The following is a 56,427-nucleotide window of genomic DNA, read 5'->3' as shown; positions in this document are numbered from 1 at the left end:
AGACTTCGCGAAGGGCAGGTCGAGCAACCTGCGCCCGGACCGGCACGGCACCCTCCGGATCGGCCGCGGCAGCGAGACGACCACCTACGCCGACCCGTTCGGCGACGGCACGGCCAAGACCTACGAGTACGGCACGTGGACCTCGCCCGTGGTCACGACCGGATACCCGATCGACGAGTCGGTCACCTCGTGGGACGTCGACACCCCGACCGGCACCTGGGCCGAGATCCGGTTCCGCGGGCGGAAGGCGGACGGCACCTGGACGAAGTGGTTCGTGATGGGTCGCTGGACGGCCGGCGACGACTTCGCGGCCGGCGACATCCACCGCACCTCCGTCGAAGGACAGAGCGACACCGACGCGGCGCTCTACACCGACACGTACGTCGCCCGGACCGGCAAGGAGCCCGAGGCGTTCCAGACCAGGGTCACCCTGCTGCGCCCCGAGGGCGCGACCGTCTCCCCCAGCCTGCGAACGGTCTCGACGCTGACCAACGAGTACCTGCCCGACTCCGCCTACCCCGGCACCAGCACGCCGACCCTCGACCGGGAGGTGGACCTCAAGGTGCCGCCGTTCAGCCAGAACATCCACCGCGGCGAATACCCGGAGTTCGGTGGCGGCGGTCAGGTCTGGTGCTCACCGACGTCGACGACGATGGTGCAGTACCACTGGGGTCACGAGGTCCCGGCGGGCGAGCTGACGGACATCGAGGCACCCAACGGCGACCCGCAGGTCGCCTACGCCGCGATCAACACCTGGGACTACGCCTACGAGGGCGCCGGCAACTGGCCGTTCAACACCGCCTACGCCGGCCGCTGGGGTCTGGACGGGTTCGTGACCCGGCTGCGTTCGCTGGCCGAGGCCGAGGCCCTGGTGGCGGCCGGCTTCCCGCTGGTCGTCTCCGCCAGCTGGGAGCTCGAGGAGATGCCGGAGTCGGGCTACGGCACCGACGGCCACCTGCTGGTCATCGGCGGCTTCACCGCCGAGGGCGACCCGATCGTCTACGACCCCAACCACTCCTCCAACGACGAGGTGCGCAACGTCTACACCCGCGAGAACTTCGAGCGGGTCTGGCAGACCTCGACCGACGGGGTCACCTACGTCATCCACCCGCGCGACGTGCCGCTGCCCGGCGCAGGGAAGGCCACAAACTGGTGACGGAGACGCCACCACGGTGATCCGCACCGCTACGGCCGACTAGGTTGCGGCCATGACACTCGATGCCGTCGCCGCTCTTCAGGCCGCACTTCGAGCCCCGACCGTCAACGACGGCTCCGGCGCGGAGAAGAAGGCGTTCGAGCAGCTCCACGAGGCGCTGCGCGAGCACTTCCCTCTGCTGCACGCGGCCCTCGACCTCACCCCGGTCGGCACCCACGGGCTCCTCTTCCGCTGGCCCGGCGCCTCGGCCGAGAAGCCGGTCGTGCTGATGGCCCACCAGGACGTCGTCCCGATCGCAGGCGTCTGGACCCACGACCCGTTCGGCGGCGAGATCGTCGACGGCGTGATTCACGGGCGCGGCACGCTCGACGACAAGGGGCAGCTGGTGGCGATCTGCGCCGCGGTCGAGGGGCTCCTCGCGGACGGGTTCGAGCCGGCGTACGACGTCTGGCTGTCGTTTGGCTCCGACGAGGAGACGACCGGCGCGGCCGCGCGGGCTGCGGTCCAGGAGCTTCGCGACCAGGGGGTCGAGCCGTGGTTCGTGCTCGACGAGGGCGGCGCGGTCGCCTTCGACGCCTTCCCGGGCGTCGCCGCGCCGATCGGGGTCGTCGGCGTCGCCGAGAAGGGCACCACCGACGTACGCCTCACGGTGACCGGCGACGGCGGCCACTCCTCCACCCCACGCCAGAATGGCCCCACCGCGCGGCTCGCCCGCGCGATCACCCGGCTCGACCGCATGTCGATGCCGGTCCGGCTGCCGGTGCCGACGGTCGAGATGTTCGAGCAGATCGCCCCGTACGCGGCGAAGCCCATGCGACCTGTCCTGGCCAACGCGGGTCGGCTGGCGCCGGCGCTGGCCCGGCTGCTGACCCGGCTCGGACCCGAGCCCGCCGCGCTGACCCGCACCACCGTCGCGATCACGACGCTCGAGGGCAGCCCGGCGGCCAACGTCATCGCCTCGGCCGCCACGGCCGGGGTCAACCTGCGGATCATGGTCGGCGAGACCGTCGCCGAGGTCGTCGAGCGGCTGCGTGCCGCGATCGGCGACAAGCAGGTCGAGATCGAGGTCGTACGTGCGGGTGAGCCGTCCCCGGTCTCGCCTCGCGACGAGGCCTTCGCGAAGATCACCGAGACCATCGCGGACGTCTTCCCGGAGGCGGTGCCGGCTCCCTACACGGTGATGGCCGCGACCGACTCGCGCTTCTTCTACGAGATCAGCGACCGGGTCTACCGGTTCGCGCCGTTCCGGATGACCGCCGCCCAGCGCGCCACCATCCACGCCGCCGACGAGAACATCAGGGTCGATGACTACCTCGACGGGATCCGCTTCTACCGAAGGTTGATCGAGTCACTGTGACCACCGAAAGCCAGCGCACCGGCGTCGAGAAGGCCGCCCGCGGAATCTGGGTGATCGTCGGGTTCCTGGTGGCCGTCGAGTTCGCCAGCGGCATCCTGCAGGGCTACTACACCCCGATCTTCTCCGATCTCGCCGACCACCTCGGCGTCTCCGACGCCGACCTCAACTGGCTCGAGGCCGGGCAGCTGATCGTCTCCGCGCTGTGCGTGCCCCCGCTCGCCCGGCTCGGCGACCTGATCGGCCACAAGAAGGTGCTGCTGCTGGCGACCGGCATCACCGCGCTCGCCACCTGGTGGACCGTGGTCGCCCCCGACTTCGGCTCGTTCCTGGTCGCCTGGTCGATCCAGGGCGCCTACGTCATCTGGCTGCCCCTCGAGGTCGCCATCGTCCACAAGCGCACCGGCGGCGACACCGCCCTGACCCGCCGAGCCGCGGGTGTCCTGGTCGGCGCGCTGCAGGTCTCGGTGATCATCGGCGCGATCGCCGCCGGCGCCCTCGTCGGCATCCTCCCGATGTGGGCGATCCTCTCCTTCCCGGCCGTGGCCGTGACCGCCGTCTTCGTCGTCATCGCCGTCGGCATCGAACCCGACTCCGGCACCAGCGGCGGCGCGTTCGACTGGCTCGGGCTGACGGTGCTGACCCTCGTGCTCGGCCTGGTCATGGCCGGCCTGGTCGGCGTACGCGTCCTCGGGGCCGGGTCCCTCCTCGCCTGGGGTCTCGTGGTCCTGGGGCTGCTCACGCTGGTCCCGTTCTGGCGCATCGAGACCGCGCTGGACGATGCCGGCGGGCGCGAGCCGCTGATCGACGTACGTCTGCTGGTCTCGCGCGGGCAGTGGCCGATCCAGCTGACCGCGTTCCTCTTCGGGATGTCGGTGCTGGGAGCGCAGATCCCGCTGTCGACCTTCGCGCGTACGTCACCTGACGAGGCCGGATTCGGACTGGGCGCCGATGCGTCGTTCGTGTCGCTGCTGATCGCTGAGTACGTGATCGCGATGGCGATCTCCGCCTTCACGCTGCCGCTGTGGGCCCGGTTCCTCGGGCCGGTGCGGGCACAGGCGGTCGCCTGCTTCCTGGTGGCCACCGGCTATCTGATGTGGCTCCCGTTCCATGACTCCACCGGCCAGGGACTCCTCAACATGGCCGTCGTCGGGCTCGGCTCGGGTGCCCTGGTCGCCTCGCTGCCGGCGGCCGCCGCCGCGGCCGCACCGTCCTCCCGCACCGCGTTCGCGACCGGCATGACCAACGCCACCAAGACCGTCGGCGGCGCCATCGCCTCCGCGGTCTTCGCGATCGCGCTCGCCGCGGACGGATCCATCGCCGGCGAGGCGCACGCGCCGCTCTCGGGCTACCTCACGGTGTGGGCGGTGTGCGGCATCACCGCCCTCGTCGCCGGCCTGCTGCTCCTGCTGCCCCGCCGGACAACCAGCGCTGGGTAAACTTTCCCGCGCTGGAGGTGATCACATGCCCACGAGCGAGGACCGGCCCGAGGAGCGCCCGGAGACCCAGGCTCCCCCTCTCTCCGACGCGGCGAGCAAGGCGGCAGCCGCGGCCCGGATCCAGGACCAGGCCAAGTGGGTCGACCTCCAGGTGCAGCAGTCGATCCAACGTGGCGAGTTCGACAACCTGCCCGGCGCCGGAAAGCCGATCAAGAACCTCGACCGCGACCACGATCCCGACTGGTGGGTCAAGCAGCTCGTCGAGCGCGAGCAGATCGTGGTGCTCCCCCGATCCGTCCAGCTCCGCAAGGACGACGCCGAGCTCGACGGCCTCCTCGACACCCAGACCACCGAGGACGGCGCCCGCAGGATCGTCGAGGAGTTCAACGAGCGCGTCATCGCGGCCCGCTACGGCGCGCCCGAGGGCCCGCCGCTGATCACCATGCCGCGCGACGTCGACGCCACGCTCGACGCCTGGCGCGAGCGCCGCGCCGCTCGGGTGGAGGCGGCCAGGGCAGACGTACGCCGCCGGGAGGAAGCCCGGAAGCGGCGTTGGTGGCAGCGGCGGTGAATGCTCACCGAGGTAACTCGGTCAGGCGCCACTCCCATCGTGGAACTCCACCAGGTCAGTGCACGCTCGCCGAGTTACCTCGGTGTACATCCCGGCCTAACCCACCTCGCGACGTGAGAACCGCGACCGGTAGCGCCCCGGAGTCACCCCGACCTCCGAGGTGAACCCCACCCGGAAGGTCACCGGTGAGTAGTAGCCGGACTCGTGGCTGATCCGCTCGATCGGCAGATCGGTGGTCTCGAGGAGGGTCTTGGCGACCGCGATCCGCTCGGCGGCCACCCAGCGCATCGGAGTGGTGGCGAGGTCGCGCTCGAAGCGCCGGGCGAGGGTGCGCGGGGAGACCGCGGCAGCCGCCGCCAGACGCTCGAGCGTGATGTCCTCGTGCAGGTTGGCCCGAAGCCAGCTGCGCAGCTCGTCGAGCCAGTGGGCCTGTTCGGTGAGCGGGTCGGCCGCGACGTACTGCGCCTGGTCGCCGTCGCGGTGCGAGGCGATGACCAGGTTGCGGGCGATGGTGTTGGCGGCGTGCTGGCCGTGGTCGGTGCGGATCAGGTGGAGGCACAGGTCCAGCCCTGCGGCCGAGCCCGCGCTCGTCAGCACGCCGTCGTCGACGTAGATCGCCCGCGGGTCGAGGTCGACCCCGGGATACGTACGCCGGAACAGCTCCGCCCATCGCCAGTGGGTCGTGGCGCGGCGACCGTCCAGCAGCCCGGCCTCGGCCAGGGCGAAGGCGCCGGTGCACAGCGAGACCATCCGGGCACCGCCCGCGGCGGCGCGGCGCAGCGCCCGGACCAGGGTGGGGCTGATCGGCTCGCCCGGACGGATCGCCGGCACCAGCACCGTTCCGGACTCAGCCAGCGCGGCCATCGGCCGCTGCGGAGTCAGCCGCGGTCCACCGTGGACACGCACCCCACGCAGGTCCCCGCACAGCACCACGTCGTAGAGCGGGCTGGCGTCGTGGTCCCAGTCGTAGCCGAGCGCCTCGAGCGGCATCCCGATCTCGAACAGGGTCATCCCGTCGACGATCGGGATGGCGATGGACGGCTTCGCAGGCATGGCAAGAATCTATCATTCTTAGTCAATCCTGCCACTCCTCCTCAACGCTCCGCGAGAGCACTCTGGAGTCATGACCAACTACAAGAAGAACCCCAGCAAGGTCCGCAGCACCGTCCGCTCCGTCCTCGCCGGCTTCGACGCCGGCGCCCGGATCCGTCACGGCGCCCAGGTTCCCAAGGACCATCCCTCCCGACGCCGGTCGTGATCGTTACAAGCCGAGACGCCTACCGGCCGGTAACCGCCGGCCGTTAGGGTGACCGGCATGAGTCACAAGAGCCCCAAGGACTTCTTCGCACCGTTGGCGGTGGGCGCCCCCGCACCATTGCGGGAGATCCCGGCACGGCCCAGTCGTGCGATCCATTTCTTCGACCCGTCGAACCCGAAGATGGCGGCCAAGGTGCCCGCCATGGTCGGCACCGTCGACGTGCTCCTCGGCAACCTGGAGGACGCCGTCAAGGCCGACAACAAGGTCGCCGCGCGCGAGGGCCTGGTCGAGATCGCGAAGAACACCGACTTCGGCAAGACCCAGCTGTGGACCCGGATCAACTCGCTCGACTCCCCGTGGGTGCTCGACGACCTGGTCACCCTGGTCACCGAGATCGGCGACAAGCTCGACGTCGTGATGGTGCCGAAGGTGCAGGGCCCCGAGGACATCCACTACGTGGACCGGCTGCTCGCGCAGCTCGAGGCCAAGGGCGGCGTACAGAAGCCGATCCTCATCCACGCCATCCTCGAGACCGCGCGCGGCGTGGCCAACGTCGAGGAGATCGCGCTCGCCTCCCCACGCATGCAGGGCATCAGCCTCGGCCCGGCCGACCTCGCGGCCGACCGCAAGATGAAGACCACCCGCGTCGGCGGCGGCCACCCGGGCTACCTGGTCCGCCAGGACCCGGTCACTGGGCCTGATGGAGGGCCGGACATCCACGGCACCCGCGCGGTCTTCCAGCAGGATCTGTGGCACTACACGATCGCGAAGATGGTCGACGCCTGCGCCGCGGCGGGGATCTACCCCTACTACGGCCCGTTCGGCGACATCACCGACGTGGTCGCGGCCGAGGACCAGTTCCGCAACGCCTTCCTGCTCGGCTGCGTCGGCACCTGGAGCCTGCACCCCAAGCAGATCGAGATCGCCAACCGCGTCTTCTCCCCCAGCGTCGAGGACATCAAGCACGCCCGCCGCGTGGTCGCCGCGATGGGCGACGGCACCGGCGCGGTCATGCTCGACGGCAAGATGGAGGACGACGCCTCGCTGAAGCAGTGCCTGGTGCTCGTCGACCTCGCCGAGGAGCTGGCCGCCATCGACCCGAAGCTCAAGGAGCTCTACGACGCGATCGAGATCGAGGACTGAGATGACCGACACGACCTTCCGCCCCCTGCGCTCGGTTCTCTACATGCCGAGCTCCAACACGCGCGCCCTCGAGAAGGCGAAGACGATCACCGCCGACGCGCTGCTCCTCGACCTCGAGGACGCCGTCGCCCCCGACGCCAAGCCGGAGGCGCGCGAGAACGCCGCCGCGGCCGTGACGTCGGGCGAGTACGGCAACAAGTACCTCACCATCCGCATCAACGGCGCCGACACCGAGTGGCATGCCGACGACCTGGCCACCGCGGCCAAGGCAGGACCCGACGCGATCGTGGTCCCCAAGGTCAACAGCGCCCAGCAGGTGCACGACCTCGTCGCGGCCTTCGAGAAGGCCGGCGTCCCGGAGCAGACCAAGCTCTGGGCGATGATCGAGAGCCCGTACGCCATCCTCCACGCCGAGGAGATCGCCTCCGCCTCCGAGCGGCTGACGGTGCTCGTCATGGGCACCAACGACCTGGTCAAGGAGCTGTACGTCGACCACGTCCCGGCCCGCGCCAACCTGGTCACCAGCCTCCAGCTGGCCGTGCTCGCCGCGCGCGCGAGCGGCAAGGTCATCCTCGACGGCGTCTACAACAACGTGAAGGACGCCGAGGGCTACGCGGCCGAGGTCGAGCAGGGCCGGATCTTCGGGTTCGACGGCAAGACCCTGATCCACCCGGCCCAGGTCGAGGGCGCCAACGCAGGCTTCGCGCCCAGCGAGCAGGCGGTGGCGGACGCCAAGGGTCTCATCGAGGCGTTCGAGGCCGCCGGCAGCGGCGTCGCGACCTACAACGGCAAGATGGTGGAGGCCCTCCACGTCGAGTCCGCCAAGCGAGTCCTCAGCATCGCCGAGGCCATCGCGGCGCTGTAGGCCACCGGCCAGGAATATCTCTCAATGTATAGAAAAAGTTACTGATCGCCCATCTTGGCTGATCAGTAACTTTTTTCCGAGAAGAAGGTGACAAACCGGCGCGATTCTGGTTCCGTTACGTGCTGCGCGACACAACCGACACTCGCTACGCGCTCAGGAGACAGCGTCAGATGACTGAAGCGAATCGTCGGCCCGCGACGGGGGACCACTCGAACGTCCCACCCACGCCGGCTCGACACCCCGCCACACCGATGCTCCCCACGAACGACACCGCGCCCGAACCCCTCGAGATCGCTCGCCGCGCTCTCGAGGGGGTGTCCCCGGCGGACGAGTCGTGGTTCACCAATCCCAGGACGAACCCAGCCGCGGAGCGAGTGCGACCGCATCACACGCCGTACACGCCGTACCCGCCCCAGCCGCAGCCCGGCACGGCGATCGTCCTGCGACACTCCGATTCCGGCTACTCCCAGCCGCCGCGGGCCACCTACCAGCGCCCGATGCCCGCGCACACCCGGCTGCCGCAGTACGCCTACCAGCCGAGCCCCTACACGGCACAGCAGTTCCACCCTGCCGGGCCGGTGACGTTCGCCAACCCGGCGATGCCGCCGTACGCCGCCGCGCAGGTGCCGACCCGGAACGGCGTGGTCGAGGAGCACCGGATCCCGAAGAGCCGCGCCCGCAACAAGAAGGCCGTGCTGCTGCCGCTCGCCGCGATGGCGATCGCCTCGGCCGGCATCGGCGCCTTCGCCCAGGCCAATGTCGACCCAGACGTCGAGACCCAGCAGCTCAAGGCCCACGCCGGCCAGTACGACGCCGTACCCGTGGTCGACATCGCCGACCAGAAGATCATCGACGCCCCCGGCGTGATCGCACCGGAGACGACGTCCCCCTTCTCGCCCGCCGCCGGAACGACCTCCGGCGGCAAGCACTCCAGCGGCGACTACGACGCGCCCTCCACCGCCGGGGCCTACGGCGGCGCCCACTCCTCCAGCGGCACGATCTCCGAACCGCTCGAGGGGGACACCCTGTCGGACAAGGATCCGGCGCCGGCTCCCGAGCCGGCTCCACAGCCGGCCCCGGAGCCTGCTCCGCAACCCGAGCCGGAGCCCGAACCCGACCCGGCCCCCGTGCCGACGCAGCCGTCGCTGGGCGAGAACGTGGTCGCCCCGGTGCTCGACACGGTCACCGGCGTCGTCGACGGTCTCACCGGAATTCGGCTCGATCTGACTCCGTAGTCATCAAGCGACCCCAGAACAGGGCTGTGACCTCAGCCGAGGTCACGGCCCTGTTTGCGTATGCCCGGGTGGGTTACCCATGGCTAGGAAGGGCCATCTAGAAAAAGGACCTCCGTCCCGATAACTTCCGTGGTTTTCTCTCGTTTGCCCGATGTGCCACCCCTTAACTCGGGAGTGCGCCAGGTTCCCCCGGATCTGGCAGGTGGCACGGCCCCGTTGCGGGGATCTTGGGGGATCCCCACCGCAGAATCGGAGTCCAACCAACAATGCGAAGCATCCGTACGTTCGCGCTGTCCGCAGCCGCTGCCGCCGTCGTCGGCGCAGTTCTGGTTGTGCCGGCGCCTTCACAGGCCGCACTGACGAACACCTCCTTCGGGCTGTTCGCGAGCGGCTTCGGCACCCGCGTGACCGGTGGAAGCATCCCGGCCAACTCGGGAGACCTCGGATACCAGACGATCGGGTGCACCCGTAAGGCTGGCTACGACGTCAACAACAACACCGCCGGCGCCAAGGTGCCCGGCATCGGCACGATCGGTGCGACCACCACCAAGCAGCGCACCGTCAAGTCCGGCGCGATGGTCAAGTCCATCTCGGAGCACAAGATCGCCGACGTCGTGCTCGACAAGAGCCCGCTGGGCAAGGTCACCGTCGAGGGCCTCAGCTCGGTTTCCCAGGCCTGGTGGGACGGGAAGGCCTACAAGGCCGACTCCAAGGCCAAGATCGCTCACGTGGTCCTCGACCCGGCCGGCCCCGGCCAGAAGATCGACCTCCCGATCCCCGGCCGTGACAAGCCGCTCGTCATCCCGGGCATTGCCACCATCGGTCTGGGCAACACCGTCGAGAAGACCAACGCCGACGGCGCCCAGGCTTACGCCAACGGCATCTGGATCAAGCTCCACGGCACCGACTCCGAGGTCATCGTCGGTCGCTCCCGCGCCGAGATCAACGGCCAGGCCTTCTCCGCGGTCTTCAACGGCTTCTCCAACTCTGTCGACGCTTCCGCTCTCGGCGGCGCCGTCCAGATCGGCAAGAACCCGCTGACCAACGCCGGCTGCGCCGGCACCAAGGGCAAGCTGAAGACCAAGTCCATCGCCGGCGTTCCGCTGGGCGAGGCGGGCGACATCCTGGACGTCAAGGGCCTCACGAGCGGCCAGCGTTCGAACCAGACCAAGACCACCGCCGAGGGCTACACCTTCGGTGAGGTCGCCAGCGTCAACATCGGCGACGGCGCGATCCGCATCGAGGCCATCCGCGCTCAGGCGAACGCCAAGTTCGTCAAGGGCAAGGGCTCCACGACGTCCATCTCGGGCACCAAGTTCGGCGACATCTACATCAACGACCAGAAGGTCTCCCTCGCCCAGCTGGAGTCGGCGCTCTCCCGCGTCGACATCCCCGGCCTGGCCAAGATCGAGACCAAGGTCGTCGTCGAGCGCAGCAAGAACCTGGTCGAGGTCGTCGCCCTGCGGCTGACGCTCCTCGACGCGACCGAGGGCACCAAGTCGGTCGTCAACATCGGTCACGCCAAGTTCAAGGTGAACGCGAACAAGTGAGGCCTTGATCCACTGAGGCTGTCCTAAGAAACGGCCCGCGTCCTGACCAGGTCGCGGGCCGTTTCTTCTTTATGAAGTTACTCACGGGTAGTATCAACCCACCCATACGCAGTCGAGCCGACCTGAAGCATTAGGCTCGGTTCATTCCGGCAGTCCTGCCCCCTGATGAGGAGCGCCTAGGCATGTTGCAGATCATCGCCATCGTCGTGTGTCTTGCGGCAACGGTGGCCACCGCCTTCCTGGTGATCAAGGCGGTCCGGTCGATGCTCGCGGTCATCAAGATCGGTACGCCGATCAGCCGCGTCGACCAGCCACTCGCCCGCACCCTGACGATGTTGAAAGAGACGGTCCTCCACACGCGCATGCTGCAGTGGACCTGGGTCGGCGTTCTCCACTGGTTCGCCTTCGCCGCGTTCCTGCTGCTCTCGACGGCGGTCGGGGCTGCGTACTTCCAGCTCTTCGACCCCGAGTGGACGCTCCCGGTCATCGGCAAGCTGTTCGCCTACGAGTGGCTCGCCGAGCTCCTCGGCCTGCTCGGCGCGCTGGGCATCATCCCGCTGATCATCTACCGGGTGACCCACCTGCCCTCGAAGATGGGCCGCGGCACGCGGTTCTACGGCTCCACGCAGTGGCAGGCCTTCTTCGTCGAGGCGATGGTGCTGGTCGAGAGCGCTGCGATCCTGTTCATTCGCGGTGCGGAGTACAACCTCGCCAAGGCCCACGGCGGCGAGGTCGCCGAGCACGCCACCGCGTTCCACTTCCCGATCTCGCAGTTCTTCGGGGCGCTCTACCCGACCGGCCCCGACGCGATCCACACGCTCGAGAACATCATCTACGGGATCGCGGCCTTCAAGATCATCACGGCGCTGATCTGGCTGGCCGTCGTCTCCACCCACCTGACGATGGGTGTCGCCTGGCACCGCTTCACCGCCTGGTTCAACATCTGGTTCAAGCGCGAGCCTGCTTCGCGTACGTCTGCTGTCGACGGTGCGCGCCCGCTCGGCACCGCGCTCGGCGCGATCAAGCCGATGCTCATCGACGGCAAGCCGGTCACCCTCGAGGACGTCGAGGAGGACCGGATCCCGGAGGACGCCATCCTCGGTGTCGGCTCGATCCAGGACTTCTCCTGGAAGGGCATCCTCGACTTCACCACCTGCACCGAGTGTGGTCGCTGCCAGTCGCAGTGCCCCGCCTGGAACACCGAGAAGCCGCTCTCGCCCAAGCTGCTGATGATGGGCCTGCGTGAGCATGCGTACGCCGCTGCCGCTGACGGCGATCTCAAGGAGAAGCCGCTGATCGGCAAGGCCGACGGCGCCCCGGAGGGTGCCGGGGGCAACACCGAGGTGCTCGACTGGTTCTACAACCCCGAGGACGGCGGCTTCGTCATCGACGAGGACGTCCTGTGGTCCTGCACGTCCTGCGGTGCCTGCGTCCAGCAGTGCCCCGTCGACATCGAGCACGTCGACCACATCATGGACATGCGCCGCTACCAGGTGCTCGTCGAGTCCAACTTCCCCTCTGAGCTCAACGGCCTCTTCAAGGGCCTCGAGGGCAAGGGCAACCCCTGGAACATGAACGCCAACGCGCGCATGGACTGGGCCAAGGACCTGCCCTTCGACGTCAAGGAGGTCGGCAAGGACATCGAGTCGCTGGAGGAGGTCGACTGGCTGTTCTGGGTCGGCTGTGCCGGCGCCTACGAGGACCGGGCCAAGAAGACCACTCGCGCCGTGGCCGAGCTGCTCGACATGGCCGGGGTCTCCTTCGGCGTACTCGGCAACGGCGAGACCTGCACCGGCGACTCCGCCCGCCGCGCCGGCAACGAGTTCGTCTTCCAGGGCCTGGCTCAGCAGAACGTCGAGACGTTCAAGGAGTTCAAGGTCAAGAAGGCCGTCACCACCTGTGCTCACTGCTTCAACACGTTGAAGAACGAGTACAAGGAGTTCGGCATCGAGCTCGAGGTCGTGCACCACACCCAGCTGCTCAACCGCCTCGTCCGCGAGGGCAAGCTGACCCCGGTCGCGGACGGCGCCGGCGCCCACAAGCGCTCGATCACCTACCACGACCCGTGCTACATCGGTCGCCACAACGGCGTCTACGAGCCGCCGCGCGAGCTCCTGCAGATCATGCCGGGTGCGGAGTACAAGGAGATGCCCCGCAACTCTGAGCGCTCCTTCTGCTGTGGTGCCGGTGGCGCCCGGATGTGGATGGAGGAGAAGATCGGGTCGCGGATCAACGAGAACCGCACCGACGAGGCCGTCGCCACCGGTGCCGACCAGATCGCCGTCGGCTGCCCGTTCTGCCGCGTCATGCTCTCCGACGGACTCACCAAGGCCCAGGCCAACGGGGCCGCACGCGAAGAGGTCGAGGTGCTCGACGTCGCGCAGATGCTGCTCGCGTCCGTGAAGGGCGAGCAGGCGACCAAGCTGGCCCCGGGCGAGGGCGCGAAGGTCGGTGCCGCCGCCAAGGCTGCTCCGGCCGCCGAGGAAGCCGCTCCGGCCGCCGGTGCCGCCACCGCCGCCGCTGCGGGTTCGTCGCTCTTCGACTCCCCCGCCGAGGCCGCGGAGACCACCGAGTCCCCGAAGGCTCCGGCCGACGCGTCCTCGCTCTTCGACACACCTGCCCCGGCCGAGCCGGCCTCGGGAGGTACGTCGGGTGGCGGATCGCTCTTCGACACCCCCGCTCCGTCCGCCGAGCCGGAGAAGCCGGCCTCCGGTGGTTCGCTGTTCGACGGTGGCGGGTCGCTCTTCGACACGCCTGCGGAGGCACCTGCCGAGAAGGAGACCCCGGCTTCGGGTGGCTCGCTCTTCGACGTGCCCGCCGACAAGCCTGCCGAGAAGCCGGCTGAGAAGCCTGCTGCGGATCTCGGGGCTGGTGGGTCGCTCTTCGACGTACCGGCTCAGGAGACGGAGCCTGATGCCGCACCCGAGGCGAAGGCAGCTCCGGCCGCTCCGGCGCCCGCCGAGGAGCCTGCTGTCGACCTCGGTGGAGGCGGCTCGCTCTTCGACATCCCGGCCGCACCGGCCGAGGAGGCCGCACCGGCGCCTCAGGCGAAGGCTGCTCCGGCAGCCGAGCCCGCGGCGGCCCCGGCTGCGGCGCCGGCTGCGGCGCCGGCCGCCGAAGAGCCGAGCATCGACCTCAGCGCGGGTGGTTCGCTCTTCGACATCCCGGCCAGCGAGCCCGAGCCGACGACGGCCATGGCCGCCGAGCCCGCTGCTCCGGTCGAGGCTGCTACGGTCGAGGCCGCGACGGAGGCCCCGGCCGCACCTGCTGCGCCTGCGGCACCCGCCGCGCCCGCGGCAGGTTCGGGAGTGACCTCGGAGCCGAAGACCGACGTCGACTTCGACAGCCTCGGCTCGCTCTTCGACATCGAGGCCCCGGAGGGCGCGGTCGCGGCCGCGGCTCCGGCTGCTCCCGCCCCCGCTGAGGCCGCACCCGTGGCCGAGGCTGCCCCGGAAGCCGTGGTCGACGAGGCCCCGGCTGCACCCGCCGAAGAAGCGGCGGTCGAGGCGGAGACGCCAGCCGAGCCCGACCCGGAGCCCGAGCCCGAGCCCGAGCCCGAGAAGGCTGAGCCGGAGCCGAAGCCGGCACCGGCCGTGAGCGGAGAGGCTCACGCGCCGCGTACCGACGTCGACATCCACGAGGCAGGGTCGCTCTTCGACCTCTGACCCCAAGCAGTCCGCTGCACCAGCCGATGACACCTTGTGAGCGATTCACAAGGTGTCATCGTCATTTGGCCGAGACGTCGCCCGCGTCGGCCGAGATGGCACCAGCGTGCCCATTCGACCGACGCGCCTGCCCTCTCGGCCGACCGGGGTGACGCCTCGGCGAGGCGGCTGACATCACGTGATGTCAGATTGGGGTTGTGATGACGTCATGATGATGTCATAGTGGTGCGTATGGACATCACGCCGTACATCGACAGCCTGCGACGGGACCTCTTGGCCGCTGCCGAGGCATCGGGACCGGAGGCACGGGAGACCGCGGAGCGGCTCACCTACGCACTCGACCCGGCCGCTCGGCTGGCGGTGATGGAGGCGGTGAGCCAGGCGGCCGCGGAGATCACGGCGGAGCTGCCGACGGGCAACGTGGACGTACGCCTGCGAGGGCGCGACCTGGAGTTCGGGGTCACCCTCCCCGAGCTCGCCGAGCCGGTTGCCCCCACGCCACCGACACCGCCCGCTCCCCCGACTCCTCCGGCCCCGCCGGAGCCGGAGGGCGATGACACTCTCGCCCGGGTGACCCTCCGCATCCCCGAGTCGCTCAAGGCGAAGGCCGAGGAGGCCGCGGCGGACGCCGGCCAGTCGCTCAACACCTGGCTCGTCGGCGCCGTACGCGCGGCGACCCGCGACAACGCGGTCAACGTCGACGTCGACCTCTCCGCGATCCCCCACATCGTCAACGAGGCGATGAGCAGCCTCGACCCGTTCCGCGGAAGCAACCGCGGCCGGTCCGACCGCCGGATGACCGGCTGGCTCTGACCTAGGCCAGATCTAGACACCCAGCAGACGCACCACCACGGACGGCCGCCCGGCCGGTCCGGTAGATCAGCACACCCTGAGGAGCATCATCATGAGCACGTACACCTTCATGTCCACGGCGCCCGCCAAGCTCTTCGTCGAGTTCGGGAAGGGCAATCTCGAGGTCCAGGCGACAGACACCGACGAGACCGTCGTCGAGATCGACGGCGATGACGCCGAGAGTCTGGTCGTCGAGCAGAGCGGCGACACGATCAACATCGTCGACCCGCACAAGGGCCCGTTCAGCCGCTCGCGGCGCTATGACATCAGCGTGACGGTCCCCGCCCGCAGCCAGCTGCGAGCCCGCACCGGAACCGCCGACATCGCCACCCAGGGCGTCCTCCGCGCTGCCTGGCTCCAGACCGGCTCGGGCGACATTCGGATCGACCGGGTCATCGAGGAGTTCCAGGTCGAGTCCGGCTCGGGCGACATCGAGGCGGATGTCCTCGACGGACGCGCGTCGATCAAGTCCGGATCCGGTGACATCCGGGTCGGTACCGCCCACGACCTGCACACCAAGACCGGCTCCGGCACCGTGGAGATCGACGAGGTCGAGGGCGACGTGAGCCACTCGACCGGCGCGGGCGACTTCGCGATCCACTCGGTCAGCGCGGGACGGATCTCGGTGAAGGGCGCCTCATCGGACGTACGCATCGGGATCCCGAACGGCACCCCGGTGTGGACCGACGTCAACACGGTGACCGGCCGGTGCACCAGCACTGTCGAGAGCACTGGCGCACCGGCCGCGGGCGAGCCCTACGTCGAGCTCCGCACCACCACCGTGAGTGGTGACATCACTCTCATCGGGCTCTGAGCCCGAGGAGGAAGGGCTACTCCTCCTTGCTGAGGTGAGGAGCGTCCGGCACCACCGGCCGGAGCACACCCCAGGCGATGAAGACGGCCCCGATGACGAGCAGGACGATGCCCGCCCACAGGTTGGCGTTGGGCCCGCCGGTCTTGTCGACCTCGGGGTCGCCGAACAGGCCCATCAGCAGCAGGATGATGCCGTAGATCGCGAGCAGGGACCCGATCACGTTGCGGATGTCGAAGAGCGACAGCAGCGTGCCGAGGAAACCCTTGTTGGTCTTGGCAGTGTTCGATTCGCTGGACATCTCAGTCTCCTCAGAAGATCGCGTTCAGGATGGTGACCATGACCAGCGCGACACCGGCCAGGGGCACCGGACGCTGCCACCACGGGCGACCGGCATCCTCCGGGTCCACCAGGTCCTCCCTCGGGGTCTCGGAGTAGACCAGACCCTTCAGCGAGCCTTCCGGCTTCGGCTTGGTCACCAGCGAGACGATCACGCTGACGATGATGTCGACGCCGAAGGCCACACCGGCAGCCACGAACGACGCACCCTGACCGGACAGCGGTAGGACACCGACGGAGAGTCCGCCCAGCGTGCCGTCGGCGAGGATGCCGACGCCCACCGCCGCCAACGTGCCGGAGACGAGACCCGCCCAACCGGCGGTCGCGGTCATCCGCTTCCAGAACATACCCAGGATGAACGTCGCGAACAGCGGCGCGTTGAAGAACCCGAACAGGGTCTGCAGGTAGTCCATGATGTTGGAGAAGCTGGACGCCAGGATCGCGGTGAAGATCGCGATGGCGGTCGCCGCGACGGTCGCCCACCGGCCGAGCTTCACGTAGAAGTCGTCGGGGCGGTCCTTGATGATGTACTCCTGGATGATGTCGAAGGACACCACCGTGTTGAACGCGGAGACGTTGGCCGCCATACCGGCCATGAACGCCGCCAGCAGACCGGTGATCGCCAGGCCGAGCAGACCGTTGGGCAGCACCTCTGCCATCAGGTAGAGCAGCGAGTCGTTGTACGTCACGCCCTCGCCCGAGGCACCACCCGGGACCGACTCCCCCGCCTTCGTACTGGCGATCTCGGTGACCAGCACCGCCGCGATCATGCCGGGGAGGATGGTGATGAACGGGATGAACATCTTCGGGTACGCACCGATGATCGGCGTCTTGCGGGCCGCGCTGATCGAGTTGGCGGCCATCGCGCGCTGGACCTCGACGAAGTTCGTCGTCCAGTATCCGAAGGAGAGCACGAAGCCGAGACCGAACACGATGCCGACGACCGAGAGGAAGTCGGAGGAGAAGCCGGTCAGGGCGGTGCCGGGCCAGGAGTTGAGCTGGTCGGCGGCGGGCGCGATGGTGTCGGGGTTGGCGGCCGCGGCCTTCTCGATCTGCGAGGTCAGACCGTCCCAGCCGCCCACCCGGTGGAGGCCCAGGAGGGTCAGCGGCAGCAGCCCGGCGACGATCACGAAGAACTGCAGCACCTCGTTGTAGATCGCGGCCTTCAGACCACCGAGGGTGATGTAGGACAGCACGATCACCGCGGCCACGATCAGCGCCACCCACAGCGGCCAGCCGAGCAGCGCGTGCACGATGGAGCCGAGCAGGTAGAGGTTGATGCCGGCGATGAGCAGCTGCGCCAGCGCGAACGAGAGCGCGTTGACCAGGTGGGCGCCGGTGCCGAAACGGCGCTTCATGAACTCGGGGACCGAGCGCACCTTCGAGCCGTAGTAGAAGGGCATCATCACGACGCCCAGGAACAGCATGGCCGGGATGGCACCGATCCAGAAGTAATGGACGGTCGGGAGCCCGACCTGCGCCCCCGTTGCCGACATCCCCATGATCTCGACGGCGCCGAGGTTTGCTGAGATGAAGGCGAGACCGGTGACCCACGCGGGCAGGGACCTGCCCGAGAGGAAGAAGTCGACCGAGCTCGACATGCCGCGGCTGGCCAGGAAGCCGATGCCGAGAACGAACGCGAAGTAGATCGCGATCAGGAGATAGTCGACCGCGTTGGCCTGGATCAGGGTGTCCGCGGCCAGGATGCTTGCTTGCATTCCGAGACCCTTCTATTTGATTGGGCGCACCAAACTTAACCACGCGTACGCCTCGAAAATGCGCTGGGTCACCCCTTCATCGACACGCCTTCTCGCCAGTAGCCCATGAAGGCGACCTGCTTGCGCGGCATCTCGAGCTCGTTGACCAGATGGCGGCGCAGCGCGGTGACCATCCGGGACTCCCCGGCGATCCAGGCGTAGCGCCCGTCCTCGCCGTTCGCAGCACCGTTCGCGGACCCGTTGTCGGGGCCGGTGACCTCCTCGCCCGAGGAGGAGTAGTCCGGGGTCTCCCACAGGTCGGGGTCCTCGACCTCGACCGAGGTCACGTCCTCGGGCGTCGCCTCGAAGCCGAGCAGCCCACCGACGGCAGCCAGGGCCGGCCCGCCCACGGGCGCGCCCTCGCGCGGCAGCCAGCTGACCTGCAGCCCCTCAGGCGCAGACACCTCCTGTACGTCATCAGCGAAGGGCACCTCCAGGAAGGCCGATCCGGTGGCGTCCGCCGGCAGCGACTCGAGGATCGAGACGATCGCCGGCACGGCGGTCTCGTCGCCGACCAGGAGCAGCCGGGTCGCGTCCCCGGGAAGCCACTCGATCCCGCCGTAGGTCTCGCCGAGCTTCGGTCCGGCGACCAGGATCTCGTCACCCGGCTTGGCCGCGCCGGCCCAGTCGGAGCCGGGACCGTGCGCGCCGGGGTGCAGCACGAAGTCGACGTACAGACGCTTCTCGATGCCCTCGCCCTCGATCGAGCGGATCGTGTAGGTGCGCATCCGCGGGCGCTCGTCCTCGGGGAGCGCGAGCCATTCGGCGTACCAGTCCTCGGCGGTGAGCTCGGGCAGCACGCCCGGGGTGGCCGGGAAGAGGAGCTTGATGCGCTGGTCGAGGGTCGGGCCGTCGTTGCCGAAGTCGGCCAGGTCGTCGCCGGCCAGCTCGATCCTGGCGAAGGACGGGGAGAGGCGCTCGACGGAACGCACCGCGACGCGGGCGAGGATGGGCATGTCAGGCTCCTTGTGCGTGGGGGTGAGCGGTGGGTCGGTGGTGACGCCCGATGGGGACGACCATCGGGGTGCCCGAGACGGGGTCGACGATGACCTGGGACTCCAGGCCGAAGACCTGCTCGACGCGGTCGGTGGTGACCACCTCGGCGGGCGTGCCGGTGGCGGCGACCTTGCCGCCGCTCATCGCAATCAGGTGGTCGGCGTAGCGAGCGGCCAGGTTGAGGTCGTGGAGCACCATCACGACGGTCGTGCCTCGCGACGAGCGCAGCCCGTGGAGCAGGTCGAGCAGGTCGACCTGATGGGCGACGTCGAGGAACGTGGTCGGCTCGTCGAGGAGCAGCAGGTCGGTCTGCTGCGCCAGCGCCATCGCCACCCAGACCCGCTGCCGCTGGCCACCGGAGAGCTCGTCGACGACGCGGTCGGCGAGGTCGAGGGTGTCCGTCAGCTCGAGCGCCTCCGCGACCGCCGCGTCATCCTCGGGCGACCAGCGCTGCAACGCACCGCGGTGGGGCTGGCGTCCGCGGCCGACCAGGTCGACGACGGTGATGCCCTCGGGAGCGACCGGCGACTGCGGCATCAACCCGAGCGTCTTGGCCACCGCGCGGGTGGGCTGCTTGTGGACCGCCTTGCCGTCGAGGACCACCTGTCCCGAGATCGGCTTCAACAGCCGCGCCATCCCGCGCAGCAGAGTGGACTTCCCGCAGCCGTTGGCGCCGACGATCACGGTGGTGAGGCCGTCCGGGATCTCGAGCGAGACCCCGTCGACGACCGGCTCCGCGCCGTAACCGAGGCTCACGTTCTCCGCAGCGAGTCGCATCAAGCTTTCCTTCCAGCTCTGCCAGCGGCGAGCAACCACAACAGGAACGGTGCCCCGAACGCACCGGTGACGACGCCTACCGGGAAGGAGACGCCAGGTACCGCATAGTCGGCGATGTAGTCGCCCGCCACCATCACGATGGCGCCGACGAGCGCAGCACCGACCAGGGTCGTACGCCCGCCGTTGAGCGCCCGCGAGATCGGTCCGGCCACGAACGCGACGAAGGCGACCGGCCCGGCCGCGGCGACGCCGAGCGCGGTGAGCAGCACGGCGAGCAGGAGCAGCAGGTCCGTACGCCGCCGGCTGACGCCCAAGCCGGTGGCCACGTCCGGGCCGAGCTGGAGGACCTGGGCCGAGCGGGCAGTCCAGACCAGCGCCGGCACGAGTACGACGAGGAAGCCGAGCAGGATCCAGATGGTCGACCAGGTGACGCCGTTGAGCGCGCCGGTCAGCCAGCGCAGCACGAGCAGGGCGTCGAACTCGTTGGCACGGGTGAAGAGGTAGTGGACGACCGCGGTCATCGCGGCCGCCGCGGTGACTCCGACGAGGACGAGACGGTAGCTGCCGTCGGAGCCGGCGACGAGCCGGACCGCCACCGCGATCGCGATCGCACCCACGATCGCGGCGATGCTCAGGGCGAGCCCCTGCAGGTCGAGCACCACGATCGCGAAGACCGCGGACGCGCTCGCGCCGAGCGAGACGCCGACGATGTCGGGGCTGGCCAGCGGGTTGCGCAGGGTGCTCTGGAAGACGGCGCCGGCGCTGCCGAACGCGACCCCGACCAGCACGCCGAGGATCGCCCGCGGGAGCTTCTCCGACATCAGCAGGAAGGTGGCGCCGGGGATCTCGGCCCCGCCGAGGATCCGGAAGAAGTCGGGCACGGTGATGATGAAGTTGCCGAGCAGCACCCGGGCGACGAAGGCTCCGAAGAGGACCACCGCCAAGGCGGCGACCACGAAGGCATGGTGCCGTCGCGGGGACCGCCGGGCCTTGCGTACGACGTCGACGGGGCTCGTGGGGTCGGCAGTTGTCGTCGCGCTCACAGGCCCGCCATCCGTCCACGCCGAAGGAACCAGATGAAGGCAGGTACGCCGACCACGGCCGTCATGATGCCGACCTGCACCTCGGTGGGCGGCAGCACGACCCGGCCCAGCGCGTCGGCGATGGCGGTGAGCGCGGCGCCGGCGACGATGGAGAGCGGCAGCACCAGCGTGTAGCTGGGACCGACCAGGGCGCGTACGGCGTGCGGGACGACCAGACCGACGAACGCGACCGGGCCGACCAGAGCGGTGGCGGTGCCGCTCAGCAGCACCACCGCGATGCCGACGAACACCCGGTCCAGACCGGTACGACGGCCGAGCCCCTTGGCCAGGTCGTCGCCGAGCGCGAGCGCGTCCAGGACGCGGGCGCCCAGGAGCGCCATCACGGCACCGATGACGAGGAACGGGGCGCAGATCGCAAGGTCCCCCCAGTCGCTGCCGATGGTGCCGACCTGCCACTGCCGGAAGACCTCCAGGCCCTTGTGGTCCATCAGCAGGATGCCGCTGGTCCAGCTGGTCAGCGCTGCGGTCAGTGCCGCGCCGGCGAGCACCAGCTTGGCGGGAGTCGCGCCGTCACGGCCGATGGCGGCGACGCCGTGCACGGCGATCGCCGCCAGCGCCGCGCCGATGAAGGCGGCCCACAGCAGCGAGTCGAGGCCGGTGGCACCGACGTACACGAGGGCTACGACGACGGCGAAGGCCGCACCGGCGTTGAGGCCGAGCAGCCCTGGGTCCGCCAGCGGGTTGCGGGTGAGTCCCTGCAGGCAGGCGCCGCCGAGCGCGAGCGCGCCGCCGACGGCGAAGGCGATCGCGGTGCGGGCGATCCGGTTCTCCAGGATCGCGTGCCCGAAGCTGCCGTCGTCGAAGAGTGCGGTGGGCGGAACCCACTCGGCACCGAGCAGGACCGAGGCGACGGCCGCGAGGAGCAGCGCCGCCAGGATCAGCCCGATCCCGGGCAGCCTCCTGCCCCGGACGACCGCGGCGGCAGCTGCTGCCGGGTCGGCCGGGGCGAGAGGCGTACGTGTGGTCAACGCGGGCTTCACTCAGCCGCGGTGACGTTGACCTTCCCGCCGTCGACCGCCTCGGCGATCGAGGGAACGAGCTCGTCGATGAAGTACGGGATCGACAGCGTGCTCGCGGCGGAGAAGGTCAGGGACAGCGGCTGGTCGGTCACGTCGAGGTAGTGGCCGTTCTTGATCGCGGGGATCTGGCTGAGCAGCTTGTCCTTCTGCAGGGCCTCGAAGCTGCCCTCGGTGTAGCCGAGGTTGATCAGCACCTCCGACTCCAGCTCGGGAGCCTTCTCCGCGGAGACGTCGGTGTAGAACTGGCCCGCAGGGACGAGCTTGTCGGCGACCGGGGCGAGCTCCATGCCGAGCTGGGTCAGCATCTGCGGACGCGCGTCGCCGGCGCCGTACAGACCGATGGTGCCGAGCTTGGAGTTGTCCTGGACACCGGTGACCAGGTAGCTGGCGCCGACGATCTGCGGGTGGTCCTTCTGGGCCTGCGCGATCGCGTCCTCGGTCTCCTTCTTGACCTCCTCGGACAGGGTGACCCGGCCGGTGGCCTTGCCGATCATCTCGAGCGAGTCCTGCCACGAGGTCAGCCACGGGTCACCGGGGAAGGCGACGGTCGGGGCGATCTCCCTGAGCTTCTTGTAGTCGGCCTCGGTGATGCCCGAGTTGGTGGCCAGGATCAGGTCCGGCGCAGCCTTGCTGATCTCGGTGAAGGGGATGCTGGTGTCGGCGTTGTAGCGGACCGGCTGCTTGCCGCCGACCTTCTTCAGCTCGGCGTCGAACCAGTCGGTCGACTGCTGCTCGTTGCCGCCCCAGGTGATCGCCTGGGCAGCGACCGGGACGACACCCAGCGACAGCGCCACGTCGTGGTCGGACCAGCCGATGGTGGCGACGTTGGTCGGCTCCTCGGTGATCTCGGTGCTGCCGTAGGCGTGCTCGACGGTGACGGGGAACGCGCCCTTGTCTGCCTTCGAGGCAGATTCCGCGGAGCCGTCCGCGGAGTCGGTCGCGCCCGTGCTGCACGCAGCCAGGCCGGTGGCAGCGAGCACGAGGCTCGCTGCGATGAGTACGGATCGACGGATCACGGGGGAACACCTCATGGGGTTAGGCAATGCTTAGTTAGGACAGCCTAAACACATCTCGGCTCCAACGAAGGATCGGCCCCCGCCTTTTGGACAGGCTCAGCGCACAGGTCAGGGCCTGACGAACGCCGCCCGTTCAGCCTCGACCCGATCCCGGATCACGCAGTCGAGCGAGTGGTCATTGATGATCCCCATCGACTGCATGAACGCGTACATCGTCGTCGGCCCGACGAACTTCCAGCCGCGCTTCTTGAGATCCTTGGAGAGGCTGATCGAGGCGGTAGAGGTGGCCACCACCTCCGGAACCTTGAGCGGCTCGGGCTCGAAGCCCCAGACGTACGCAGCCAGCGACCCACGCTCCTCGACGAGCTCGACCGCGCGGCGGGCGTTGTTGATCGCCGCCTCGATCTTGCCGCGATGGCGGATGATCCTCGCGTCCTGCAGGAGTCGCTCGACGTCGCCCTCGTCGAACTCGGCCACCTGGTGGAAGTCGAAGCCGGCGAAGACCTCACGGAAGGCGGGCCGCTTGTTGAGGATCGTGCGCCACGACAGCCCGCTCTGGAACCCCTCCAGGCAGATCTTCTCGAAGAGCCGTACGTCACCGCCGGCCGGGAATCCCCACTCGGTGTCGTGATAGTCGAGGAACTCCGGCGCTCCCCCGGCCCACGCGCATCGCGTCTGGCCGTCGGGGGCCAGGAATGGTGCTTCGCTCATCCACCCGACCCTAGCGGCGACCACCGACAACCCCACTCAGAAGAGGTGGCGGATCGAGGCGAAGTGGGCCCGGATCTCGTCGTCGCTGCCGGAGCCGTAGATCTCGAGCACCTCGGCCAGTCCGGGCGCGACGTCGCACAGGGCGTCGACAGCCTGCTGGAGCTCGCGGCCCGAGGCGACCGCACGGAGGACGCCGCGGACCGCGACGCCACCCTCGACAGCCACCGCCCGAGCACCGGTAGTGAGATCGGAGGAGAGCTCCCTGATGTCGTCGAGCCGCTCGTTGATCTGAGACGTGGTGAGATCCCCCGCGGCCGCACCGAGATCGATCAGTGCGTGCAGGCGTCCGAGCGCGATCGGGTTGGCGATCTTGACCCGCTGACCAGTCATCAGATGCGACAGCATCGCAGGGCTCAGGCCGAGCACCTTCGCGGTCGTCGCCTGAGTGAGGCCCAGCGGAGCGGTCGCTCGTCGCACGAGGTCGCCGAGGGGCTCTCCGTACAGCTCACACTGCTGCTGGATGTTCTCCTCGACGCCCATGCAGGCAATCTACACACGTAGACAAGAAATTTGCAAATGTACTTGCTGCGTATACATTAGTGAACATAGGGTGCAGGGCATGCGGAACAGACTTGTGATCGCCACCGGCCTCGCCGGAGCTCTCCTCGCGACCGTCACCGTCACCGGCGTCGCCCCCGCTGCCGCCACCGAGGAGCAAGACCAGGGGACGTACGGCCGGATGATGCTCGTGCTCGACTCCTCCGGCTCGATGAAGGAGCCGGCCGGCGGGGGCACCACCAAGATCCAGGCCGCCAAGCAGGCGCTCAACACGGTCATCGACGGCCTGCCGGAGAGCGCCGACGTGGGCATGCGGGTGTTCGGGGCAAAGGTGTTCGGGCGCAAGCAGAAGGGGGCCTGCGAGGACACTCAGCTGGTCGTCGAGCCCGGCACCGGAAACCGTGACGACCTGCGATCCGCGGTGAGCGGCTACAAGCCCTACGGCGAGACCCCCATCCCGGTCGCACTGAAGCGCGCCGCCGAGGACATCGGGTCCGAGGGCAAGCGGTCGATCGTCCTCGTCTCCGACGGCGAGTCGACCTGTGGCGACCCCTGTCCGGCAGCCCAGGCGATCGCCGCGCGGGGCATCGACCTGCAGATCGACGTGGTCGGTCTCTCGGTCTCGGGCAAGGCGCGCAAGCAGCTCGAGTGCATCGCCGAGAAGGGCAACGGCACCTACTACGACGCTGACGACGCCGAAGGCATCGGCGAGTCGATCTCGGGCGTCTCCGAGCGGGCACTGCGACCGTTCGAGTTCACCGGGACCCCAGTCAAGGGCGCCCCCGACGTGGCCGGCGCTCCCCTGCTGAGGACCGGGCAATACCTGGACACCGTCCAGACACGTGACGAGCGCTTCTACCGCTTCGCGCGCACCGCCCCCGGCACCACGGTGCATCTCGGCCTGATCTTCGAGGGCGAGTCCGAGGACCTGGTCAGCAACCTCAGCCCCGAGATCAGCATCAAGGGCGAGAACGGTGACCTCACCCGATGCCGCTGGACGGTCGTGCAGAGCGGGACCTATGGCGACGGCAGCCGTCTCGTCTTCGGATCGACCCACACTGCGGACACCGACCCCGAGGCCGAGTGCAACACGGCCGACGAGCTGGTCCTGGCCACCTCGCCGGGTCGCGGTGAGGCCGGCGCGATCGCCGGAAAGCCGGTCCAGCTGATGGTCTACGAGGAGCCGCCGGTCAGTGCGGCCGCGCTCGACGCCCTGCCTCCCCAGACCGAGGCGCCGGCGTGGTCCGACCTGACCCCGGGTGAGCCGACCGGCGACGTCGTGCCGGGCAGCGCGATCGCCAACGCGCCGATCGTCGAGGACGGCACCTACTCCTTCGACATCAACCCGGGCGAGAACCAGGTCATCGGCGTCCCCGTCGGCTGGGGCCAGCACCTGCAGGCCCAGTTCGACGCCAGGATGACCGACGCCATCCGCGGCGAGTGGGGCGTCGGCGCCGGCGTCGAGGTCGACGTCATCGGGCCGCTCGGCGGCGAGGCCACCGTCGACCTCGACAGCAAGTCGCCGGAGAGCTGGTGCGACCCGGGTCTGCTCCAGAACTGCCCGGACACCTGGCGCACCGGCACCCTCTCCCACCCGATCGCCTACCGCAACCGCTTCGCCAACTCCGACGCGGAGGCCTCGACCGGGCTGCCGGGCATCCACTACGTCCGAGTGCAGTACGGCCTCGACGAGAACATCAACGTGCCCTACACCCTCACCATCAAGACCCTCGGCGAGTCCGGAGACGGCGAGCCCGACTACGAGAAGGTCTCCGGGCTGAACCCGCCCACCGCCGACCTCAATCTGAACTCCGCCTCCGGCACAGAGGAGTCCGCTCCCAAGGACTCCAAGGGATCCGGCGAGGACGCGAGCAACGCCGCCGATGAGGACGGGACGGGATCCGCGGGCACCGTCAGGCTGGTCGCCGGCATCGGCGGCGCCGGGCTCGGCATCGCCGCGCTCGCCGCGGCGGCCGTGCTGCTGATCCGGAGGCGGAGCGCCTAGATCAGCAGGAAGGCACTGCTCGAAAGCAGCAGGATCCCGGCAAGCATCAGCACGACGATCGGCCACACCGGCCGGTCGTCGTGCTGCTTCGTACGCCGGACCGCGGTCTTCTCCGGAGCGACCCGAGGCGTAGGAGGCGGAGGGGGTGGCGGAGGCACGTGCCCAGCGGCGTACTGGTCCAGGACCTCGGCCTCCCCAGGCTCCCAGGGCCGGGCGGGCACGGCTTCGGCGAGCAGTCGGCGGAACTCCGCGGCGGTCTGCGGGCGGGCGGCGCGGTCCGGGCCGATAGCGCGGAGCAGCAGCCGGCCCAACGGCGTCGCCGGGACGTACGCCGGATCGTGCGGGGGCTTCGCTCCGGTGAGCAGCTGCAGACCGGTGACGGCGGTGGCGTAGAGATCGTCCCGCGGGTCCGGGTCACTGCCCTGGTCGGGCGCCATGTAGCCCGGCGTACCGAAGGTCACGTTGGCCTCGGTGAGCCGCGGCTGGTCGGCGGGCACGGCGATACCGAAGTCGGAGAGCCGCACGTGCGGGACGCCTGGGCCGGTCACCTCCAGCAGCAGGTTGCCCGGCTTCACGTCACGGTGCACCACACCGGCGGCGTGCACCGCCTCGAGGCCCGAGAGGGTCTGGTCGAGGACAGCCACGACCCACTGTTCGGAGAGTGCGCCGTAGTCACCCAGGAGCATGGCGACCGACCCGCCGCGCAGCAGCGGCATGGTGAACAGCACGTTGTCGTCCTCGCCCGCCCAGCCGAGCGGGGTCACCACGTGCGGGTGATGGATCCGGGTGGCCTGCTCCCGGATGAACCGGAGCAGGGAGGAGGCATCACGCTGACGGAGCAGCTTGGCAGCCTTGACGTCACCCTCGCGACGGTCCCTGACCTGCCAGACCGCACCCATGCCTCCCTCCGCGATGGGCTCCAGCAGCTCGTAGCGCCCCGCGAAGACCTCGCCCACCCGAGGCTCAGATCTTGGTGCGGTGGAAGCTCTGGAAGCTGCGCGAGGCGGTCGGGCCGCGCTGGCCCTGGTAGCGGCTGCCGTACTTCTCGCTGCCGTAGGGGTTCTGGGCGGGCGAGGTGAGCCTGAAGAAGCAGTACTGGCCGATCTTCATCCCCGGGTAGAGCTTGATCGGCAGGGTCGCGACGTTGGCCAGCTCGAGCGTTACATGGCCGGAGAAACCCGGGTCGACGAAGCCGGCGGTGGCGTGGGTGAGCAGCCCGAGACGCCCCAGCGAGCTCTTGCCCTCCACGCGCGCGGCGATGTCGTCGGGCAAGGTCACGGTCTCGTACGTCGACCCGAGCACGAACTCGCCCGGGTGCAGGATGAACGGCTCGTCGCCCTCGGTCTCGATCTGCCGGGTGAGCTCGGACTGGTCCACGGCCGGGTCGATCGTGGCGTACTTGTGGTTGTCGAAGACCCGGAAGAACCGGTCCAGACGCACGTCGACGGACGACGGCTGCAGCATCGACTCGTCCCACGGGTCGATGACGATCCGTCCGTCGTGGATCTCGGTCAAGATGTCCTTGTCGCTCAGCAGCACGAGCCAAACCTAACGCAGCCGGGCGTTCTGCACGGCCCCTGCGGCTTCCCTGGAATCTCCCCTACCTCATCTGTCACAGATTCCCCGGCAGAGTCGTACGTCTTGGCGCAAACCCGGTTGAATCGGGGCCATGGCACTGGATGCGCTGATCCCCGGCGGATATCGCCGGTACGTCGCGCTGGGCGACTCCTTCACCGAGGGCGTCGGTGACACCGACGCACGTCGTCCGAACGGCGTACGCGGCTGGGCCGATCGGGTCGCCGAGGTGATGGCCGAGCGGACTCCTGAGTTCGCCTACGCCAACCTCGCCGTCCGCGGCCGCGGGATCGACCGGATCGTCAAGGAGCAGGTCGAGGCGGCGATCGCCCTCGAGCCGGACGTGGTGACGATCTACGGCGGATCGGTCGACCTGATGTGGCCGCACGTCGACATCGATGCCCTGCTCGCGACCTACGAGTCGGCGATCGGCCAGCTCGTCGACAGCGGCGCGAAGGTGCTGGTCTTCACCGCGTACGGCGCGCGGGCGACCACTGTCGGACGGCTGCTCCGCGGGCGCTTCGCGGTCTACAACGAGGCCGTCCGCGAGATCGCTCAGCGGCGCGGGGCGACGCTGGTCGACTTCTGGCGGATGACCGAGTACGACGACGCCGGCTATTGGGACGGCCACGGCTTCCTGGGCGCCCCCGGCCACCAGCTGATGGCGATCAAGGTCCTCGACACCCTCGGCGTACGCCACCACCTCCCCACCCCGAAACCGCTGGTCGTCATCGAGGAGCCGGGCCCGAACGGCCTGGCCGGCCCGATCCGCGAGGTCCGGCGGCTGGCCGCCCGCGCGCTCCCCTGGGCCGTACGCCGGATGCTGCGCGGCCCGGCGGGCGACGGGCTGTCGGCCCGCTATCCCCAGATGACGCGACTTTCCTGAACCGGTTTCACACCTGGCTGGGTGTGTGGGGTAACATCCTGGTCGCACCTGCGGACGTAGCTCAGTTGGTAGAGCGCAACCTTCCCAAGGTTGATGTCGCGAGTTCGAATCTCGTCGTCCGCTCCAGAGATTCGGGCCGTTCCATGTGGCACGGCCTGTTTCAGTTCACTTGCACGATCCAAGTGATGCAGCACACGATCGCGGGTGTTTGCGGCTTGCGTCCATTAAGATTGGGTTTCTGTTTTCCAATCATTGTGTGAACGACGCGTAAAGGATCACTCGACATGCCCGCGGGCTCGAGCAACCGATTCACCGACGGACGAGTCCCCGACCACGGCATCGGAGATCTCTTCACCTACGAGGCGCGCCTCCAGGCACGGCTCGATGTGGAAGCGGCCCTGGCCGAGGCCGAGGCGGCCGTGAAGGTGATCCCCGCAGAGGCCGGCGAGGCGATCGCCGAGGCCGCCGATCTGGACAAGCTCGACCTGGACCGGATCGAGAGGGCCACCGCCGAGCACAGCCACCCGCTGACGCCGCTGGTCGAGGAGCTGTGCCGGGTCGTCGGCGCGAAGCACGGTGGCTGGGTCCACTGGGGCGCCACCACACAGAACATCACCCAGACCGCCGACCTGATCCTGATGCGCCAGGCGCACGACAAGATCCTCGACCTGCTCGGCGACCTGCTGCGCTCACTGTCGAAGGTCGCCGAGGCGGGCGCCGAGGTGCCGATGCCGGGGCGTACGCACTCCCAGCACGCGGTCCCGATCACCTTCGGCTTCAAGGTCGCCATCTGGATCGACGAGATCGCCTCCCACGTCGACCGGCTCCGCTCGGTCGAGGACCGCGTCTTCCGGCTCCTCATGGGCGGCGCGGCCGGCACCATGGCCTCCTTCGGCTCACATGCCCGCGCCATCGAGACCGAGACGGCCTCCCGGCTCGACATGGGCTCGATGCCGGTCCCCTCGCGCGCGATCAACGACGGCATGGTCGAGTGGGTCTCGATCCTGGGGATGCTCGGTGGCACCGCCGGCAAGATCGGCAAGGACGTCTACTCGATGATGCAGCCCGAGTTCGGCGAGGCCTTCGAGCCGATCCCCGAGGGCACCATCGGCTCCTCGACGATGCCCCACAAGCGCAACCCGCAGCTGACGTTGGACGTGATCACGGCCGCCACCCAGCTGCGCGGGCTCGTCGCCCCGGCGATGGAGTCGATGCTCCACGACCACGAGGCCAACGGCGCCATGACCGGCATCCTCGAGGACGCGGTCGCGCAGGCCTCTCGCCTGGCCGGTGACGTACTCGCCCGGCTCGTGGTCATCTTCACCGGCCTGACCTTCGACGAGGACCGGATGCGCGCCAACCTGGCTCTCTCCGGCGGCCTGATCGGCTCCGAGTCGCTGATGCTCGAGCTCGGCGAGCGCATCGGTCGCCAGGTCGCGCACGACGTCGTCTTCGAGCTGGCCCAGCGTTCGGCCGTCGACGACATCGACTTCGCCTCGCTCCTCGCGGAGTCGCCCGAGGTCTCCGAGCACTTCACCCGCGCCGAGATCGCCGACCTGCTCGACCCCTGCCGCCACCTCGGCGAGTCCGCCAACATCGCCCGCGCCATGGCCGAGCACGCCCGCCGGGTGGCCGACGGCATCCAGATTCCCGCCGTCTGAGGCTGGCGTTCCACGGACGTCGATAGGCTGCGTACGTGTCTTTCGAAGGTTTCCCCGTGGCAGCGCTCGACTTCTACGACGACCTCGAGGTCGACAACACCAAGTCGTTCTGGGAAGCCCACAAGCACATCTACAAGGAGTCGGTCCACGCGCCGATGAAGGCGCTCACCGACGAGCTCGCCGAGGAGTTCGGCAGCGCCAAGATCTTCCGGCCCTACCGCGACGTACGTTTCTCGAAGGACAAGCTCCCCTACAAGACCCACCAGGGAGCCTTCGTCGCCGTCGCGCCGCAGACCGGCTACTACGTCGAGGTCTCGCCCCGCGGCATCCGCACCGGTGGCGGCTGCTACTGGTTCGAGCCGCCCCGGCTGTCCGCCTTCCGCGACGCCATCGTCCACGACCACTACGGCGCTGACCTGGAGAAGCGCCTCGCCGTCGCGGAGAAGAAGGGCTACGAGGTCACCGGCGACCGCCTCAAGACCGCCCCGCGCGGGTTCGACAAGGACCACCCCAAGATCGAGCTCCTCCGCTACAAGTCGATCCACCTCGGCCGCACCATCGGCTTCGAGCCGGTCATCCACACCCCCGACCTCGTCGGCGAGGTGAAGAAGGACTGGCGAGCCGTGCGTCCCCTCGTGGAGTGGATCGCCGAGCACGCGGTGGCGTGAACTGCGCAGGCCGGGACCTGGAGCGGAGAACCTTCCCGCTATGGCAGGAATGTGGCAGCTGAACAGCGCTCTCGCCGTCGCCGAACCCCGCCTTGGCGGGAATGTGCACGAACCGGCGAATTGCCCGCGCGCAAATACGCCATACCCACTACGGTGTGCGCCGTGCGTACCTCTATCCCCCTCGTCGGCGCCGCATCGCTCCTGATCATCCCAGCGATTCTTGTGACCGCCGGCCCCGGCACCGCAGCCTCGACCTGCGGCGGCTCCACGGTCACCATCGACATGAACCGGGGCCAGCAGCCCCAGACCTCCTCCTTCGAGGACGTCATCCTCGGCACGCCGGGCAATGACACCATCCACGCCGACTCCAACGACGTCGTCTGCGGCGGCGAGGGCGACGACGAGATCAGGGCGGCGTACTACGTCTTCGGGCAGGGCGGCAACGATGAGATCTGGTCCCGCCAGGCCGACGGCGGATCGGGCAACGACCGGATCCACGGCACGTCCGGAGGAGACGATCTCCGCGGAGGCTCCGGTTCGGACGTCATTTGGGGGCTCGGCAGCAATGACCGAATCCATGGCCATTACGCCCCTGGCATCTCCTCGGCCAGCGGGACCGACGCCGGGGACACGCTTTACGGTGGCGACGGCAACGACCTCATCGAGGGCCAGGGAGGCAACGACCGCGTCTATGGCGAAGGCGGGTCCGACAACGTCTTCGGCTCGGCCGGGAGCGATACCGTGTCCGGAGGTCTCGGCAACGATTACGTCCACGGCGACAGCGGCGACGACCGACTCTACGGCGGGAGCGGGAGCGACGGCGTCTATAGCGGGAGCGGCGCCGACCAGGCGTACGGCGGGACCGGGCCCGACAGCATCAGCGGCCAGTCGGGCAACGACGGTCTCTACGGTGGCAGCGGGCCGGACTGGATCAAGGGTTACGGCGGCAGCGACTACATGGTCGGCGGCATCGGACGCGACTCGATCGCGGGTGGCGAAGGGCGCGACCGCATCTTCGGCGGGGACGACCGGGATCAGCTTGTCGGCGGCGCCGACGCCGATGTCGTCAGAGGCCAGTCCGGAAAGGACCGTTGCGCGCCCGAGCCCGGGGCCGGCGCCACGTACTCCTGCGTGACCATCGGCGGTCTGCAGTCGTACCCGCCGGTGGGCACCGCCTATCCGACGATCTGATCAATTCTGCGAGTGGGCGAAAGTGGCCGGTTCTGGACTGGATCGGCTACCACTTTCGCCCACTAGTGCGCTCAGCCCGCCGCAGTGAAGCTCGCCATCGTGCGCTCCGGCTCCCAGAAGGCCTTCATGGACTTGATGCGGCCCTCGTCGTTGACGGTGTAGACCATGATCAGCTCGGTGGTGGTGTAGCTGCCGTCGGGGAACGACGTCTTGATCTTGCCGATGTTGGCGCAGGTGTTGCCGGCGGGGTTGGCGAAGGAGTCGTTGATCTCGAACTCGAACTTGTGGACCGAGGCGATGGCCTTCTCCCAGAAGGCCTTGAGTCCCTCGTGACCGTGGTGGCCCTTGCCCTCGGGGTCGAACATCGACGGGCCGACGGGGTCCTCGAGCACGCAGTCCTCGGCGTAGATCGTCAACCACTCGTCGAGGTCACCCTTGGCGACGGCGGCGTAGGAGCGTTGCCCGGCCGTACGTGCCGGATGTTCGTCGTCGGGGGCGTTCCAGGTGATGGCGTCGGAGGAGATCATGCGGCAGATCGTACGCCGAAACTGAAACGTGTTCTACCTGATCGCCGAGGCACTCCCGGATAGGGTCGCCGGGTGACCGTCTCGGAGACCGCTCGCGGGACCGCGACACCGGGGCGGGACTTCGACCGGCTCTGGCTGGCGACGGCGACGAGCCAGGCCGGGTCGACGATCGCGTACGGCGCCCTGCCGCTGATCGCGGTGCTCGTCCTCGACTCCTCGACCTTCCAGGTGTCGCTGCTGGCGGCGTTGTCCGGGTTCGCGGCCGCGGCGGCAGGGATCCGGCTGGGGCCGTGGATCGAGTATCGGTACAAGCGGCCGACGATGATCGGCGCCGACCTGATCCGGTTCGCGGCGATGCTCAGCATCCCCGCGGCAGGCGTCTTGGACCTGCTCACCTACGCGCACCTGTGCGTCGTCGGCGTCCTCGCCGCGACCTTCGAGCTCGCCTTCACCGCGGCCTCCGGCGCTCACCTGAAGGCCCTGGTCGCCCCGGAGGCCAGGCTGGTCGCCACCAGCCGGCTGGAGACGACCTTCTGGACCACCTTCACCGCTGGCCCGCCGGTCGGCGGGGCGCTCGTCTCCGCCGTCGGGCCGACGCTGACCGTGCTCGTCGACGCGATGACGTACCTGCTCTCCGCGCTCGGCATCCGCTCGATCCGTACGCCGGAACCGCAGCCTCCGACCAGGAAGCCGCAGCACTGGCTGCCCGAGGTGACCGCCGGCTGGCGCTACATCCTCAGCCGGCGCGACCTGCGCGCGCTCTTCCTGAACGCCGCCCTCTTCGGCTCCTGCGTGATCGCGACCAGCCCGCTGCAGACCGTGCTGACGCTGCGGGTGCTCGGCATGGAGCCGTGGATGTACGGCGTCGCCATGGGTCTTCCCTGCCTCGGCGGCATCCTCGGCGCGATGTGCGCACCTCGCCTCACGAATCGGCTCGGCGACCGGGCTGTGCTGCTCGGGTCCGGGGTCGCGCGCACCCTCTGGACCATCCCGATCGCCTTCACCCCGAGCGGCCCGGTCGGCTTCGTGTGGTTCACCGCGGCCAACTTCGGGCTGATCCTCTGCGCCGGGGTCTTCAACCCGACCTTCGCCGCCTACCGCATGCGCGAGACCGCCGACGACCACATGTCCCGGGTGCAGGCGGCGTGGTCGATCACCATGAAGGTCGCCCAGCCCGTCGGCATCCTGGCGGCCGGCGCACTGGCCGCGGCGACGAGCCCTCGGACCGCGATCGCGGTGGCCGGAGGCGTACTTCTGCTCTCCTCCGGGCTGCTTCCCTGGCGCCGGGTTGTGACGAAGACCCCTACCTGTGAGTAGCCCCGGGCTTGCCACCCCTTCAGGGCAAGCCTATTCTTAATGTTACCCGCCAGTAGTGCGTGCCGACCGGCGCTCCCGCAACTGGTAAATCCGACAAAGGTTATGAAGGTGGATCAGTGAGCCACTACAAGAGCAATCTCCGCGACATCGAGTTCAACCTGTTCGAGGTCTTCGGCACCGACAAGGTTCTCGGCACCGGTCCCTTCGCGGACCTGGACGTCGACACCGCGAAGGAGATCCTCGCCGAGGTCGAGCGTCTCTCGCGCGAGGATCTCGCCGAGTCGTTCGTCGAGGCCGACCGCAACCCGCCGGTCTTCGACCCCAAGACGAACACCGCGCCGGTCCCGGCCGCGTTCAAGAAGTCGTACGACGCGTGGATGGAGTCGGGCTTCTGGAGCCTGCACACTCCCGAGGAGATCGGCGGCCAGGTGGCCCCGAACTCGCTCGTCTGGGCCACCGCCGAGATGCTGCTCGGGGCCAACCCGGCGATCTGGATGTACGCCGCCGGCCCGTTCTTCTCGAAGGTCGTCTACGAGAACGGCAACGACCGCGACAAGCAGATCGCCAAGATCATGGTCGAGCGGCTGTGGGGCTCCACGATGGTGCTGACCGAGCCCGACGCGGGCTCCGACGTCGGCGCCGGCAAGACCTTCGCCACGCCCAACGAGGACGGCTCCTGGAACATCACCGGCGTCAAGCGCTTCATCACCAGCGCCGAGTCGGACCTGCAGGAGAACATCATGCACCTCGTCCTCGCCCGCCCGAAGGGCGTCGAGGGCATCGGTGGCCCGGGCACCAAGGGCCTCTCCCTCTTCCTCGTGCCGAAGTACCACTTCGACCACGAGACCGGTGAGCTCACCGGCGAGCGCAACGGTGCGTACGTCACCAACGTCGAGCACAAGATGGGCATCAAGGTGTCCAACACCTGCGAGCTCACCTTCGGCGACCCGCAGGTCGGCGGCGGCGAGCCCGCCAAGGGCTGGCTGCTCGGCGAGGTGCACGACGGCATCCGCCAGATGTTCGACGTCATCGAGAACGCTCGGATGATGGTCGGCACCAAGGCGATCGCGACGCTGTCGACCGGCTACCTGAACGCGCTCGAGTACGCCAAGACCCGCGTCCAGGGCGCCGACCTCGTCGCCGCCGCGAAGACGGACCCGCGCGTCACGATCACCCACCACCCCGACGTACGCCGTTCGCTGCTGGTGCAGAAGTCGTTCGCCGAGGGCATGCGCGCGCTGGTCTACTACACGACCTCGTGGCAGGAGAAGGTCGTCCTCACCGAGGACGGCTCCGACGAGAACAAGCTGGCCGCCGCGGTCAACGACCTGCTGCTGCCGATCGTCAAGGGCTACGGCTCCGAGCGCGCCTGGGTGCTGCTCGGCACCGAGTCGCTGCAGACCTTCGGTGGGTCGGGCTTCCTCCAGGAGTACCCGATCGAGCAGTACGTCCGCGACGCCAAGATCGACTCGATCTACGAGGGCACCACCGCGATCCAGGGCCAGGACTTCTTCTTCCGCAAGATCGTGAAGAACCAGGGCGCCGCGCTCGGCCAGATCGCCGGCGAGATCCAGGCCTTCCTCGACAACGAGGGCTCCGCGGAGCTCAAGGAGTCGCGCGCCCTGCTCGCGACCGCGCTCGAGGACGTCAACGCGATCGTCGGGCACATGTTCAACGACCTGATGGCCTCCCAGGAGGAGATCACCAACATCTACAAGGTCGCCCAGAACACCTCGCGCCTGCTGCTCGCCGTCGGCGACGTCGTGGTCGCGTGGCTGCTGCTGCGTCAGGCCGAGATCGCCCTCGCCGCCCTCGCGGGCGACCCGGGCAAGGACAAGGACTTCTACACCGGCAAGGTCGCCGCCGCGAAGTTCTTCGCCTCCTACAACCTGCCCAAGCTGACCGCTGAGCGGGCGATCGCCGAGGCGATCGACAACTCGATCATGGACCTGCCGGAGTCAGCTTTCTGATCCCCAGACCCTGATCTGCAGGTACGCAGCGGCCCGCCCGGTTCTCCGGGCGGGCCGCTTCGTCGTCCACTGCTCACAGCGCTGAGGCCGTGACCGCCTCGGCGAGCCGTGCGGCGGCCGCGGAGATCCGCCGGTCGCTGGCCACGGCGAGCTGGAAGGACCAGTCCAGTCCCATCGGGAGGGCGACGACCCCGGGGTCGCCGTCGACCGAATCGCGGGGCACGATCGAGACGCCCAGACCGCGGCAGACGAGGTTGCGGGCGAGCTCGAAGCTGGTGACCTCGGTGCGGACCGCCCGCGAGACGCCGGCAGCGGCGAACGCGGCGTCCACGACCGTACGGTTGCCCCACCCGGTCGGGAAGTCGACCCAGATCTCGTCAGCCAGGTCCGCGGCGGATACCGCGCCGGCCCGCGCCAGGCGGTGGTCCGGCGCGCAGATGAAGACCAGCTCGTCGCCGTGGATCCGGGTCAGGGTCAGCCCCGGCAGCGAGGCGGCCGGGGTGGAGATCAGGGCGAGATCGAGGGCGCCGGAGCGTACGTCTGCCTCGTTGGTGGCACTGCCGGAGATGGTCTGGCGCAGGCGCACGGTGACGTGGGGGTGACGGGCGGCGAAACCCTGCAGGACCTCGGCGATGTTCCAGCGGCCGAAGTAGAAGAGCGTGCCGAAGAGAACGGTGCCGACCACCTGGCCGCGGGCGCCGGCGACCGCCTCACGAGCAGCCCCGATGCCGGCGAGCACCTCACGGGCGCGCGGGAGCAGCGCCTCACCCTCGGCGGTGAGCGCGAGGCGGTGGTAGCCGCGCTCGATCAGCGGCGCTCCCAACCCGCGCTCGAGCTGCTTGACGGCGGCGGAGACCGCGGACTGAACGACACCGACCCGGTCCGCCCCGGCGGTGAAGCTGCCGGTCTCGGCGACGGCGATGAAGTACTCCAGCTGATGAGGCTGCATGAGCATCACTATCGCAGATCGTGATGCTTGCCTTCGAGAAGATTCGTTGGAGATGATCGTGGACATCGACCAGCATGGAGCCATGACGACGACCCAGGCAGCGCCCCTGACCCATCGGCACCACCACGCTCGTGGGTTCTGGTCGGTGGCGTTCCTGTTCGCGGTGACGATGGCCTTCGCGGCCGCGCCGGCGCCGCTCTACGTCTTCTACGTCGAGGAGCAGGGCTGGAGCTCGTTCGTGATCACGGTGGTGTTCGCGACGTACGGCGCGGGGGTGGCGATCTCGCTCTTCCTCGCCGGCCACCTCTCCGACCGGTTCGGGCGCCGGCGGGTGGTGGCACCGGCGGTGCTGCTCAACGTGCTCTCCGCGCTGATCTTCCTCTCGACCCACGAGCTGGGCTGGCTGCTGCTGGCGCGGCTGCTGTCCGGACTGGGCGTCGGGATGCTGACGGCGACCGCGACGGCTCACCTCGCCGAGCTGCACCGGTCCGCCCGTCCGGAGGCGCCGGCGACCCGGGCCGAGGTGGTCGCGACCGCGGCCAACATCGGCGGACTGGGGCTGGGCCCGCTGGTCGCCGGCGCGCTGGCCGAGTGGGCGCCGCGACCGCTCTACACGCCGTACGCGGTCTTCGCGTTCCTCATGGTGCTCGGGCTGCTCGCGGTCGTGGCGGCCCCGGAGACGGTCGACACCGACCAGCCGGGGTGGACCTATCGGCCGCAGCGGGTGCGGGTGCCCGCCGACGCGCGCGGCGCCTACTTCGCCGCCGGGATGGCGAGCTTCGTGGCGTTCGCGATGTTCGGCTTCTTCACCTCGCTGGTGCCTTCGTTCCTCGCCGAGGAGCTGGGCATGCGCTCCCACGCCGTCGCCGGCGTGGTCGGGTTCTCCATCTTCGGGGCCGCGGCGCTCTTCCAGGTGCTGGCCGGACGCTGGCCGCGCCCTCGGCTGTACGTCGTCGGGCTGGTCGCGCTCACCGCCGGGCTGCTCCTGGTCGTCGGCGCCCTGCTGTCCGGCACGTTCTGGGTGCTCGTCGTCGGAGCCGTCGTCACCGGGGCCGGGTCGGGGATGTCGTTCAAGGCGGCGGTCGCCACCGTGATCTCGTTGGCGCCGGCTAACGGCCGAGGCGAGGCGCTGGCCGGGCTCTTCCTGATGGCCTATCTCGGGATCACGGTGCCGGTGGTGCTGCTGGGGATCCTGGTGCAGTTCGTCCCGACCGAGCCGGCGATGCTCGCCTTCGGCGCGCTCCTGCTCGTGCTGCTCGGGGTCGCGGCGCGTGGGGTGTCGGGGGCGCGGCGTACTTCTTGAACGCCGGGAGGCGGTGATGCGGGGGACGGTATGGGGGCCTGAACCGGCTGGGTAGCGTGGCGCGCCTGCCCCCAACCTCTGGAGTTCTGCCATGACCATCGGCCTAGGAATCATCCTGCTGGTCCTCGGACTCGTCCTGCTCACCAGCGCCGTGGATCTGCCCGACGAGGTCGCCAACGCGATCGCCAGCGAGCCGTTGGGCTGGATCTTCGTCGTCACCGGCGGCCTCGCGATCGTGATCGGCGTGCTGCTGTCGGTGAACCGGTCTCAGCACACCACCGCCGTCGAGCACCGCCAGTACGACCCCGGCCCCTACGGCGGTGGCCCCCAGGGGCCCTACCCTCCTGGCCCTCAGGCGCCGCCGCAGGGGCACTACCCGCCGGCCGGCCAGCCCATGCCCGGCAACGCCCCTCAGGGCCAGCACTTCGGTGCCGGCTACCCCGGCCGCCGGGCCTGACCCGTTCAGCGGCGGCGCGTCGGGCGTAGCCCGGAGCGGGCGGCGCGGCGTACGGCCTCGCTCAGGTCGTCGAGGGCGATCGAGTCGAGGCGCCAGCGCTGCCAGAAGAGCTGGATGTCGATCGGCTTCGCGCCCGGGAGCGGGACCGTCGCGCCTGACTCGACGTCGGCCTCGGCCTGGGGGTCGAGGAGCATTCCCCAACCGAGGCCGCGCCTGATGGCCTCGTGGAAGTCGTGGCTGCTCGGGACCCGGTGGACGACCGGCGGCCGGGGCGCCCCGTGCGCCGCCAGCACCTCGTCCTGGAGGTGGTCCTTCTCGTTGTAGACGATCATCGGGATCGCGCCCCAGTCGATGCCTCTGCCCTTGCGGTGGCGCTCGATGAGCGCCGGGGCGGCGCCCGGCGTGTAGCGGAGCCTTCCCAGTGGTTCGACGGTGCAGCCCTGGACCGGCCTCGGCTCGCTGGTGACCGCGGCGAGGACCTCGCCGCGGCGCAGCGCGTCGGCCGAGTAGCCCTGGTCCTCCACGGTGATCCGCAGCGCCGTACGGTCCCAGGTCGCGACCTCGTCGAGCACCGGACGGAACCAGGTCGCGAGGGTGTCCGCGTTGACCACGACGGAGAGGTCGACGACGGTGGCGTCGCTGGTCTTGTCCGCACTGAGGGTGGCGGCGGCCTCGTCGAGCAGCAGGCGGAGCTGCCGGCCGTGCCTGATCAGGGGCTCGCCGGCCTCGGTGGGGGTGCAGGGAGTCGTACGCCGCACCAGGACCTGTCCGGCCGCGCGCTCGAGCGCCCGGATCCGCTGGCTGACGGCGCTCGGGGTGATGTTGAGGCGTCTCGCCGCGGCGTCGAAGGTGCCTTCCTCGGCGATCACGACGAGGGTCTCGAGCTGGGTCGGGTCGAGGGCGGGCATGCCTTAAGTGTGGCTTATCTTCGGTAAGATTCTTTCGCTGGTCTGTAGGTCCGTGGCGGCTTAGCGTCGCTGGTGTGATCAACGCCAGCCTCGCCGGGCTCCTCACCGGGCTCAGCCTCATCATCGCCATCGGGTCCCAGAACGCGTACGTCCTGCGGCAGGGCATCCTGCGCTCGCACGTGTTCGCCGTGGTGGCCGTGTGCGCGGTCTCCGACCTCCTGCTCATCTGTGCCGGGGTCGCCGGCATGGGGGCGGTCGTCGAGAGTGCCGGGTGGGCGGTGGAGGTGCTGCGCTGGTTCGGGGTGGTCTTCCTCGGCTGGTACGGCATCGGGTCGTTCCGGCGAGCGCTGCGGCCCTCGGGGCTGGATGCTGCCGACGCGCCCCGCGAGACGCTCCCGCGCGTGATTGCCAAGGCGGCCGCCTTCACCTGGCTCAACCCACATGTCTACATCGACACCCTGGTGCTCCACGGATCGATCGCGGCGACGTACGGCTCGGCGCGATGGGGATTCGCCATCGGCGGCTGCCTGGCCAGCATCATCTGGTTCGCCGGTCTCGGCTATGGCGCTCGGCTCCTCGCGCCGCTGCTCGCCAGCCGACGTGCCTGGCAGGTGCTCGACAGTCTCATCGGGTGCATGATGCTCGCGATCGCGGGCGGACTCGCGCTGGGGGGACTGGGCTGATCGGGCGGGCCGACTTTCAAATCCGGCCAATGTGTTGACTGGCCGCCTAGTGTGGCCGCATGCCGTGGACGACCTCCGACATTCCTGACCTGACCGGCAAGAACGCCGTGGTGACCGGACCGACGCTGGGCGGAATCGGGTACTTCATCGCGCGCGGCCTCGCCGCCGCCGGGGCACGGGTGGTCCTGGCGGGGCGGTCCTGGGAGAGGCTCGACGCGGCCGCGGAGGCGCTGACCGAGGAGGTTCCGGGTGCCAGCCTCGACCGGGTCGCACTCGATCTCTCCTCGCTCCAGGCGGTACGGGCGGGGGCCGAGGCGATCGCGGCCGCGACCTTCGACGGCGGCGGGCCGCTGCACCTGCTGGTCAACAACGCCGGGGTCATGGCGACGCCCCAGACGCGGACGGTGGACGACCTCGACCTGCAGATGGCGACCAACCACTTCGGGCCGTTCCTGCTGACCGGGCTGCTGCTCGAGCCGCTGGCCGAGAGCGGCGAGGGGCGGATCGTCACCATGTCGAGCGTGATGCACAAGCTGGCCCGCAAGGCGCCGCTCGGGTTCCCGACCGTGCAGGTCGGCCGCTATTCGCCGTGGGGCGTCTACGCCCAGTCAAAGCTTGCCAATCTGCTCTTCACCTTCGAGCTCCAGCGGCGCCTGGAGAAGGCGGGACTGCCGATCGCCGCGTACGCCGCCCACCCCGGGCTCGCGTCCACGCGCCTCATGGCGAACGGCACGTCCAAGAGGCTGATCGCCCCGATCGCGAGCATCAGCGAAGCCGCTGTCCACGCCATGGCTCAGACGCCGCAGGCAGGCGCCTGGCCTGCTCTGATGGCGGCGACCCAGCCGGGGCTGGAGCCCGGGACGTACATCGGACCCAGCGACGCCTTCGAGGCTCGCGGCGTGCCGAAGCCGGTCACCGCGACACGCCTCGCACGCGACCCCGAGGCGGCGCGGGCGCTGTGGGAGCTCTCCGAGCAGACCACCGGCATCGCCTATCCCTGACCGGCCCAGACCAAAGTCTGACCCCGGTCGCTACCTCCGGCCGATGTCCCGAAGGCGCCGCGGATCCTAGATTCACCAGGGTGAGCAAGAAGGTCCAGATCTGGTCGCGGACGATCTCCGGGCACACCCACCATCTCGAGGTGACCGGGGAGATCATCCGTACGTTCGTGTGGACCGTCGACGGTGAGGAGGCCCTCACCCGGAAGACCGCCGACGACCGGGCCCGGCTGGAGAGCAATGCGCACGGGAGCCTGCTCGTGATCCACTCCGGGCTCGGTACGCCGCGCCGCGCGACCTACTTCGCGCCCGGCGAGGACCTGGCCGGGATGACCGGCATCGGCGGCGTCGACCTCACCCCGGAGCCCGGGTCGCGGGCCGCGGCGTACGAACGCCGGGTGATCGACCACCCCAAGCGCTATGCGCTCATCGAGACCCTCGGTGGTGCCGCGGGCGTGGTCGGCGGCATCGTCGCCGCGATGGTCGTCGGGTGGATCCTCGCCCGGGTCTCGCTCCCCGACATCGACCTCCCGCTCCCGAACCTGCCGGATCTCCCCGACCTGCCGCTCCCCGACCTCCCCAGCATCCCGTGGCCGTCGATCCCGTGGCCGGACCTGCCGAACGTACAGGTCCCGGAATGGGTCACGTGGGTCGCGAACCACCTCAAGTACGTCTGGCCGGTCATCCTCGCCTTCGTCCTGGCCCAAGGCGAGATCAAGCGCCGCCGCAAGCACGCCGAGCAAGCCGCCCTAGCCGAAACTGCAGAAGTGGCGGCCGAAACCGCAGAAACGGGCGACGAAACTCGACTCTCGTCACCCACAACTACAGATTCGGCCGCCACAACTGAGGACTCGGCCGCTACAGGTGCGGACTCGGCTGAACCGGGTCAGCGGCGGGGCTTGTAGGTCGGCTTCTCGCGCTTGAAGGCGGCCTCGCGGGCGATCTTGGTGTTCTCGCCGAAGAGGAGGCGGAGCTGCTCGATGCGCTCGCGGGAGAAGGTGCGCTTGATGGGGGCGTACCAGGTGTCGTTGAACAGGCGCTTGGCGGCGGCGAGCTGGTCGGGGGACCGCTCGGAGAGCTTGCGGGCGAAGGCGGTCGCGGTGGCGACCGGGTCGGCGGAGAGCTCGGTGACCAGGCCCAGCTCGCAGGCGCGCTCGCCGGAGAACTGCTCGGCGGTCATGGTGAGCTTCTTGGCGGTGTCGATGCCGACGACCTCGGAGAGCGACCGGATGCCGGTCATGTCGGGGATGATGCCCCACTTGCCCTCGAGGACCGACCACTGCGAGTCGGGCTCGGCGATGCGGAAGTCGGCGCCGAGCGCGATCTGTACGCCGCCACCGAGGCAGTGACCGTGGACGGCCGCGATCACCGGAACCGGCAGCCGGCGCCAGGCCCACACCGACTCCTGGAAGAGGTTGGTCCCACGGAAGGGCCTGGGCAGGAAGGCACCGACGATCTTCTTCGGGTCACGCAGGACCGAGGCGAAGTCGAGACCGGCGGTGAACGCGTCCCCCTCACCGGCGATGACCACGGCGCGCAGGTCGTGGTTCTTGCCGAGCACCTTGGCGGTGTCGACCAGCTCCTGGAGCAGCTCGAGGGTCAGCGCGTTGAGCTTGTCCGGGCGGTTGAGACGCACCTGGGCGATGCCGTCGTTGATTTCGGTGGTGACGAGGGGCATGGGGAGAACATTACGGGGCAGTAGGCATGATGGGGCACATGGTTGACCCACGCGCTGGAACGCTCGCTACGCCCGCCGACCTGGTCGACGTACCTCACCTGGTCGCCTCCTACTACAACCTGCAGCCCGATCCGGACGATCCGGCCCAGCAGGTCGTCTTCGGCACCTCGGGCCATCGCGGGTCCTCGCTCAAGTCAGCATTCAACGAGACGCACATCCTGGCCACGACCCAGGCGATCGTCGACTACCGGACCTCGCAGGGCTTCGACGGGCCGCTGTTCATCGGACGCGACACCCACGGCCTCTCCGAGCCCGCGTGGGCGAGCGCGCTGGAGGTGCTGGTCGCCAATGACGTACGCGTCCTGGTGGACGACCGCGACGGCTACACGCCGACGCCGGCGGTCTCGCACGCGATCCTCCGTGCCAACGCCGGTCGCGTGTTGGGTGCCGGCCTTGCCGACGGGATCGTGGTGACCCCGTCGCACAACCCGCCCTCCGACGGCGGCTTCAAGTACAACCCGCCCCACGGCGGCCCCGCGGACTCCGACGCCACCAAGGTGATCGCGGCCCGCGCCAACGAGCTGATCGGCGCCGGGCTCTCCGGCGTCAAGCGGGTGCCGTTCGCGGCCGCGCGACGGAAGGCCGAGACGTACGACTTCCTGGGCTCCTACGTCGACGACCTGCCTCACGTGGTCGACCTGGCCGCCATCCGCGATGCCGGGGTGCGGATCGCCGCCGACCCGCTGGGCGGGGCGTCGGTCGCCTACTGGGGCGAGATCGCCGAGCGCCACAAGATCGACCTCAACGTGGTCAACGAGCTGGTCGACCCGACCTGGCGCTTCATGCCGCTGGACTGGGACGGCAAGATCCGGATGGACTGCTCCTCCCCCAGCGCGATGGCCGAGCTGGTGCGCTTCGTGGAGAGCACCCCTGAGTTCGACATCGCCACCGGCAACGACGCCGACTCCGACCGGCACGGGATCGTCACCCGGGACGCCGGGCTGATGAACCCCAACCACTTCCTCGCCGTCGCGATCGACCACCTCTTCGGCGGCGCGCGTCCCGACTGGCCGGCGACCGCGCGCATCGGCAAGACCCTGGTCTCGTCCTCGATGATCGACCGGGTCGCTTCCTCGTTGAACAAGCCGCTGGTCGAGGTGCCGGTCGGGTTCAAGTGGTTCGTGCCGGGCCTGATCGACGGCTCGTTCGGCTTCGGCGGCGAGGAGTCGGCGGGCGCCTCGTTCCTGCGCTTCGACGGCACCGTGTGGACCACCGACAAGGACGGCATCATCCTCGCCCTGCTCGCCTCGGAGATCCTGGCGCGCACCGGGAAGTCGCCGTCCCAGCGTTACGCGGAGCTGGTCGCGGAACACGGTGAGCCGGCGTACGCCCGGATCGATGCCCCCGCCTCGCGCGAGGAGAAGGCGAAGCTCGCCGGTCTCTCCCCCGAGGCCGTGACCGCGACGAGCCTGGCCGGCGAGGAGATCACCGCCAAGCTCACCGAGGCGCCCGGCAACAGTGCGGCCATCGGCGGCCTGAAGGTGACCACCGAGTCGGCCTGGTTCGCGGCCCGGCCGTCGGGGACCGAGGACGTCTACAAGATCTACGCCGAGTCATTCCGGGGGCCAGACCACCTGGCGGAGGTCCAGGAGGAGGCCAAGGCGGTCGTCTCGGCCGCCCTGGCCTGACCTCCGGCGCCCAGAGACTCAGCGCATCCAGAACGGCTGCTCGGCGTCCTCACGCACCGTCACGTTGACCCGGTTGAAGAGGTTGTGGGTGGCGATGCAGAGGACCAGAGCGGCCGTCTGACGCTCGTCATAGTGCTTGGTGACCTCACGCCAGAGCTCGTCCGGCACGGCGTCCTCGGAGTCGGCGAGACGGGTCACGGCGTCGGCGAGGGCGAGGGCCGCCTTCTCGGCCTCGCTGAAGAAGGGCGACTCACGGTAGGCGGCGAGGCCGACGATCTTCTCGATCGGCAGGCCGACGTCGTCGACGCGGACGGCGTGACCCTGGAGGCAGGCCGCGCAGCCGTTGAGGGAGCTGACGCGCATCGCGATCAGCTCGGTCGTGGTCTCGGGCAGACCGCCGTCGGCCACGGCGGCCAGGAGGTTGCCGATGCCCTTGTAGGCCTGCGGGATGACTTCTGCGGGGTTCTTCATTCGGTTGCTCATGCCATCCCTGACCCGCCCCGGCACAGCGATGTGACGGACAGATGAAAGAAAAAGTTCTTTCACCGAGGCGGTCACATCTGGTCTGCTTCGCGGGTCGGGTCCACAAGGGCTCGGACTGTGCGGGCCGAAGAGCGAGAGGACCGACGATGCAGCAGGAGTGGCTGGCCGAGCGTTTCGAGGAGGAGCGGCGGCACCTGTTCGGGGTGGCCTACCGGATGCTCGGATCGACGTCCGAGGCAGAGGACGCCGTCCAGGACGCCTGGCTCCGGCTGAGCCGGAGCGACGCCGACGAGATCGACAACATCGGCGCCTGGCTGACGACGGTGGTGGCCCGCGTCTCGCTCAACATGCTGCGCTCACGCAAGACCCGCGGAGAGCTGCCTCTCGAGGACCGGCTGCCGGAACCCACGGTCGTGCTCGACGACGCCAGCACCCAAGACCCCGCCGAGCGCGCGATGCTCGCCGACTCGGTCAGCATCGCCCTCCTCGTCGTGCTCGACCAGCTCTCCCCGGACGAGCGGCTGGCCTTCGTACTCCATGATCTCTTCGCCGTGCCCTTCGACGAGATCGCGACGATGCTCGACCGCTCGTCCGACTCGACCCGCCAGCTCGCGAGCCGCGCGCGCCGACGGGTCAGAGGGCGTACGCCCGACCGCGATGTCACCGCGCAGCGCGAGGTCGTCGACGCCTTCTTCGCGGCCGCCCAGGACGGCGACCTGGACCGGCTGATCGGTGCGCTCCACCCCGACGTCGTCCTGCACGCCGATCTCGGCTCCGGGATCACCACCTACCGCGGCGCGGCCAAGGTGGCGGGCAACGCCGTCATGTACGCCCACGCCGACCGCGTCACCCACTCCGCCCTCGTCAATGGCTCCGCCGGCGTCGCGATCACCTTCCACGGCAAGCTCTACAGCGTCATGGCCTTCACGGTGGTCGACGGTCGGATCACCGAGATCGAGGCGTACGCCGCCCCCGCCCAGGTCGCGAAGCTCGCCGCGAGCCTGGGGCTGGAGTCAGCGCACGGCCAGGCCTAGGCGGCCTGGCGGCGGGGTCGGCCGCGGCCACGCTTGTGGGTGACCACCTGGCCGCGTTCGACGATCTCGCCGCCCCAGACGCCCCAGGGCTCGGAGCGGGCCAGGGCACCGGAGAGGCACTCACGCATCACCGGGCAGTCGAGGCAGCGATCTTTGGCCACCTCGAGGGCGGCGGGGGACTCTGAGAACCACAACGCAGAGTCGTCTCCGTGGCACGGAAGGCCGGCGGCGTACAAAGGCGGGATGATCTCCAAGGGCACACCTCGAGAATCTGCGCCTGAGGTAGGCCCGCACATCGGGAAACTACCTTAGATCGCCCCTGAGGATCCCTCACTGAGAATCTCCCGAGGGGGAATCGTTTCGGACTCGTGATTCGCGTTTACACCCCTCCTCGTCGCAAATCTCTCTACGATGCGAAATCGCCGCGACTCGACGCGGCGGTACCCCGAGAGGAGCAACCCGTGAAGCTCGGAAAGCAAGGAATCAGCCTTGCGCTCGTCGCGGCAGGCCTGGTGGCCACACCGATCGCCGCCTTCGCCGCGGAACCGGATCCCAGCGGCATCGACCAACTGAAGGCCGCGGCTGATCAGACCGTCACGCTCAAGAAGGAGGGCGCCACCGGCCTGATCGGCTACGCGTCCACCAAGGGCGATCTGCTGCCCGACATCGCCGCCGACACCAAGTCCGAGGCTGCCGCGAAGGCGCGCGCCTACCTCGACGAGTACGCGTCCGTCTTCGGCGCGAAGCCCGCCCAGCTCGACCAGTCGAAGGTCAGCACCACCCCGGCCGGGTGGACGGTCGAGTTCGAGCAGGTCTACAAGGACGTCCCGGTCTTCGGCGGCGTCCTGAAGGCCCACGTCGACAAGGCTGGCGACCTGACCTCGGTCAACGGTTTCGCCGCCCCCGACCTCGACCTCAGCACGACCCCGAAGTGGTCGAAGGAGAAGGCCGGCGCCAAGGCGCTCGAGCTGGTGAAGGCGAAGCCGGCCCAGGCCCACCCCGACAGCAAGATCGACACCAGCGGCGTCGAGGTCGTCAAGGCCGACCTCAACATCTACCGCATGGGCGCGGCCCAGGGCGTGAGCGGCAAGAGCCTGCTCGCCTGGGTCGTCGAGGTGTCCAACCGGTCCACCGTGCGCGAGGTCGTCGTACTCGACGCCGCCACCGGCAAGCCGGTCAACCGCTACTCGATGCTCCACGCGGCCACCGACCGTGAGCTCGTCGAGAAGCACAACACCCCCGAGACCACCGACGACGAGACCGTCTGGACCGAGAACGACGCCTTCCCGGGCACGCTCGACCAGGACCAGCAGAACGAGGTCGCCACCACCGGCGAGTCCTACTGGCTCTTCAAGAACACCTTCGGCCGCGACTCCTACGACGGCAACGGCTCGAAGATGGTCACCGTCAACAACGACCCGGCGATCTCGTGCCCGAACGCCAACTGGAACGGCGAGACCACCAACTACTGCTCCGGCGTCACCTCCGACGACGTGGTGGCCCACGAGTGGGGCCACGCCTACACCGAGCACACCTCCGGTCTGATCTACCAGTGGCAGCCGGGTGCGCTCAACGAGGCGTACTCCGACATGTGGGGTAACACGGTCGACTTCCTCAACGCGCGGGAGAACACCACCGACGACGTGGCCCGTACGGATGGCAAGTGCTCCTCCTCCACCCGTGGCGCCATCACGCTGACCATCAACTCGCCGGCCGACGTCGCCGGTGACTGCCCGGCCGCGGCCGCCAACTTCGGTCCGGTCTTCCCGACCGCCGGGGTGACCAGCGACATCGTGGTCGGCCTCGACGCCGCCAACAGCGGTGGCCCGTCGACCACCGACGGCTGCTCCCCCCTGGAGAACGCCGCTGCCGTCAACGGCAAGTTCGTGCTCGTCGACCGCGGCACCTGCCCGTTCACCCAGAAGGTGGCGAACGCGAAGAACGCCGGCGCCCAGGGCGTCGTGATCGCGTTCCTGCAGGGTCAGCCGATCAGCAGTCTCTCCGGCACCTCCGACATCTACGGCGCGACCACCGACTACGCCACCGGCCAGAAGATCAAGAACGCCACCGGCCCGGTCAACATCACCATCAAGGACGCCTCGACCGACTCCAAGGACGAGTCCGTACGCTGGCTGATGGGTGAGGACTCCACCGCCTTCGGCGGCGCGATCCGCGACATGTGGAACCCGAACTGCTACGGCGACCCGGCCAAGGTCTCCGACGAGGAGTACCACTGCGACGGTGCCACCGACTCCGGCGGCGTCCACGTCAACTCCGGCGTCATCAACCACCACTACGCCCTGCTCGTCGATGGCGGCGCCTACAACGACGTCAACGTGGCGGGCATCGGCCTGGACAAGGCGGCCAACCTGATCTGGCACGCCCAGACCAACTACCTGACGCCGACCTCGGGCTTCCCCGAGTACGCCCAGGCGATGGTCTCCTCCTGCGCCGACCTGATGGGTGTGACGACGCTCAAGAAGCTCACCCTGGGCAGCTCGACCCCGCAGACCGGCGGCGGCGAGACCCCGGGCGGTGAGGCCGAGGCTCCGGCCCTGGAGCCGATCACGGTGGACGACTGTGCAGCCGTCGCGGCGGCCAACACGGCCACCGAGCTCACCACCGAGCCGGTCCAGTGCAACTTCGGCCCGATGCTCGACCCGAACACCCCCGCGCTGTGTGGCGAGGGCACCAACGAGGTCACCACCTACACCGAGGACTTCGAGGACGGTCTGACAGGCTGGACCCAGGACGCTGAGGCCCTGGTCAAGGGCAACGACATCCCGTGGGAGGCCGGAGCCGACGTCGAGGGCAACGCCACCGGCGTTGCCGTCGCCCCGGACCCGAACGCGGGTGCCTGTGGATCCGAGACCGGCGACATCACCAGCCGAAACGGACTGATCAGCCCGACCATCGAGGTTCCGGACGGTCTCTCGCCGCGACTCAGCTTCGACCACTCGGTCCTCACCGAGTGGGGCTATGACGGCGGCAACCTCAAGGTGTCGGTCAACCACGGCAAGTTCGAGCTCGTCAGCCAGGACGCGTACGCCTTCAACGCACCGGGCGGCACGATGGCGACCGGAAGTGGGTTCATGGACGGCCAGGCCGCCTGGACCGGCTCGGACGGCAACAGCTTCACCGGTCAGTGGGGCACCACCATCGTGAAGCTCGACGCGGTTGCGGCCGCCGGCGACAACATCCGGTTCCGCTTCGACTTCGGCCGCGACGGTTGCGGCGGGGCCAGGAGCTGGGCCATCGACAACGTCTCGGTGAGCTACTGCTCCGAGAAGGCGGTCCCGGAGATCTCCGCCACCTCGCCCAAGCGCGGCAAGGTCGAGATCACCGTCGACGGCGAGCGCGCCACCGGCGAGATCGTCGTCAGCGAGAACGGCAAGCGCATCGGCCGGTTCACCCTGAAGAGGGAGGAAGCGACCTTCCGCGCCAGCCGAGGCACGCACACCTACGAGGTGGCCTACTCGGGTGACCGGAACAACGAGGCGATCACGAAGACGGTGACCGTCAGGGTCAAGTAACCGTCACGCCTTCACAGGGCCCCGCCGAACAAACCAGTTCGGCGGGGCCCTCTGTGTCCCTACACTCACGCCATGCGCGGAACGATTGTGACCATGGGCGGTGGCGGCTTCTCGATGCCGGAGGTGCACGGGCAGGACTTCTCGCCGCTCGACGCGGAGCTCAACCGGCTGACCGGGAACCCGCGGCCCAAAGTCTGCTTCATCGGCACCGCGAGCGGAGACGCGGACAGCTACCACGACAAGTTCCTCGCCGCGTACGCCGATCGTTCCGAGGCGAAGGTGCTGTCACTGTTCAACAAGGCGCCCGAGGGGCACGAGCTTCCGATCAACGACCTCGAGCAGCTGCTCGACCAGGACATCGTCTACGTCGGCGGCGGGTCCACCGCCAACCTGCTCGCGGTGTGGCGGCTGCACGGACTGCCCGCGCTGCTGGAGAAGGCCGCCGCCGGTGGCACGATCCTGGCCGGGATCTCGGCCGGGGCGAACTGCTGGTACGAGGCGTCCTCGACCGACTCCTTCGGCCCCACCGCGCCGCTCCCCGACGGACTGGGCTTCCTCCCCGGTTCGTTCTGCCCGCACTACCTCGGCGAGGAGGACCGGCGGGAGACGTACGTCCGGTTCGTCGGCTCGGGCGCGCTGCCCTCCGGCTACGCGGCCGATGACGGCGTCGCCCTGCTGTGGCGTGACGGCGAGCTGGTCGAGGCGATCAGCGAGCGGCCCGATGCGGTCGCCTTCGCCGTCGGGCCGGACGGGGAGACCCCGCTCGAGGTCAGGGTGCTCGACTAGGCCCTGGTCCTACGGCAGGTAGAGCAGGGCGTACGTCGCGAGGTGGCAGAAGCCGAAGAGCGCGGGCGCCCACACCTCGACGTTGCTCATCGGCAGGTAGCGCGAGCTGTCGCGACCGAGGCCGACGGCCGACCACTCCGCGACGCCCGGCGCCGCGGGGAGCTGCTTCTCGAGGTGGGAGATGACGGAGTACTTCCCGCTCGCCATCTGCCGGTAGGAGCGGATGATCCAGAACCAGCCGAGGCACGAGCCGAGGGCGGCGATCAGGGCGACCGTGAAGAGCCAGGGCCGCTCGGGAGAGCTGGCCACGAGCGCCGTGCCGGCGACCAGGATCCCGACGTTGAGGACCAGCAGGAACGCGCTGGTGAGCGTACGCCGCACGCTGAGCCGCTCGGCCTCGGCGACGTAGAGCTTGTACTGGTCGAAGAGGATCGCGCGGTCACCGCTGGAGAGCACGTCGGGAGGAAGCACCCACAGACCCTCGGCGAGCGCCGACGGGTTCGGCTTGTTGGCGGTCACATAGCTGCGTACCGCGGTCGGCGACTCAGCTCCGGGAATCAACTCGTTCTCCATAGTGCGTAGTTGTCTACCGGTCCCGGCGGGGTGATGTCCATACGAGATTCGTCACCGTTTGCCCCGAGATCGGCTATCGGAGCTCGAGCAGCGTGGCAGCGGCCTCGTCGACGCACTCGGCGAGGCTGAGATCGGTCGCCTCCGAGACCCAGCGGCCGAACGCTGTCTGGAAGACCGCGGCGGCAGCATGGGCGGCCAGCGCGGCGACGGTCTCAGCGACGCCTCGCTCCACGAGAGCCGCCTGAGCGGCGGTCGCCATGTCGGCCATCTTGAGCAGCTCGCGCTCGCGCAGCGCGGGAGTCGCCTCGACGATCCGGGCCCGCTCGACCGCCTGCTCGCGGGTGCGGAGCGCGCTGAGCTCGACCGCCGCCTGATGTACGCCGTCGAGCACCATCCGCAACGGCGTCGCGTCCGCGTCGGCGTCGGCGACCGCCTTGGCGACCAGGTCGTCGAGCGTGACCGGGCCGGCGAAGAGCACCTCCCGCTTGTCGGCGAAGTGACGGAAGAACGTGCGTTCGGTGACCCCTGCCCGGGCGGCGATGTCGCCGGCGGTGGTCTTGTCGTAGCCCTTCTCGGTGAACAGCTCGACGGCAGCCTCCAGCATCCGACCTCGCGCGTCCGGCTCCCATCGCCCCATACGCCCATCCTATGCGATGACAGTTTCTGACATCGCGTGCTACCGTCGATGTCAGTTACTGACATGAAAGGAAACCCGATGAACATCTTCGTCACCGGAGCCTCCGGCTGGATCGGTTCCGCGGTCACCGACGAGCTGCTCGCAAACGGCTATGCAGTCACCGGCCTGGCCCGCTCCGAGGCGGCCGCGGCTGCCCTGGAGGCCAAGGGCGCGAGCGCCCACCGGGGCTCGCTCGACGACCCCGGATCGCTCGCGGTCGCCGCCAAGGCTGCGGATGCCGTCATCCACCTGGCGTTCAACCACGACTTCGACAACTACGCCGCGGCCGGACGGTCCGAGCGTGCCGCGGTGAGCGCCATGCTCGAGGCCCTCGAGGGCAGCGGAAAGGCGTTCCTCTTCGCCAGCGGCGCTGCGGGCGCCGCCCCTGGGCGCATCGCCACCGAGGAGGATGCCAGCCCCTTCCACGGACCCGAGTCGATGCGCGGCGGCAGCGAGAACCTCGCGTTGAGCCATGCCGAGAAGGGCGTACGCCCGGTGGCACTGCGCTTCCCGATCGTCCACGGCCGTGCCGGCGACCCCGGCTTCGTCACCTACCTTGCCCAGGTCGCCAGGAAGCAGGGCGTGTCCGGCTACATCGGCGACGGCAGCAACCGCTGGTCCTCCGTCGACCGCCCGGACGCCGCCCGCATGGTGCGACTCGCGCTGGAGAAGGCGCCTGCCGGTTTCCGTGCGCACCCGGTCGCCGAGACCGGCATCCCCACCCGCACGATCGCGGAGGCGCTCGGTGACCGCTTGGGCCTGCCGGTGCGGTCGATCAGCCCGGAGGACTCCGAAGCCCACTTCGGCTGGATGTCGATGATGTTCAGCACGGATGTGTCGGCTTCATCCGACATCACCCGCGCGACCCTGAGCTGGGAGCCGACGGGCCCGACGCTCCTGGAGGACATCGCCGCCGGGGCGTACGACGCCTGAACGTACGACGGGGAGCTCTCGTCGGTCCACCTGCAGGTAGCCGACGAGAACTCCCCGTCGTAGCGAACTAGATGGCCTTGCCGACCGAGGCAGCGCCGGCGGCCTCGAACTCCTTGAGGAGCCGACGACGGGTGCGGGTGTCACCGCGGACCGCCTTGACGAGCTTGACGACCTGCGAGGGCGCGTTGCGCACGTTGGTGGACTCGAGGAAGCCGTTGGGCAGCGAGAGGCGCAGCACCTTGTGCCACGCGGAGGCGACCTGCTGCGGCATCGGCGCGGAGTGGTAGTTGAGGCCGTACTTGTCAAAGAGCGCGCGGACCTTCGGGGCGATCTCGGCGTAGCGGTTCGAGGGCAGGTCCGGGAAGATGTGGTGCTCGATCTGGTGGGACAGGTTGCCCGTCATCACGTGCAGGAACTTCGAGCCGGAGATGTTGGCCGAGCCGAGCATCTGCCGGACGTACCACTCACCGCGGGTCTCGTTCTCCGGGATGTCCTTGAGCTCGAAGGTCTCGACGCCCTCGGGGAAGTGACCGCACATGATCACCGAGTGGGTCCAGACGTTGCGGGTGAAGTTGGCGATGACGTTGGCCAGCAGCGTCGTCGGGCCCGACAGGGTGACCATCGAGACGAGCGGGTGGGCGACGTAGTCCTTGAACGCCTGGCGGCGGACCTTGGCGACCGTACGCTTCGCCGCCATCTGCCACTCGGCGGACGGGCGGCGGCCCTTCTTCTTCTGCCGGATCACCCGGCCGAGCTCGAGGTCGTACATCGCGATCCCGTACTCGAAGATGCACATGTTGATGAAGTTCATCGCGGGCTGGAACAGGCTCGCCGGCGTCCAGCGCTGCTCCTCGTCGACGCGCATGATGCCCCAGCCGAGGTCGTTGTCCTTGCCGACGATGTTCGTGTAGGTGTGGTGCAGCTCGTTGTGGGAGTGCTTCCACCCCTCGCTCGTCGAGGCGTTGTCCCACTCCCACACGGTGGAGTGGATCTTCGGGTCACGCATCCAGTCCCACTGGCCGTGCATGATGTTGTGGCCGATCTCCATGTTGTCCAGGATCTTGGCGATCGAGAGACCGACGGTGCCGACGACGAACGCCGGCGGGAAGATGCTCGCGAGCAGGACGGCACGGGAGCCGAGCTCCAGCGAGCGCTGGACCTTGATGACCTTGTGGATGTAGGCAGCGTCGCGCTCACCGCGGGTGTCGATGACCTCTTGGCGGATGGCGTCGAGCTCGCGGCCGAGCTGCTCGATGTCGTCGCGGGTCAGGTGGGCGATCGGGCCGGTGTAGGCCGGAGCATCGGGTGCGATGGTCATGGCTGTCTCGCTCTCGTCTTGTGGGGGCTGGTCGTTTGAGCTGGGCTCAAGAGGCAGGGTGGTCGATGACGCATTCGCCGGCGGCGGCGGAGATGCAGGTCTGGATGGGTACCCCGTCGGGGCCGGTCTCACCCGGGCGGGCGACGGTGAGCTCGCCGTTGCGGAGGTCGCGGACGGCGCCCTCCTTCATCGGCAGCACACAGCCGAAGCAGATGCCCATACGGCAACCGCTCGGCATGAGGACGCCGGCCTCTTCGGCGGCGTCGAGGATCGGCCTGTCACCAGGTGCGTCGACGGTCTTGCCGGTGAAGGCGACGGTGCCGCCCTCGCTGGTCACCACGGTGGCCAGACGGAACTGCTCGGTCTGGAGCGGCAGGCCCGCCTCGTCGTACCAGGCCTGGAGGTTGTCGAGGAGACCCGCGGGGCCGCAGGCGTACGCCTTGCGCTCCCTCAGGTCGGGGACGAGCTCGGTGAGGGTGTCGATGTCGATGCGGCCCTCGGTGCCGGTGTAGCGGGTGACGAGGCGGATCGCGCCGGCCTCGGCGAGGGACTCGAGGTTGCGGATGAAGATCGAGTCGGGGCGGCTCGGGGCGACATGGACGACGGTGACGTCGAGCCGCTGGTGCTCGACGACGCCCTCGTCGGTGACCGGGAAGAGGTTGCGCAGCATCCCGATGACCGGAGTCACGCCGGAGCCGGCGGTGACCATCAGGAACTTGTGGCCGCGCAGGTCGCTGGGCAGGACGAAGTCGCCGGCTGCCTGCTCGAGGTGGACGATCTTGCCGGGGCGCAGGCGGCGCACCAGGTGGCTGGAGACCTTGCCGTCGGGCACGGCCTTCACGGTGATCGAGATGAGGCCGTCCTTGCGGGGGCCGTGCGTCAGGGAGTAGGCGCGCCAGTGGCGTACGCCGTTGACGTCGACGCCCACGCGGACGTACTGACCCGGGGTGTGGCCCTTCCAGTCGGCTCCCGGCTTGATCTCGATGGTGGCCGCATCGGCGGTCTCCGGAGTGACCTTGACGACGCGTCCTCGCAGGTCAGCGCCGGGTCGGAGGGGGTTGAACATGTCCAGGTAGTCGGCCGGTGCCAGGGGCGTGGCGATCGTCTCGGCGACCTCCCACACCTTGCGGGAGAGCCTCTCCCGCAGCGCGGGTCGCCTGACCTCGCCCGGGGCGAACAGGGCGGGGGATGTAGAGATCTCAGCCATGTATCCATGGTGCTACTTATTCGAGGTAAACTCCTGTGTTAGCGACGTGAATCTGATAGGCGGATTTATACGTGACGAACAAAAGTTCCCGAGATGTGCCGGCTCTTTCGTCCTATGACGTCCATCTGACGCCCGAGGTCGTCGCCTCGATCCGTGCTGTGCTCCCCCAGGTCGGCGACGACGTGGTCGCCGCGATCATCGCCGAGGTGCCCCCCTACCAGGACGCGCTCTCGGGACACATGGGCGAGACCATCCGGAACGCGGTCGGCGTAGCACTGGGCGGATTCTTGTCGCTCGCCTCCGGGGCGGGCCTGGCCTCCGACGTGTCGGCCGCGACGCCGCCTGCGGTCCAGGGTGCCTATGACCTCGGCCGCGGCGAGGCGAGGAGCGGGCGGACGATGGAGGCCCTGCTGGCGGCGTATCGCATCGGCGCCCGGGTGGCCTGGCGAGAGCTCGCGAGCAAGGCCGTCGAAGGTGGTATGGAACCGGCGATGCTGGTGGAGTTCTCCGCACTGGTCTTCGCCTGGATCGACGAGATCTCGGAGGCCTCGGCGGCCGGGCACGCCGACGAGCGAGCCACGACCGGACGCGTACGCCGACAGCTGCGCGAGCGGCTCGCCCGCAAACTGCTGGCCGAGACGACCCCGGAGGAGCTCGACGACGCCGCGGTGCGGGCCGAGTGGACCCCGCCGAGCACGCTGACCGCCGTGCTCGTCCCCAACTCCCAGGTCGGCACCATTCTCGCCAAGGTCAACCAGGGCACCCTGGAGCACGACGACCTGCGCGATCTCGACGACCACACCCTGTTGCTGGTCCCCGACGCGCACGGACGCCGGCGCCGGGCGCTGATGAAGGCGCTGGAGGGCCGCCGGTCGATCGCCGGCCCGGCCAAGCCCTGGCGCGAGGCCCGGGTCTCGTACGAGCGTGCCCGCCGCGCCCACGACGCGGGCCTCGGCTCCGACACCGAGCAGCACCTGGTCGAGCTGGTCCTCTCCGCCGACGCCGATGCCCGCGAGGACCTGCGCGCCCAGGTCCTCGCCCCGTTGGCCGACCTGCGCCCCGCCACCGCCGAGAAGCTCACCGAGACTCTCCGCTCCTGGCTCCTCCACCAGGGCCGGCGCGACGAGGTCGCCGCCGATCTCTTCATCCACCCCCAGACCGTCCGTTATCGGATGGGGCAGCTGCGCGACGTGTACGGGGACCGGTTGGACGACCCGGCCATGCTCCTCGCCCTCACGGTCGCCC

53 protein-coding genes and 1 tRNA gene (3 of these 54 only partly in view) are annotated in these 56,427 nt (G+C 69.3%); 31 read left to right on the top strand and 23 right to left on the bottom strand.

Annotation, left to right across the window (positions count from 1 at the left end; genetic code table 11):
* The 4 genes in view from ABT304_RS22675 to ABT304_RS22660 are tightly spaced (at most 52 nt apart) and all read left to right on the top strand, a layout consistent with a single transcriptional unit that may run on beyond the window.
* Nucleotides 1–1,156: the 3' portion of a C39 family peptidase gene (locus ABT304_RS22675; protein WP_350718672.1), read on the top strand. Its footprint begins 140 nt before the window's first position; only the last 1,156 of its 1,296 coding nucleotides appear in the window; the start codon falls outside the window, past its left edge; it ends in the stop codon at nt 1,154–1,156.
* 52 nt (nt 1,157–1,208) lie between these two features.
* Nucleotides 1,209–2,513: a M20/M25/M40 family metallo-hydrolase gene (locus tag ABT304_RS22670; protein ID WP_350718671.1), complete on the top strand. Its 1,305-nt coding sequence runs from the start codon at nt 1,209–1,211 to the stop codon at nt 2,511–2,513.
* Nucleotides 2,510–3,949 carry an MFS transporter gene (locus ABT304_RS22665; RefSeq protein WP_350718669.1) on the top strand — a complete coding sequence of 480 codons (1,440 nt, stop codon included), beginning with the start codon at nt 2,510–2,512 and terminating at the stop codon, nt 3,947–3,949. The genes ABT304_RS22670 and ABT304_RS22665 overlap by 4 nt, the downstream gene beginning before the upstream one ends.
* 25 nt (nt 3,950–3,974) lie before the next feature.
* Entirely contained in the window at nt 3,975–4,520 is a 546-nt protein-coding gene (locus ABT304_RS22660) for a DnaJ family domain-containing protein (RefSeq protein ID WP_350718667.1), read from the top strand.
* A gap of 96 nt (nt 4,521–4,616) precedes the next feature.
* Here the strand turns inward: ABT304_RS22660 and ABT304_RS22655 are convergent, their stop codons facing one another.
* Nucleotides 4,617–5,573 carry a GlxA family transcriptional regulator gene (locus ABT304_RS22655; protein ID WP_350718665.1) on the bottom strand — a complete coding sequence of 319 codons (957 nt, stop codon included), beginning with the start codon at nt 5,571–5,573 and terminating at the stop codon, nt 4,617–4,619.
* 70 nt (nt 5,574–5,643) lie between these two features.
* Here ABT304_RS22655 and ABT304_RS22650 point away from each other — a divergent pair, with 70 nt between their 5' ends.
* From ABT304_RS22650 to ABT304_RS22615, 8 genes are all read left to right on the top strand, one after another.
* Complete coding sequence (locus ABT304_RS22650; RefSeq protein WP_350718664.1) at nt 5,644–5,778, top strand: hypothetical protein; 135 nt, start codon at nt 5,644–5,646, stop codon at nt 5,776–5,778.
* A gap of 57 nt (nt 5,779–5,835) precedes the next feature.
* A complete protein-coding gene (locus ABT304_RS22645) occupies nt 5,836–6,921 on the top strand; it encodes an HpcH/HpaI aldolase/citrate lyase family protein (RefSeq protein WP_350718662.1) in 1,086 nt (361 codons plus the stop codon).
* Nucleotide 6,922: 1 nt separating this feature from the next.
* Nucleotides 6,923–7,786, top strand: coding sequence for an HpcH/HpaI aldolase/citrate lyase family protein (locus ABT304_RS22640; protein WP_350718660.1), 864 nt, complete (start codon nt 6,923–6,925; stop codon nt 7,784–7,786).
* Nucleotides 7,787–7,956: 170 nt separating this feature from the next.
* Complete coding sequence (locus ABT304_RS22635; RefSeq protein WP_350718658.1) at nt 7,957–9,021, top strand: hypothetical protein; 1,065 nt, start codon at nt 7,957–7,959, stop codon at nt 9,019–9,021.
* Between the two features lie 266 nt (nt 9,022–9,287).
* The gene (locus tag ABT304_RS22630) at nt 9,288–10,571 is read left to right on the top strand and encodes a choice-of-anchor P family protein (protein ID WP_350718656.1); all 1,284 of its coding nucleotides are present in this window, start codon (nt 9,288–9,290) and stop codon (nt 10,569–10,571) included.
* 182 nt (nt 10,572–10,753) lie between these two features.
* Complete coding sequence (locus ABT304_RS22625) at nt 10,754–14,236, top strand: (Fe-S)-binding protein (RefSeq protein ID WP_350718654.1); 3,483 nt, start codon at nt 10,754–10,756, stop codon at nt 14,234–14,236.
* Nucleotides 14,237–14,467: 231 nt separating this feature from the next.
* The gene (locus ABT304_RS22620; RefSeq protein ID WP_350718652.1) at nt 14,468–15,049 is read left to right on the top strand and encodes a toxin-antitoxin system HicB family antitoxin; all 582 of its coding nucleotides are present in this window, start codon (nt 14,468–14,470) and stop codon (nt 15,047–15,049) included.
* A 91-nt stretch (nt 15,050–15,140) separates the two neighbouring features.
* Nucleotides 15,141–15,902, top strand: a complete 762-nt coding sequence (locus tag ABT304_RS22615) for a DUF4097 family beta strand repeat-containing protein (protein WP_350718650.1) — start codon at nt 15,141–15,143, stop codon at nt 15,900–15,902.
* A gap of 16 nt (nt 15,903–15,918) precedes the next feature.
* Here ABT304_RS22615 and ABT304_RS22610 read toward each other — a convergent pair whose 3' ends face one another.
* The 9 genes from ABT304_RS22610 to ABT304_RS22570 all read right to left on the bottom strand — a co-directional run bounded on the left by ABT304_RS22610 (nt 15,919) and on the right by ABT304_RS22570 (nt 24,157).
* A complete protein-coding gene (locus tag ABT304_RS22610; RefSeq protein ID WP_350718648.1) occupies nt 15,919–16,200 on the bottom strand; it encodes a hypothetical protein in 282 nt (93 codons plus the stop codon).
* A 10-nt stretch (nt 16,201–16,210) separates the two neighbouring features.
* On the bottom strand, nt 16,211–17,941 hold the full coding sequence (locus ABT304_RS22605; RefSeq protein ID WP_350718763.1) for a sodium:solute symporter family protein: 1,731 nt from the start codon (nt 17,939–17,941) through the stop codon (nt 16,211–16,213).
* Between the two features lie 83 nt (nt 17,942–18,024).
* Entirely contained in the window at nt 18,025–18,951 is a 927-nt protein-coding gene (locus tag ABT304_RS22600) for a siderophore-interacting protein (protein WP_350718646.1), read from the bottom strand.
* Between the two features lies 1 nt (nt 18,952).
* Nucleotides 18,953–19,768, bottom strand: coding sequence for an ABC transporter ATP-binding protein (locus tag ABT304_RS22595; protein WP_350718644.1), 816 nt, complete (start codon nt 19,766–19,768; stop codon nt 18,953–18,955).
* Nucleotides 19,768–20,811 carry a FecCD family ABC transporter permease gene (locus ABT304_RS22590; protein WP_350718642.1) on the bottom strand — a complete coding sequence of 348 codons (1,044 nt, stop codon included), beginning with the start codon at nt 20,809–20,811 and terminating at the stop codon, nt 19,768–19,770. Before ABT304_RS22590 ends, ABT304_RS22595 begins: the two co-directional genes overlap by 1 nt.
* The gene (locus ABT304_RS22585) at nt 20,808–21,839 is read right to left on the bottom strand and encodes a FecCD family ABC transporter permease (protein ID WP_350718640.1); all 1,032 of its coding nucleotides are present in this window, start codon (nt 21,837–21,839) and stop codon (nt 20,808–20,810) included. Before ABT304_RS22585 ends, ABT304_RS22590 begins: the two co-directional genes overlap by 4 nt.
* Before the next feature lie 8 nt (nt 21,840–21,847).
* Nucleotides 21,848–22,906 carry an ABC transporter substrate-binding protein gene (locus ABT304_RS22580; RefSeq protein WP_350718638.1) on the bottom strand — a complete coding sequence of 353 codons (1,059 nt, stop codon included), beginning with the start codon at nt 22,904–22,906 and terminating at the stop codon, nt 21,848–21,850.
* A 108-nt stretch (nt 22,907–23,014) separates the two neighbouring features.
* Nucleotides 23,015–23,617: a DNA-3-methyladenine glycosylase I gene (locus ABT304_RS22575; protein WP_350718636.1), complete on the bottom strand. Its 603-nt coding sequence runs from the start codon at nt 23,615–23,617 to the stop codon at nt 23,015–23,017.
* Nucleotides 23,618–23,653: 36 nt separating this feature from the next.
* Nucleotides 23,654–24,157, bottom strand: coding sequence for a DNA-binding protein (locus ABT304_RS22570; RefSeq protein WP_350718634.1), 504 nt, complete (start codon nt 24,155–24,157; stop codon nt 23,654–23,656).
* 79 nt (nt 24,158–24,236) lie between these two features.
* On the opposite strand from ABT304_RS22570, the gene ABT304_RS22565 reads away from it, so the two are divergent.
* A complete protein-coding gene (locus ABT304_RS22565) occupies nt 24,237–26,180 on the top strand; it encodes a vWA domain-containing protein (RefSeq protein WP_350718632.1) in 1,944 nt (647 codons plus the stop codon).
* Here the strand turns inward: ABT304_RS22565 and ABT304_RS22560 are convergent.
* Nucleotides 26,177–27,136, bottom strand: a complete 960-nt coding sequence (locus tag ABT304_RS22560) for a serine/threonine-protein kinase (protein WP_350718631.1) — start codon at nt 27,134–27,136, stop codon at nt 26,177–26,179. The genes ABT304_RS22565 and ABT304_RS22560 overlap by 4 nt on opposite strands.
* Before the next feature lie 7 nt (nt 27,137–27,143).
* On the bottom strand, nt 27,144–27,719 hold the full coding sequence (gene dcd, locus ABT304_RS22555; protein WP_008354516.1) for a dCTP deaminase: 576 nt from the start codon (nt 27,717–27,719) through the stop codon (nt 27,144–27,146).
* A 130-nt stretch (nt 27,720–27,849) separates the two neighbouring features.
* On the opposite strand from dcd, the gene ABT304_RS22550 reads away from it, so the two are divergent.
* The 5 genes from ABT304_RS22550 to ABT304_RS22530 all read left to right on the top strand — a co-directional run bounded on the left by ABT304_RS22550 (nt 27,850) and on the right by ABT304_RS22530 (nt 32,161).
* Nucleotides 27,850–28,641 (top strand): SGNH/GDSL hydrolase family protein, encoded by a 792-nt coding sequence (locus ABT304_RS22550; protein WP_350718629.1) that lies wholly within the window; start codon nt 27,850–27,852, stop codon nt 28,639–28,641.
* A 50-nt stretch (nt 28,642–28,691) separates the two neighbouring features.
* Nucleotides 28,692–28,767, top strand: a tRNA-Gly gene (locus tag ABT304_RS22545).
* A 158-nt stretch (nt 28,768–28,925) separates the two neighbouring features.
* The gene (locus tag ABT304_RS22540) at nt 28,926–30,302 is read left to right on the top strand and encodes a class-II fumarase/aspartase family protein (RefSeq protein WP_350718627.1); all 1,377 of its coding nucleotides are present in this window, start codon (nt 28,926–28,928) and stop codon (nt 30,300–30,302) included.
* Between the two features lie 35 nt (nt 30,303–30,337).
* Nucleotides 30,338–30,970: a DUF2461 domain-containing protein gene (locus tag ABT304_RS22535; RefSeq protein ID WP_350718625.1), complete on the top strand. Its 633-nt coding sequence runs from the start codon at nt 30,338–30,340 to the stop codon at nt 30,968–30,970.
* 162 nt (nt 30,971–31,132) lie between these two features.
* Entirely contained in the window at nt 31,133–32,161 is a 1,029-nt protein-coding gene (locus tag ABT304_RS22530) for a calcium-binding protein (RefSeq protein ID WP_350718623.1), read from the top strand.
* Between the two features lie 71 nt (nt 32,162–32,232).
* On the opposite strand, the gene ABT304_RS22525 is transcribed toward ABT304_RS22530, so the two are convergent.
* The gene (locus ABT304_RS22525; protein ID WP_350718620.1) at nt 32,233–32,688 is read right to left on the bottom strand and encodes a nuclear transport factor 2 family protein; all 456 of its coding nucleotides are present in this window, start codon (nt 32,686–32,688) and stop codon (nt 32,233–32,235) included.
* Between the two features lie 72 nt (nt 32,689–32,760).
* Here ABT304_RS22525 and ABT304_RS22520 point away from each other — a divergent pair, with 72 nt between their 5' ends.
* The gene (locus ABT304_RS22520) at nt 32,761–34,005 is read left to right on the top strand and encodes an MFS transporter (RefSeq protein WP_350718618.1); all 1,245 of its coding nucleotides are present in this window, start codon (nt 32,761–32,763) and stop codon (nt 34,003–34,005) included.
* A gap of 116 nt (nt 34,006–34,121) precedes the next feature.
* Nucleotides 34,122–35,975, top strand: a complete 1,854-nt coding sequence (locus ABT304_RS22515) for an acyl-CoA dehydrogenase (protein ID WP_160026574.1) — start codon at nt 34,122–34,124, stop codon at nt 35,973–35,975.
* A 73-nt stretch (nt 35,976–36,048) separates the two neighbouring features.
* On the opposite strand, the gene ABT304_RS22510 is transcribed toward ABT304_RS22515, so the two are convergent.
* Nucleotides 36,049–36,924 (bottom strand): LysR family transcriptional regulator, encoded by an 876-nt coding sequence (locus tag ABT304_RS22510; RefSeq protein WP_350718616.1) that lies wholly within the window; start codon nt 36,922–36,924, stop codon nt 36,049–36,051.
* 82 nt (nt 36,925–37,006) lie between these two features.
* On the opposite strand from ABT304_RS22510, the gene ABT304_RS22505 reads away from it, so the two are divergent.
* A complete protein-coding gene (locus ABT304_RS22505) occupies nt 37,007–38,227 on the top strand; it encodes an MFS transporter (protein ID WP_350718614.1) in 1,221 nt (406 codons plus the stop codon).
* 91 nt (nt 38,228–38,318) lie between these two features.
* Nucleotides 38,319–38,684 (top strand): hypothetical protein, encoded by a 366-nt coding sequence (locus ABT304_RS22500; RefSeq protein ID WP_160026571.1) that lies wholly within the window; start codon nt 38,319–38,321, stop codon nt 38,682–38,684.
* 5 nt (nt 38,685–38,689) lie between these two features.
* Here the strand turns inward: ABT304_RS22500 and ABT304_RS22495 are convergent, their stop codons facing one another.
* Nucleotides 38,690–39,592: a LysR family transcriptional regulator ArgP gene (locus tag ABT304_RS22495; RefSeq protein WP_350718612.1), complete on the bottom strand. Its 903-nt coding sequence runs from the start codon at nt 39,590–39,592 to the stop codon at nt 38,690–38,692.
* A gap of 74 nt (nt 39,593–39,666) precedes the next feature.
* Between ABT304_RS22495 and ABT304_RS22490 the strand changes: the two genes are divergently transcribed.
* From ABT304_RS22490 to ABT304_RS22480, 3 genes are all read left to right on the top strand, one after another.
* Entirely contained in the window at nt 39,667–40,275 is a 609-nt protein-coding gene (locus ABT304_RS22490; RefSeq protein ID WP_350718611.1) for a LysE/ArgO family amino acid transporter, read from the top strand.
* Nucleotides 40,276–40,334: 59 nt separating this feature from the next.
* A complete protein-coding gene (locus tag ABT304_RS22485) occupies nt 40,335–41,276 on the top strand; it encodes an oxidoreductase (protein WP_350718609.1) in 942 nt (313 codons plus the stop codon).
* A gap of 80 nt (nt 41,277–41,356) precedes the next feature.
* On the top strand, nt 41,357–42,178 hold the full coding sequence (locus ABT304_RS22480) for a hypothetical protein (protein WP_350718607.1): 822 nt from the start codon (nt 41,357–41,359) through the stop codon (nt 42,176–42,178).
* Here the strand turns inward: ABT304_RS22480 and ABT304_RS22475 are convergent.
* Nucleotides 42,160–42,951 (bottom strand): crotonase/enoyl-CoA hydratase family protein, encoded by a 792-nt coding sequence (locus tag ABT304_RS22475; RefSeq protein WP_350718605.1) that lies wholly within the window; start codon nt 42,949–42,951, stop codon nt 42,160–42,162. The two genes, ABT304_RS22480 and ABT304_RS22475, sit on opposite strands and share 19 nt — an antisense overlap.
* A 38-nt stretch (nt 42,952–42,989) precedes the next feature.
* Between ABT304_RS22475 and pgm the strand changes: the two genes are divergently transcribed.
* On the top strand, nt 42,990–44,639 hold the full coding sequence (gene pgm / locus ABT304_RS22470; protein WP_350718603.1) for a phosphoglucomutase (alpha-D-glucose-1,6-bisphosphate-dependent): 1,650 nt from the start codon (nt 42,990–42,992) through the stop codon (nt 44,637–44,639).
* A gap of 18 nt (nt 44,640–44,657) precedes the next feature.
* Here pgm and ABT304_RS22465 read toward each other — a convergent pair whose 3' ends face one another.
* Nucleotides 44,658–45,122, bottom strand: coding sequence for a carboxymuconolactone decarboxylase family protein (locus ABT304_RS22465; RefSeq protein WP_350718601.1), 465 nt, complete (start codon nt 45,120–45,122; stop codon nt 44,658–44,660).
* A gap of 146 nt (nt 45,123–45,268) precedes the next feature.
* Between ABT304_RS22465 and ABT304_RS22460 the strand changes: the two genes are divergently transcribed.
* Nucleotides 45,269–46,156 (top strand): sigma-70 family RNA polymerase sigma factor, encoded by an 888-nt coding sequence (locus ABT304_RS22460; RefSeq protein WP_350718599.1) that lies wholly within the window; start codon nt 45,269–45,271, stop codon nt 46,154–46,156.
* On the opposite strand, the gene ABT304_RS22455 is transcribed toward ABT304_RS22460, so the two are convergent.
* Complete coding sequence (locus tag ABT304_RS22455) at nt 46,153–46,452, bottom strand: WhiB family transcriptional regulator (RefSeq protein ID WP_045547698.1); 300 nt, start codon at nt 46,450–46,452, stop codon at nt 46,153–46,155. The genes ABT304_RS22460 and ABT304_RS22455 overlap by 4 nt on opposite strands.
* A 165-nt stretch (nt 46,453–46,617) precedes the next feature.
* Here ABT304_RS22455 and ABT304_RS22450 point away from each other — a divergent pair, with 165 nt between their 5' ends.
* Nucleotides 46,618–49,689 carry a M4 family metallopeptidase gene (locus tag ABT304_RS22450; RefSeq protein ID WP_350718597.1) on the top strand — a complete coding sequence of 1,024 codons (3,072 nt, stop codon included), beginning with the start codon at nt 46,618–46,620 and terminating at the stop codon, nt 49,687–49,689.
* Nucleotides 49,690–49,761: 72 nt separating this feature from the next.
* Nucleotides 49,762–50,475, top strand: coding sequence for a Type 1 glutamine amidotransferase-like domain-containing protein (locus tag ABT304_RS22445; protein WP_350718595.1), 714 nt, complete (start codon nt 49,762–49,764; stop codon nt 50,473–50,475).
* Between the two features lie 9 nt (nt 50,476–50,484).
* On the opposite strand, the gene ABT304_RS22440 is transcribed toward ABT304_RS22445, so the two are convergent.
* The gene (locus tag ABT304_RS22440) at nt 50,485–51,036 is read right to left on the bottom strand and encodes a RipA family octameric membrane protein (RefSeq protein WP_350718593.1); all 552 of its coding nucleotides are present in this window, start codon (nt 51,034–51,036) and stop codon (nt 50,485–50,487) included.
* An 85-nt stretch (nt 51,037–51,121) separates the two neighbouring features.
* Nucleotides 51,122–51,685, bottom strand: a complete 564-nt coding sequence (locus ABT304_RS22435) for a TetR/AcrR family transcriptional regulator (RefSeq protein WP_350718591.1) — start codon at nt 51,683–51,685, stop codon at nt 51,122–51,124.
* Nucleotides 51,686–51,763: 78 nt separating this feature from the next.
* On the opposite strand from ABT304_RS22435, the gene ABT304_RS22430 reads away from it, so the two are divergent.
* Nucleotides 51,764–52,657, top strand: a complete 894-nt coding sequence (locus ABT304_RS22430; protein WP_350718589.1) for an NAD-dependent epimerase/dehydratase family protein — start codon at nt 51,764–51,766, stop codon at nt 52,655–52,657.
* Between the two features lie 67 nt (nt 52,658–52,724).
* Here ABT304_RS22430 and ABT304_RS22425 read toward each other — a convergent pair whose 3' ends face one another.
* Nucleotides 52,725–53,975, bottom strand: coding sequence for a fatty acid desaturase family protein (locus ABT304_RS22425; protein WP_350718587.1), 1,251 nt, complete (start codon nt 53,973–53,975; stop codon nt 52,725–52,727).
* 46 nt (nt 53,976–54,021) lie between these two features.
* The gene (locus tag ABT304_RS22420; protein ID WP_350718585.1) at nt 54,022–55,182 is read right to left on the bottom strand and encodes a ferredoxin reductase; all 1,161 of its coding nucleotides are present in this window, start codon (nt 55,180–55,182) and stop codon (nt 54,022–54,024) included.
* 71 nt (nt 55,183–55,253) lie between these two features.
* Here ABT304_RS22420 and ABT304_RS22415 point away from each other — a divergent pair, with 71 nt between their 5' ends.
* Nucleotides 55,254–56,427, top strand: partial view of a PucR family transcriptional regulator gene (locus tag ABT304_RS22415; protein WP_160026557.1) — the 5' portion only. It continues 8 nt past the right edge of the window; 1,174 of the gene's 1,182 nt are visible here — the first part of the coding sequence; the start codon lies at nt 55,254–55,256; the stop codon falls past the right edge of the window.
* On the bottom strand, nt 56,416–56,427 hold the end of the coding sequence (locus tag ABT304_RS22410) for a type II toxin-antitoxin system VapC family toxin (protein ID WP_350718583.1). It continues 408 nt past the right edge of the window; only the last 12 of its 420 coding nucleotides appear in the window; the start codon falls outside the window, past its right edge — the gene reads right to left on this strand; the stop codon is at nt 56,416–56,418. The two genes, ABT304_RS22415 and ABT304_RS22410, sit on opposite strands and share 20 nt — an antisense overlap.

The organism is Nocardioides sp. NPDC000445 (genome assembly GCF_040300245.1).
Taxonomy (GTDB): Bacteria; Actinomycetota; Actinomycetes; order Propionibacteriales; family Nocardioidaceae; genus Nocardioides.
This window is presented reverse-complemented; position numbering and strand designations above follow the sequence as displayed.

Bases quoted from the DNA above. Each gene is read 5' to 3' on its own strand.
- ABT304_RS22670 (WP_350718671.1), top strand. From the start codon at position 1,209: ATGACACTCGATGCCGTCGCCGCTCTTCAGGCCGCACTTCGAGCCCCG.
- ABT304_RS22660 (WP_350718667.1), top strand. From the start codon at position 3,975: ATGCCCACGAGCGAGGACCGGCCCGAGGAGCGCCCGGAGACCCAGGCT.
- ABT304_RS22655 (WP_350718665.1), bottom strand. From the start codon at position 5,573: ATGCCTGCGAAGCCGTCCATCGCCATCCCGATCGTCGACGGGATGACC.
- ABT304_RS22650 (WP_350718664.1), top strand. From the start codon at position 5,644: ATGACCAACTACAAGAAGAACCCCAGCAAGGTCCGCAGCACCGTCCGC.
- ABT304_RS22645 (WP_350718662.1), top strand. From the start codon at position 5,836: ATGAGTCACAAGAGCCCCAAGGACTTCTTCGCACCGTTGGCGGTGGGC.
- ABT304_RS22640 (WP_350718660.1), top strand. From the start codon at position 6,923: ATGACCGACACGACCTTCCGCCCCCTGCGCTCGGTTCTCTACATGCCG.
- ABT304_RS22635 (WP_350718658.1), top strand. From the start codon at position 7,957: ATGACTGAAGCGAATCGTCGGCCCGCGACGGGGGACCACTCGAACGTC.
- ABT304_RS22630 (WP_350718656.1), top strand. From the start codon at position 9,288: ATGCGAAGCATCCGTACGTTCGCGCTGTCCGCAGCCGCTGCCGCCGTC.
- ABT304_RS22625 (WP_350718654.1), top strand. From the start codon at position 10,754: ATGTTGCAGATCATCGCCATCGTCGTGTGTCTTGCGGCAACGGTGGCC.
- ABT304_RS22620 (WP_350718652.1), top strand. From the start codon at position 14,468: ATGGACATCACGCCGTACATCGACAGCCTGCGACGGGACCTCTTGGCC.
- ABT304_RS22615 (WP_350718650.1), top strand. From the start codon at position 15,141: ATGAGCACGTACACCTTCATGTCCACGGCGCCCGCCAAGCTCTTCGTC.
- ABT304_RS22610 (WP_350718648.1), bottom strand. From the start codon at position 16,200: ATGTCCAGCGAATCGAACACTGCCAAGACCAACAAGGGTTTCCTCGGC.
- ABT304_RS22600 (WP_350718646.1), bottom strand. From the start codon at position 18,951: ATGCCCATCCTCGCCCGCGTCGCGGTGCGTTCCGTCGAGCGCCTCTCC.
- ABT304_RS22595 (WP_350718644.1), bottom strand. From the start codon at position 19,768: ATGCGACTCGCTGCGGAGAACGTGAGCCTCGGTTACGGCGCGGAGCCG.
- ABT304_RS22575 (WP_350718636.1), bottom strand. From the start codon at position 23,617: ATGAGCGAAGCACCATTCCTGGCCCCCGACGGCCAGACGCGATGCGCG.
- ABT304_RS22570 (WP_350718634.1), bottom strand. From the start codon at position 24,157: ATGGGCGTCGAGGAGAACATCCAGCAGCAGTGTGAGCTGTACGGAGAG.
- ABT304_RS22565 (WP_350718632.1), top strand. From the start codon at position 24,237: ATGCGGAACAGACTTGTGATCGCCACCGGCCTCGCCGGAGCTCTCCTC.
- ABT304_RS22550 (WP_350718629.1), top strand. From the start codon at position 27,850: ATGGCACTGGATGCGCTGATCCCCGGCGGATATCGCCGGTACGTCGCG.
- ABT304_RS22540 (WP_350718627.1), top strand. From the start codon at position 28,926: ATGCCCGCGGGCTCGAGCAACCGATTCACCGACGGACGAGTCCCCGAC.
- ABT304_RS22525 (WP_350718620.1), bottom strand. From the start codon at position 32,688: ATGATCTCCTCCGACGCCATCACCTGGAACGCCCCCGACGACGAACAT.
- ABT304_RS22510 (WP_350718616.1), bottom strand. From the start codon at position 36,924: ATGCAGCCTCATCAGCTGGAGTACTTCATCGCCGTCGCCGAGACCGGC.
- ABT304_RS22505 (WP_350718614.1), top strand. From the start codon at position 37,007: ATGACGACGACCCAGGCAGCGCCCCTGACCCATCGGCACCACCACGCT.
- ABT304_RS22500 (WP_160026571.1), top strand. From the start codon at position 38,319: ATGACCATCGGCCTAGGAATCATCCTGCTGGTCCTCGGACTCGTCCTG.
- ABT304_RS22495 (WP_350718612.1), bottom strand. From the start codon at position 39,592: ATGCCCGCCCTCGACCCGACCCAGCTCGAGACCCTCGTCGTGATCGCC.
- ABT304_RS22485 (WP_350718609.1), top strand. From the start codon at position 40,335: ATGCCGTGGACGACCTCCGACATTCCTGACCTGACCGGCAAGAACGCC.
- ABT304_RS22475 (WP_350718605.1), bottom strand. From the start codon at position 42,951: ATGCCCCTCGTCACCACCGAAATCAACGACGGCATCGCCCAGGTGCGT.
- pgm (WP_350718603.1), top strand. From the start codon at position 42,990: ATGGTTGACCCACGCGCTGGAACGCTCGCTACGCCCGCCGACCTGGTC.
- ABT304_RS22465 (WP_350718601.1), bottom strand. From the start codon at position 45,122: ATGAGCAACCGAATGAAGAACCCCGCAGAAGTCATCCCGCAGGCCTAC.
- ABT304_RS22460 (WP_350718599.1), top strand. From the start codon at position 45,269: ATGCAGCAGGAGTGGCTGGCCGAGCGTTTCGAGGAGGAGCGGCGGCAC.
- ABT304_RS22455 (WP_045547698.1), bottom strand. From the start codon at position 46,452: ATGTGCGGGCCTACCTCAGGCGCAGATTCTCGAGGTGTGCCCTTGGAG.
- ABT304_RS22445 (WP_350718595.1), top strand. From the start codon at position 49,762: ATGCGCGGAACGATTGTGACCATGGGCGGTGGCGGCTTCTCGATGCCG.
- ABT304_RS22435 (WP_350718591.1), bottom strand. From the start codon at position 51,685: ATGGGGCGATGGGAGCCGGACGCGCGAGGTCGGATGCTGGAGGCTGCC.
- ABT304_RS22430 (WP_350718589.1), top strand. From the start codon at position 51,764: ATGAACATCTTCGTCACCGGAGCCTCCGGCTGGATCGGTTCCGCGGTC.
- ABT304_RS22425 (WP_350718587.1), bottom strand. From the start codon at position 53,975: ATGACCATCGCACCCGATGCTCCGGCCTACACCGGCCCGATCGCCCAC.
- ABT304_RS22420 (WP_350718585.1), bottom strand. From the start codon at position 55,182: ATGGCTGAGATCTCTACATCCCCCGCCCTGTTCGCCCCGGGCGAGGTC.